The 45,485-nt window shown below is 71.0% G+C and carries 36 protein-coding genes (1 of these 36 cut by a window edge); 23 read left to right on the forward strand and 13 right to left on the reverse strand.

The window, feature by feature from the left end; translation table 11 throughout:
* Positions 1-38 carry the 5' portion of a dihydrofolate reductase family protein gene (locus ACZ5WC_RS17770; protein ID WP_468541645.1) on the reverse strand. The gene continues 535 nt to the left of window position 1, outside the view, so only the first 38 of its 573 coding nucleotides appear in the window; it begins with the start codon at positions 36-38; its stop codon lies beyond the left edge, outside the window.
* A 123-nt stretch (positions 39-161) separates the two neighbouring features.
* Here ACZ5WC_RS17770 and ACZ5WC_RS17775 point away from each other — a divergent pair, with 123 nt between their 5' ends.
* The 5 genes from ACZ5WC_RS17775 (at position 162) to ACZ5WC_RS17795 (ending at position 5,064) form a co-directional block, all read left to right on the forward strand.
* The gene (locus ACZ5WC_RS17775) at positions 162-632 is read left to right on the forward strand and encodes a hypothetical protein (RefSeq protein WP_468541646.1); all 471 of its coding nucleotides are present in this window, start codon (positions 162-164) and stop codon (positions 630-632) included.
* The gene (locus ACZ5WC_RS17780) at positions 629-1,465 is read left to right on the forward strand and encodes a class I SAM-dependent methyltransferase (protein WP_468541647.1); all 837 of its coding nucleotides are present in this window, start codon (positions 629-631) and stop codon (positions 1,463-1,465) included. Before ACZ5WC_RS17775 ends, ACZ5WC_RS17780 begins: the two co-directional genes overlap by 4 nt.
* A 267-nt stretch (positions 1,466-1,732) precedes the next feature.
* A complete protein-coding gene (locus ACZ5WC_RS17785; RefSeq protein WP_468541648.1) occupies positions 1,733-2,194 on the forward strand; it encodes a hypothetical protein in 462 nt (153 codons plus the stop codon).
* A gap of 14 nt (positions 2,195-2,208) precedes the next feature.
* A complete protein-coding gene (locus tag ACZ5WC_RS17790; RefSeq protein ID WP_468541649.1) occupies positions 2,209-4,458 on the forward strand; it encodes a DUF6571 family protein in 2,250 nt (749 codons plus the stop codon).
* Positions 4,459-4,461: 3 nt separating this feature from the next.
* Complete coding sequence (locus tag ACZ5WC_RS17795; RefSeq protein ID WP_468541650.1) at positions 4,462-5,064, forward strand: hypothetical protein; 603 nt, start codon at positions 4,462-4,464, stop codon at positions 5,062-5,064.
* 163 nt (positions 5,065-5,227) lie between these two features.
* On the opposite strand, the gene ACZ5WC_RS17800 is transcribed toward ACZ5WC_RS17795, so the two are convergent.
* Complete coding sequence (locus ACZ5WC_RS17800; protein WP_468541651.1) at positions 5,228-6,193, reverse strand: hypothetical protein; 966 nt, start codon at positions 6,191-6,193, stop codon at positions 5,228-5,230.
* 482 nt (positions 6,194-6,675) lie between these two features.
* On the opposite strand from ACZ5WC_RS17800, the gene ACZ5WC_RS17805 reads away from it, so the two are divergent.
* Complete coding sequence (locus ACZ5WC_RS17805) at positions 6,676-7,722, forward strand: DUF5954 family protein (RefSeq protein ID WP_468541652.1); 1,047 nt, start codon at positions 6,676-6,678, stop codon at positions 7,720-7,722.
* 35 nt (positions 7,723-7,757) lie between these two features.
* On the opposite strand, the gene ACZ5WC_RS17810 is transcribed toward ACZ5WC_RS17805, so the two are convergent.
* Complete coding sequence (locus ACZ5WC_RS17810) at positions 7,758-9,083, reverse strand: LCP family protein (RefSeq protein WP_468541653.1); 1,326 nt, start codon at positions 9,081-9,083, stop codon at positions 7,758-7,760.
* A 117-nt stretch (positions 9,084-9,200) separates the two neighbouring features.
* Between ACZ5WC_RS17810 and ACZ5WC_RS17815 the strand changes: the two genes are divergently transcribed.
* The gene (locus tag ACZ5WC_RS17815) at positions 9,201-9,767 is read left to right on the forward strand and encodes an acyl-CoA thioesterase (protein ID WP_311119837.1); all 567 of its coding nucleotides are present in this window, start codon (positions 9,201-9,203) and stop codon (positions 9,765-9,767) included.
* 116 nt (positions 9,768-9,883) lie between these two features.
* Here the strand turns inward: ACZ5WC_RS17815 and ACZ5WC_RS17820 are convergent, their stop codons facing one another.
* Positions 9,884-11,446: an LCP family protein gene (locus ACZ5WC_RS17820; RefSeq protein WP_468541654.1), complete on the reverse strand. Its 1,563-nt coding sequence runs from the start codon at positions 11,444-11,446 to the stop codon at positions 9,884-9,886.
* 135 nt (positions 11,447-11,581) lie between these two features.
* Here ACZ5WC_RS17820 and ACZ5WC_RS17825 point away from each other — a divergent pair, with 135 nt between their 5' ends.
* On the forward strand, positions 11,582-12,610 hold the full coding sequence (locus ACZ5WC_RS17825) for a glycosyltransferase family 2 protein (RefSeq protein WP_468541655.1): 1,029 nt from the start codon (positions 11,582-11,584) through the stop codon (positions 12,608-12,610).
* 85 nt (positions 12,611-12,695) lie between these two features.
* On the opposite strand, the gene ACZ5WC_RS17830 is transcribed toward ACZ5WC_RS17825, so the two are convergent.
* The 4 genes from ACZ5WC_RS17830 to ACZ5WC_RS17845 form a co-directional block, all read right to left on the reverse strand.
* Positions 12,696-14,405 (reverse strand): LCP family protein, encoded by a 1,710-nt coding sequence (locus ACZ5WC_RS17830; RefSeq protein ID WP_468541656.1) that lies wholly within the window; start codon positions 14,403-14,405, stop codon positions 12,696-12,698.
* A 37-nt stretch (positions 14,406-14,442) separates the two neighbouring features.
* Positions 14,443-16,218 (reverse strand): LCP family protein, encoded by a 1,776-nt coding sequence (locus ACZ5WC_RS17835; protein ID WP_468541657.1) that lies wholly within the window; start codon positions 16,216-16,218, stop codon positions 14,443-14,445.
* 224 nt (positions 16,219-16,442) lie between these two features.
* Entirely contained in the window at positions 16,443-17,879 is a 1,437-nt protein-coding gene (locus ACZ5WC_RS17840; RefSeq protein ID WP_468541658.1) for an LCP family protein, read from the reverse strand.
* Between the two features lie 208 nt (positions 17,880-18,087).
* On the reverse strand, positions 18,088-18,840 hold the full coding sequence (locus ACZ5WC_RS17845) for a TIGR03089 family protein (RefSeq protein ID WP_468541659.1): 753 nt from the start codon (positions 18,838-18,840) through the stop codon (positions 18,088-18,090).
* Between the two features lie 137 nt (positions 18,841-18,977).
* Here ACZ5WC_RS17845 and ACZ5WC_RS17850 point away from each other — a divergent pair, with 137 nt between their 5' ends.
* The 3 genes from ACZ5WC_RS17850 to ACZ5WC_RS17860 all read left to right on the forward strand — a co-directional run bounded on the left by ACZ5WC_RS17850 (position 18,978) and on the right by ACZ5WC_RS17860 (position 22,808).
* Positions 18,978-20,534 (forward strand): peptidoglycan recognition protein family protein, encoded by a 1,557-nt coding sequence (locus ACZ5WC_RS17850; RefSeq protein WP_468541660.1) that lies wholly within the window; start codon positions 18,978-18,980, stop codon positions 20,532-20,534.
* A gap of 81 nt (positions 20,535-20,615) precedes the next feature.
* Positions 20,616-21,707 carry a mannose-1-phosphate guanylyltransferase gene (gene manB, locus ACZ5WC_RS17855; RefSeq protein ID WP_468541661.1) on the forward strand — a complete coding sequence of 364 codons (1,092 nt, stop codon included), beginning with the start codon at positions 20,616-20,618 and terminating at the stop codon, positions 21,705-21,707.
* A gap of 81 nt (positions 21,708-21,788) precedes the next feature.
* Positions 21,789-22,808: a DNA-3-methyladenine glycosylase family protein gene (locus ACZ5WC_RS17860; RefSeq protein ID WP_468541662.1), complete on the forward strand. Its 1,020-nt coding sequence runs from the start codon at positions 21,789-21,791 to the stop codon at positions 22,806-22,808.
* Positions 22,809-22,996: 188 nt separating this feature from the next.
* On the opposite strand, the gene ACZ5WC_RS17865 is transcribed toward ACZ5WC_RS17860, so the two are convergent.
* Genes ACZ5WC_RS17865 through ACZ5WC_RS17875 form a run of 3 tightly spaced genes read right to left on the reverse strand, consistent with a single transcriptional unit; the run spans position 22,997 to position 25,825 of the window.
* Positions 22,997-24,358, reverse strand: coding sequence for a coenzyme F420-0:L-glutamate ligase (locus ACZ5WC_RS17865; RefSeq protein WP_468541663.1), 1,362 nt, complete (start codon positions 24,356-24,358; stop codon positions 22,997-22,999).
* Positions 24,355-25,311, reverse strand: coding sequence for a 2-phospho-L-lactate transferase (gene cofD, locus ACZ5WC_RS17870; RefSeq protein ID WP_468541664.1), 957 nt, complete (start codon positions 25,309-25,311; stop codon positions 24,355-24,357). The genes ACZ5WC_RS17865 and cofD overlap by 4 nt, the downstream gene beginning before the upstream one ends.
* Positions 25,312-25,324: 13 nt before the next feature.
* Positions 25,325-25,825, reverse strand: a complete 501-nt coding sequence (locus tag ACZ5WC_RS17875; RefSeq protein WP_468541665.1) for a cysteine dioxygenase — start codon at positions 25,823-25,825, stop codon at positions 25,325-25,327.
* Between the two features lie 678 nt (positions 25,826-26,503).
* Between ACZ5WC_RS17875 and ACZ5WC_RS17880 the strand changes: the two genes are divergently transcribed.
* The 3 genes from ACZ5WC_RS17880 to ACZ5WC_RS17890 all read left to right on the forward strand — a co-directional run bounded on the left by ACZ5WC_RS17880 (position 26,504) and on the right by ACZ5WC_RS17890 (position 32,800).
* Positions 26,504-26,767 (forward strand): WhiB family transcriptional regulator, encoded by a 264-nt coding sequence (locus ACZ5WC_RS17880; RefSeq protein ID WP_014046372.1) that lies wholly within the window; start codon positions 26,504-26,506, stop codon positions 26,765-26,767.
* A gap of 556 nt (positions 26,768-27,323) precedes the next feature.
* Complete coding sequence (locus tag ACZ5WC_RS17885; protein WP_468541666.1) at positions 27,324-31,259, forward strand: glycosyltransferase; 3,936 nt, start codon at positions 27,324-27,326, stop codon at positions 31,257-31,259.
* Positions 31,256-32,800: a DUF5719 family protein gene (locus tag ACZ5WC_RS17890; RefSeq protein ID WP_468541667.1), complete on the forward strand. Its 1,545-nt coding sequence runs from the start codon at positions 31,256-31,258 to the stop codon at positions 32,798-32,800. The genes ACZ5WC_RS17885 and ACZ5WC_RS17890 overlap by 4 nt, the downstream gene beginning before the upstream one ends.
* A gap of 185 nt (positions 32,801-32,985) precedes the next feature.
* Here ACZ5WC_RS17890 and ACZ5WC_RS17895 read toward each other — a convergent pair whose 3' ends face one another.
* Entirely contained in the window at positions 32,986-33,414 is a 429-nt protein-coding gene (locus tag ACZ5WC_RS17895; RefSeq protein ID WP_311122856.1) for a metallopeptidase family protein, read from the reverse strand.
* Positions 33,415-33,790: 376 nt separating this feature from the next.
* Here ACZ5WC_RS17895 and ACZ5WC_RS17900 point away from each other — a divergent pair, with 376 nt between their 5' ends.
* The 8 genes from ACZ5WC_RS17900 to ACZ5WC_RS17935 all read left to right on the forward strand — a co-directional run bounded on the left by ACZ5WC_RS17900 (position 33,791) and on the right by ACZ5WC_RS17935 (position 42,987).
* On the forward strand, positions 33,791-34,219 hold the full coding sequence (locus ACZ5WC_RS17900) for a DUF3499 domain-containing protein (RefSeq protein ID WP_468541668.1): 429 nt from the start codon (positions 33,791-33,793) through the stop codon (positions 34,217-34,219).
* Positions 34,220-34,359: 140 nt separating this feature from the next.
* Entirely contained in the window at positions 34,360-35,727 is a 1,368-nt protein-coding gene (locus ACZ5WC_RS17905; RefSeq protein ID WP_468541669.1) for a phosphomannomutase/phosphoglucomutase, read from the forward strand.
* A 496-nt stretch (positions 35,728-36,223) separates the two neighbouring features.
* The gene (locus ACZ5WC_RS17910) at positions 36,224-36,406 is read left to right on the forward strand and encodes a Trm112 family protein (RefSeq protein ID WP_096627071.1); all 183 of its coding nucleotides are present in this window, start codon (positions 36,224-36,226) and stop codon (positions 36,404-36,406) included.
* A gap of 273 nt (positions 36,407-36,679) precedes the next feature.
* A complete protein-coding gene (locus tag ACZ5WC_RS17915) occupies positions 36,680-37,816 on the forward strand; it encodes an SIS domain-containing protein (RefSeq protein WP_468541670.1) in 1,137 nt (378 codons plus the stop codon).
* Positions 37,817-37,927: 111 nt separating this feature from the next.
* Positions 37,928-39,148: a mannose-6-phosphate isomerase, class I gene (gene manA / locus ACZ5WC_RS17920; RefSeq protein ID WP_468541671.1), complete on the forward strand. Its 1,221-nt coding sequence runs from the start codon at positions 37,928-37,930 to the stop codon at positions 39,146-39,148.
* Positions 39,149-39,260: 112 nt separating this feature from the next.
* On the forward strand, positions 39,261-40,346 hold the full coding sequence (locus tag ACZ5WC_RS17925; RefSeq protein WP_468541672.1) for a cation diffusion facilitator family transporter: 1,086 nt from the start codon (positions 39,261-39,263) through the stop codon (positions 40,344-40,346).
* Positions 40,347-40,621: 275 nt separating this feature from the next.
* Positions 40,622-42,079: an adenosylhomocysteinase gene (gene ahcY, locus ACZ5WC_RS17930; protein WP_468541673.1), complete on the forward strand. Its 1,458-nt coding sequence runs from the start codon at positions 40,622-40,624 to the stop codon at positions 42,077-42,079.
* A 242-nt stretch (positions 42,080-42,321) separates the two neighbouring features.
* Positions 42,322-42,987, forward strand: coding sequence for a hypothetical protein (locus tag ACZ5WC_RS17935; protein WP_468541674.1), 666 nt, complete (start codon positions 42,322-42,324; stop codon positions 42,985-42,987).
* On the opposite strand, the gene ACZ5WC_RS17940 is transcribed toward ACZ5WC_RS17935, so the two are convergent.
* Positions 42,984-43,928: an RDD family protein gene (locus ACZ5WC_RS17940; RefSeq protein WP_468541675.1), complete on the reverse strand. Its 945-nt coding sequence runs from the start codon at positions 43,926-43,928 to the stop codon at positions 42,984-42,986. The two genes, ACZ5WC_RS17935 and ACZ5WC_RS17940, sit on opposite strands and share 4 nt — an antisense overlap.
* Positions 43,929-44,047: 119 nt before the next feature.
* Between ACZ5WC_RS17940 and ACZ5WC_RS17945 the strand changes: the two genes are divergently transcribed.
* A complete protein-coding gene (locus ACZ5WC_RS17945; protein ID WP_468541676.1) occupies positions 44,048-45,055 on the forward strand; it encodes a stage II sporulation protein M in 1,008 nt (335 codons plus the stop codon).
* Positions 45,056-45,485 lie beyond the last annotated feature (430 nt).

Here is a 45,485-nt window from a genome sequence, read left to right on the forward strand (position 1 = left end):
TCGAGCGAAACGAACGCGGTGCTGATCAGGGTGCGCATCGGGTCTCCTGGATGTGTCGCTGGGTTCTTACGACTCACTACTACGTTTCACTACTGCGTCTCACTATTACGGATGTACTGACCGCGCGCCGCGCAGAAACTCATCGGTTAGCCTCCCGGCACATGACTGAACTCGACAGACTGACCGTCCTCTTCACCGCCCTGGGCGCGGGCGGCGACGCCCGCGACTGGGCCGAGTCCGAGGTCGACGAGGGGCTGCCGCAGCTCGCCCGCTACCGGCTGCTGCGCACGGTGTGGCAGGACGTCGACGCCTGGGCCACGGCCGCCGGGCAGTGGGTGGCCGCCTACCGCACCGACGGCACGGCCGCCGACGCCGTCGACCGCGCCCTCGCCGCCGGGCTCACCCCCGAGGACCTCGGCGCGCTGGCCCGCGAGGTGGCCCGGGAGACCGCGTTCGGGGTGCTGTACGCCCTGGCCGACCCGGCGGACGGGTCGCTGCCCGCCGAGGTCGAGGAGCAGTTGCCCCGTTGGCGGATCGCGGAGCTGACCCCGGCCGGTGAACCGACCGGCCGCCACCTCGACGCGCTCCACGAGGACTTCGCCGAACTCGAACCGAAGGGAGTCGCCGGATGACCACACCTCCAAGGGCATCGCGCACCACCACCCCCTTCGACCGTGCCGAGCGGCGCATCTGGTCCGGCAAGGCCGAGGCGTACGCCCGCACCTACGCCCGCCTCTGCGCCCACCTGGTACCGGCTCTCCTCGACGCCGCCGAGGTAGGTCCGGGAGCCCGGGTCCTCGACGTGGGCTGCGGCAGCGGAACCGTCAGCCTGGCGGCGGCCGCACGCGGTGCCGCCGTGCACGCGGCCGACGCCGAACCCGGCATGGTGGACGCGTCCCGCCGGGCCGTGCCGGGCATCGCGGCGTGCATCGCCCGGCTCCCCGAACTCCCCTACGAGGACGACGCGTTCGACGCGGTCGTCGGCAACTTCGTCCTGAACCACGTGGGCCGCCCGCGCGAAGCGCTCGCCGAGCTGCGCCGGGTCACCCGCCCCGGCGGACGGGTCGCGGTCACCATCTGGCGGTCGCCCGGAGCGCCCGGCCAGACCCTGATCGGCCGTGCCGCGCGGGCCGCCGGTCTCACCCGCCCCGACCGGCTCCCCGCACTCGCCCCCGAGGACGACTTCCCCCGTAACCCGGAAGGCCTGGCCGCCCTGCTCGACGCGGCCGGGCTCCTCGGGGCGCGGTGCTCCGAGGCGGCCTGGGAGCACTGCTGTGACCCCGACACGTGGTGGGCGGGGGCCGAGCGGGGGATCGGCGCGATCGGGCAGGTCCTCAACAGCCGGGGGGCGGAGGGGGTGGCGGCGGCCAGGCAGGCGTTCGACGCACTGTGTGGCGAATTCCGTTCGAAGAAGGGCAGGTTGGCGCTCCCGCACGTTGCGTTGCTGGCACACGGGGGAGCGTAGGGGGCATGGGTGATTCGCCAGGAGCACGGCTTGTGCGGCGCACCGGCGTCAGACGCAGTGATCCTGCCGAGCGCTGACGAACAGGATGCCGTTCACCGGAACTCGGTCAGCAACTCCGTCAGAGTGGGGTGTTTCGCGGGGGTGACCGCCTCAACGGAGCCTTTGTGCCTGCTCGGGAAGCCAGTGACGCACTGTTGCTGGATCGTTTGATCACACGGGTATCGTGTCGCGGGGAGCAGCTCTCCAGCGGTATACGGGGTGGGGATCATGTCATTCGCGAAGGAATGGGGCGAGCTGAAGGCCGCCGCCGCCATGAGGCTGAACCAGGCCGGCGGCGCCGGGGGTTCCGGCCCGGCGAAGGGGTCGGCCGACTACGTCGTCTCGGACGACGAGCTGGGGGACATCGGCCACGCCGCCTTCAAGCTGTTCAACGGCCTCGAACCGGCCGGCAAGCATGCGAAGGCGGCGAGCGAGGCCGCCGGCAAGGGCCTCAAGGGCGACGGGTTCGACACCGGCGCGGCGTTCACGGAAGTGACCGAAACCTGGGAGAAGCAGGTGAAGACCCTCCTACAGGCATGCGCCCACATCTCCAACCACCTCGACTACACGAAGGCGTCGAAGAAGGCCGACGACGAGTGGATCGAGACACAGCTGCGCATAGTCGGGCCCGTCGCCCCCGGGGACGACGGGGCCGTCCCCGCTTCTCAGATCAGTAAGTACTTCCGGTAAGGAGAGCCGTCACCGTGCCCACCTTCGAGCAGCTCCTCACCGCCCGGCTCACCCCGCTCGCCACTGCGGTGACCCAGTGGACCGAGATGATCGGCAAGCTGAAATCCCCTCTCCAGACCGATGCCAAGGCGATGAAGTCCAAGGCGGACAAGTCCAGTTGGGCGGGCGAGAACGCCACCGTCACCAAGGAGTTCGTCACCAAGACCGCCAATGAATTCAGTGACGCGGTCACCGAAGCAGAGTCGGTACGTGACCTCCTCAAGGACGCCCACGCCCTCTTCAAGTCGGCCCAGGACGACCTCAAGTACGCGTACGAGAACCCCCCGCCGGGCATCGTCATCTACCCCAACGGCGTTCTCAGCCACCGGGTACACCCCGACCGCCGCTCCAAGGACAGCACCGAGCCCCTCGCCACCGAGGCTCAGTTCGAGGCGCTGCGCGGCAAGCTCGAAGGGATCCTGAAGCGTGCCGACGAAGCCGATGAGCTCTGCGCCTGGGGCCTGCGCGCACTGATCCGCAACCACGCAAACGATTTCGGCAGCACCGACCTCAACGGCCTCGCCGACGCCAAGAGGATGCGCGCCGAGGAGAAGCAGCAGGCGGAGAACGGCCGTGAGGCCGCCAAGCTCTACGCCCGCTGGGAGCACCTCGACGGCGACGAGCGCGAGCGGCTCCTCACGATCGCCGAGAAAGGCAAGGACTCGACGGCCTTCGCCGAGCAGCTGATGACGAACCTCAGCTACCGGAGCCGTGACCAGCAGGAGGCCGTGCTGCTGCTCGCCAGCAGCCTGGAGTCGGGCGGCCGTGACGGCCAGGTCTCCAGCACCGACGCCCGCCTCTACAAGGCGCTGTCCGGCTCCCTCGCCACCGCCACCGGACCCGACTCCTCGATCGGTTCCCCGGGCGGTGTCACCTCGGCCTGGACCGACAAGCTCATCACCACGGCCCGCGACGGCAACGGCCTGGTCCGCCAGCACCCCGGGCTCATCGTGGGCGGCGCCGCGTCCCTGAAGGACCTCACGGACCTGATGGCCGCCGACCCCGGCGACAACGCCGTGTACGACCCGAACAAGGACCCCAAGGAGAAGTCCTCGCCCTGGAGGAAGGACGAGGACGACCCGGTCTTCAGCGAGGCCTTCCTGACCGAGGTCGGCGACACCATCCGTGAGTGGGAGACGGACAACGACGACGCCTACGACGGACCCCTGAGGCACTGGCAGGGCACGCAGGAGGACCCGATGAAGGGCCTGCTGAACGCCATGAGCCGCAACGCGTCCGCCTCGACCCACTACTTCGATCCGAACACCACCGACAACCTCAAGTACTTCCTTGAGGACCGGAAGTGGCCCGGTGGTGAAGTCGAGAGCAAGATGCCGGACGAGAAGCAGTACACCTCGGCCCGCGCCCAGCTCGGCCTCGCACTTGAGGCCGCGGCCACCGGCCGCGTTCCGGGTTCGGAGCTGCACCTGGCACCGGCTCACCACAATGCCGCCGAGACCGCGATCTTCGAGCGGGTGATGGGCGAGTACACGGAGGCGCTCCGCAAGGACCAGAGCGCCATCCCCGTCACCATGCGCCTGCCGATGGCCGACATGATCGCCGACTACGGCTCCGACGTGCACCAGATCCTCGGCAAGGAGATGGACGGGCCGACCGACTTCAACCAGCTGGAGATCGACCGGGGTGACCTCACCCGGATCATCCGCGCCACAGTGGAAGACCCCAACGCCTACAAGATGATCCATGGCTCGCAGACCGTGGTCATCGGTGAGGGGCTCGAAGGCTTCCCGGCGGAGTCTTTCCGCAAGGAGGATCAGGAGCTGCGGGCCTGGGTCCAGCAGTCCGCGAATGTGCTCGGTCACCTCGATGGCGTGCGCGACGACGTCATCGCCGACCTGGGCCAGGCGGAGAAGGACGCCAACGCCTACGAGAAGATGCTCAACTACCACATCGTCGGGGGGCTGCTGACCCCCATCCCGCTCGGCGGCGACGCATTTCAGCGCTCGGTGGACTGGGGCCTGAGCGATGACCTGAACGAAGAGAACGCCAAGGTCGACGCCGAGACCCGCAAAGACAGGATTGAGCATTACGAAGGCGGCCTGGAACAGCTGAACGGCATGTTGCGTGGGGTGGCGCTGGAACGAGGGCTCTCAGAGAAGGAACTGGACGCGAGCCCCAGCGAGTTCGAGAACCATCTCCAGGCGAAGGCCAAGGAGTGGTACCTGAGTGGCCTGGCCGAGGCCAACAAGCTGACGGGGCAGTAATCGATGGACAAGAAGTGGCTGCCGTTGACTATCACGCTCGGTGTCGCCGGGGTGGCCGTGGTGACGGCGAGTGTCTGGCCCGACAGCGTGGAGAAGCCGCCGTTGCCGCAGAGCCTGTGTCATGGTGCGCTCAGCCGGGAGACGGCGGAGCTGATCGACGACGGCCAGGGTGGGGAGATCAGTACGGACGAGTGGGAGAGCAAGGGCAGGACCACTGACTACGCGGTGTTCAGAGGGTGCTGGGTGCGGCGCGCAAACCCGTACGACGACAACGACAACCCTCGCGGGGTCTACAAACTGGTCGTCGCGGATACCCGGAGCGAACCGTACAACAAGAAGGGCTCCGTCCCCCTCGGTCCCGGCTTCGCCGGCTGGGCGCTTCCCGACGAAGCCGAGGTCACGTTGCCTGCCGGCTGCCCCGTCCGTATGGGCTCGACCGCCCCGTACATCAGGGTGTGGCTCAGCGTGCCCTCGCAGGACGAGGAGAAGCTGACCAGGCTGGAGAGGAAACGGCCCGTCGACGTGGACATCGCGCTGCGCAACAACGTGACCGTGATGCGGGAAGCGGCCACCAGGCTCGTCAAGAAGTACGACTGCGCGGATTGACCGTCGCGCGGACGGCTGTATCCCTTCGGCTTCCACCTCGACATCGGGGGTCCCCGTGTGCGCGAGGACGTCGTCCTGGGGCGATGGGGCGGTGGTCACGGTGCGCGCTCCTCGATCGTGCCCGGGGATGTCGTGCCCGGGGACAAGGGGCGTGCCCTTCACGCTAGGCCGCTCCCAGCAGCTCGCTCCGGCAGCCACGGCAGTGGCCCGGTGAGGTGGCACGGAACGCGTGGTCGCAGCGGTCACAGTTCTGGAGGGGGATGACGACGGCACGGCGGACCGGGGGCAGATCCGAGGTGCCGGGCAGCGGCGGCGGCAGGAGCACGGTGAGGCGGTGCCTGATGAGCTTCGCCGGGCTTCTGGGCGGCTGCGGGAGGTCGGCCGTCAGGGCATGGCGGATCGCGTCGGGCTGCGCGTCGCGCTCCAGCCAGGCGGCCACACCGGGGGCCAGCTCCTCGATGTCCTGCTCGCAGAGCACCAGTTCTTCCGCGTGACGCCGCAGGTCGGCGAGGAGCGCGGAGGAGGCCCGGCGCAGCTCCGGGGTGAGCTCGCGGGGCTGGGGGAGCGGCCGACGCGGCGGCTTGGGTGCGGTGCGCGGCGGTACGCGTACCGGGGGGTGTGATCCTTCCGGTGCGGGGGCGGGTTCGGGCGCGGGTTCAGGCACCGCAGCCGCCCCCACGGGCAGCACAGGCGGCCCCACCGGCACGGGTGCCGGGGGTGCCACGACCGGCATCGGCACCACCGCGGCCCCGCCCCGCAGCAACGCACCCGGATGGTTGCAGAACACCGTGCGGGTGACCATCCGGCCGTTCGCCAGCCGCACGCGGGTCCGGTGCAGGTAGCCGTGGGTCTCCAGCTCGCGCAGGGCGGAGGCGATCGTCGTCTCGCCCTCGGCGAAGCGGGCCGTGAGCGCCTTGATGCCGACCTGGGACCCGGCGGGCAGCGACTGGATGTGTACGCCGATCCCGATCGCGGCGAGGGAGAGCTCGGCGTGCTGCGCGAGGTGGTTGCCGACGATCGTGAACCGGTTCGTGTGCGGGATCGCTACGTGGATCACGCCGGAGGGCGGGAGAGGCTCGTGAATCCCGGTCAGGGCATGGGCGAGGGCGATATCGTGCTGGGTATCCATCGGGAAGGTCCATCGCTTCCTTGGTGGTCAGGCCCTCGTTCGGGATTGCCGTCCCGGCGGGGGCCGTCTCATGTCTGGGGTTGTGGTCAGCGTGAGCATATGCCTGCCAACCCGTCCGAAATCCAGCCCAGTTGGTGAATCTCACCCGTGTGGGTGACCAGCCCCTCCCGCAGCTGACCACCGGGATCGGGTGGGGTGGGGTTGGGTAATTTCTCTTGGTTCTTTAAGTACTTGACGTCGCGGTCCACCGGGTCGCGGTCAGCCACGACCCGGTGGACCCTCACCGGATCGTGCCGCGCCACGACCCGGTGTGAGCAGCGATTGCCGGCTGAGGCGCACGGGCCACCCCCGTACGTACGTGAGGGCGCTCGGCCCGCCCCGGCTGGTGGGCGAGCACCCTTGCGTACGTCAACTCCCCGCCCTGTTCGCCCTTTGTGGCGGAAACCCTGACACCGGCAACCCCCCTTCGGCACACTGAGTGCATGGATGATCACCCGGGGAAGTCGCCGGACCACCTCACCATCAACGTCACCCACCGCGACGACCCGGTCTCTGAGGTCACCGAGGTGGACGCGTTCGCCTCGGTCCGCAAGTACCCGAGCATCGTGGTCCGGGGGCCGCTGTTCGGGCTCGCCGAGCAGCGGCGCGGGGACCGGCCGCGCTGGCGGCTGATGGGTGAACTCGACACCGGGTTCCCGCAGATGGCCCGGGACGACCTGAACTCGCACCTGTGGTTCAAGGCGAGGGACGAGACCGAGGACCCCGCCGTGCGGCGGTCGCTGCTGGCGGCCGTGGCCCAGCTGGAGACCAAGCCGGTCAACGAGGTGACGGCGGACGGAGTCCGCTACCGGGTCGTGCGGGCCGACGAGTTCGCCCGGATCGGCGACGACCGGCTGGAGCCGCCCCGGGCCACCGACCCGGACGACGACAGCTGGGACCTGGACGCGCCCGACACCTCCCGCACCGAGGGCTTCGTGATCGACCACGCGGCCGCCGTCGGGCTGTCCGAGGGGATCGACCGGATGGGGCTGCTGAACCTCTCCTACACCGCCGACCGCTTCCCCAAGGACGTACGGGCCGACTCCCGGCGGGCGTTGACCACCCACCCGGGGGTGGTGCTCCTCCCGGCGACGTTCCGGGTGGTGGAGCGGAAGGAGTTGTCCTGGTCGATGGTGACCGGGCAGTACTCGACCCCGCAGGGCGCCCGGCGCGCCCTGGTCCACCGCCTCACCCGGCCCGTGCCCCAGCTGCCGGATCTGCCGGACATGCCGGAGCTGCCCGAGTGGATGAAGGTGGACGAGAAGGAAGCGGCCCTCCACGAGAGGGCCGCGAAGAAGTTCACCGCACGCCGGAGGCCCAACGAACTCGTTCTGCGGGGGCGCCGGTACGAGGTCGTCCGCGTCGAGCGCATGATGCGGATCGGGCCCGACGGACCGGAGAGGCCGCGCCCGTCCGACGTGGACGACTACGGCCCCTCCCAGATCCATCCCCTCATGGACGAGCACGGGAACATCACGCACGGCTCATAGGTGAGGTGAGGTGAGGTGAGGTGAGGGCGAGGGGGTCAGTTGCCCTTGACCGTGACCTTCTCGTCGTTGTTGAGCTGCTGCACGAGCTGCTTCACCTTCGCCTTGTCCCAGACCAGGTTGCTCCCGATGCTGCCCGAGATCGGCATGTTCAGCGACGTACCGTCGCCGCCCGTGACGCCCTTCATCGCGAAGAACATGTTGCCCAGCGCCCACAGCGACATGTCCTTGTCCACGATCAGCGTGTCCAGCCCCGCGCCCATCGTCGGGTACAGCTTGAACGGGTTGAGGATCGTGGACGGCGTCGCCGTCTGGCTCGCCAGCGCCGCGAGGAACTTCTGCTGGTTCTTCGTACGGTCGAGGTCGCTGCCCGCGAACGCGTAGCGGGTCCGGACGAAGGCGAGGGACTGCTCGCCGTTCAGTGTCTGCTTGCCCGCCTGGAAGTCGGCGCCGGACTTCTTGTCCTTGAACGCCTTCGGGATGTCCAGCTCGACCCCGCCGATCGCGTCCACGATCTGCGCGAAGCCGCCGAAGCCGATCTCGACGTAGTGGTCGATGCGCAGCCCGGTGTTGAACTCCACCGTCCGCACCAGCAGTTCGGGCCCGTCCTCGGCGTAGGCCGCGTTCAGCTTCACCTGGCGGCCGGTGCCCGGGAACATCTTGCCGGACTCGGAGCCCTTGAAGGACGGGATCTCGACGTTGGAGTCGCGCGGCAGCGAGATCAGCGTCGGGCCGCTGGAGCCGTCGTGCAGGATCATCATCGAGTCGGTGCGCTTGCCCTCGGCGGAACCGGTGCGCAGCCGCTTCTTCTCCTCGGCCGACATGCCCTCACGGCTGTCGGAGCCGACGATCAGGTAGTTCGTGCCGTCGCCCGCCTCCGGCCGCTCGATCACCTTGGAGAGGTCGACTTCGCGCTTCAGCTTCGAGTCGGCCCAGAAGTACGTCGAGACGGAGACCGCGAGGAGGACGACCACCAGGGTCAGTGCGCCGAGCTTGATACGGCGGCGCCAGTCCGGGGCGGGGCGGCCCTGGACGTAACCGCCGTCACCGCCGGCACCGCGACGGCCGCCGCCCCGGCCGGAGCCGTTGCCGCCGCCGTAGACCTGGCCCGTGTTGTAGCCGCTGTCGTAACCGGCGTCGGGGCTGTCGCCGTAACCGGGGGCCGGGGCTCGGTAGCGGTCGTCGTACCCTTGGCCCTGCGGCGGGACCTGAGGCCTCTGCGGCGGCGTCTGCGGCCTGCGGGGCGGTGCCGGGCGGCGCTGGACGTGCGGCATCGACCGCGCGCTCTCGGGCTGGGGGCTGGCACTGCCCCGGCCGTAGCGCTCGCTGCCGTCACCGGTCCGTCGATCGGGCCAATCGTTCATCCGACCAGTGTGCCGTCCCTTGCCACGGCTATTACAGGGTGTAAGGGAAATCGCACCAGGGCTGTAGCGAACCTGATGCATTCTGCGGGATCGGGGCCCGCGCATAAGGTGGACTGTATGACAGATCAGGCCACCCGTTCAGATCAGGCCAGCCGCTCGGATGGCGAGATTCCGGGCAAGCCGACCGCGGCTTCCCGGACCACGCTCAGCCACATCATGACCGGCAGCGACACCAACCTCCTCGGTACGGTGCACGGAGGCGTGATCATGAAACTGGTCGACGACGCCGCGGGCGCCGTCGCCGGCCGGCACTCCGGTGGCCCCGCCGTGACCGCCTCGATGGACGAGATGGTCTTCCTGGAGCCGGTCCGCGTCGGCGACCTCGTCCACGTACGCGCCCAGGTCAACTGGACCGGCCGCTCCTCGATGGAGGTCGGCGTCCGCGTGATGGCCGAGCGCTGGAACGAGTCGACCCCCGCCCAGCAGGTCGGCAGCGCCTATCTGGTCTTCGCCGCCGTCGACGGGGACGGCAGACCGCGCTCCGTGCCGCAGGTGATCCCCGAGACCGAGCGCGACAAGCGGCGCTACCAGGAGGCGCAGATCCGGCGTACCCACCGACTCGCCCGCCGGCGCGCGATCAAGGAACTGCGCGAGAAGCGCGCGGCGGACGGTATCGACGACTGACCCCGTCCGCGACAGCCCCACGGGCTTCCGGGAACCGCGGGAACCCTTGCAGGCTCCGGAACCCCAGGAGCTCCCGAAACCCCATACAGGCTTGACCCGTACAGGCTCCCGGAAGCCTACGGGCACACCACCTCGTCCCCCGTCACCGTGGAGAACTCGCCCGCCTGCCGGGCCTCCGCCTTCACCCGCTGCACCTTCGCGAAGTCCGAGCCCACCGTCACCTTCATGGTTCCGCCCTGGCCCTTCACCGCCTTCAGCTCGCTCCCGGGCAGGGCGGCGGCCAGGGACTTCGCCGACCGGTCCCAGCGCGGGTCGTACTCCACGAGCGTCCGCTTCAGATCCCGCAGCTCCCCGTTGAGCGGGCCTCCCGTGGTGGTGAACCCGGTGGCGCGCAGCCCCTCGTCGACGGTCTGGCCGAGGCCGTCCTTCGGGGTCCCGTTGTAGACCTGGACCCGGATCTCCTTCGGTGCCACGTCGACGAGCGTGGCGGGCGGCTGCCGCGGGCCCGCCTCGGGTTTCGGTTCCGGCTTCTCCGGGGCCAGCGGCCGGTCCTCGCGCAGGGCCTGGAACAGCTTCTTCGACTTCGCCGCGTCCCACTGCACCGTCGAGCCGATGCCCTTGACGGGGAAGCTGGGGTTGCCGATGGGCACGGACGTGAACTCGGACGAGGCCGGACTGAAGTCCTTCATCGCCCGGCCGAGTGCCAGCATCTGCTCCGTACCGAACCCCTTGTCCGCCCGGACCGAGCCCAGCACCGAGGCGGAGACCTGCTGGAACTTCACCGGGTTCAGCAACACCCCGCTGCTCGTCGCCCGCTTGATCAGCGCCGCCATGAACTTCTGCTGGCGCTCCATCCGGCCCAGGTCGGCGGCCACGTCGACATGGCGCGAGCGCACGTACTGGAGGGCCTGGCCGCCGTCCAGCTCATGCGTGCCCGCGGGCAGGTTCAGCCCGGTGTACGAGTCCTTCATCGGCCGGGCCGTGCAGATCTTCACCCCGCCCACCGCGTCGACCGTCTTCATGAAGCTGGTGAAGTCGACCTCCAGATAGTGGTCGATCTTGACGCCCGTCATGTTCTCGACGGTCCGCACGGTCAGCGTCGGCCCGCCCTCCGCGTACGCGGCGTTCAGCTTCACCGGGTGGCTCTCGTGGTGCTTGCCCGTGGTGCGGTCGGTGTGGGCGGGCATCTCGGCGTAGCTGTCCCGGGGGAGGCTGACGACGCTCGCCCGCTGCTTGTCGGCCGACAGATGGACCAGCATGATCGTGTCCGTGCAGTGGCAGGGCGCGCCGCCCAGCCGGTACTTCTTCCGCTCCTCCTCGGTGATGGTGTCCCGGCCGTCGGTGCCCACCAGCAGCAGGTTCGTGCCGCGGCCGCCCTGGGGCCGGTTCTTCATGTCCTTGAACGGGTCGACCCGGCCGATCCCGGTCTCCAGGTTGCTCACCACGGCGTGACCGATCCCACCCGCGCCCAGCACCAGCACGGACAGACCGGTGGCCACCCGCATGCCCCAGCGCGGCCGTTCGTCCTGCTTGCGCGAGCGGACCGGCCGCGCACCCTGGGGAGGACGGCGCCTCGGGGGAGTGGCGCGGGGGTGCGACGGGCGCTGTGGTCGTTGCGGCGTGGGCACGGGGGGAGACACCTCCGTGGTGCAGGGGGGACCGTCCGACGGTAGGCCCATAGGATCTCCGCCCCGGCCCGCCACCGGGCGGCGCGCGCACCGGTGTCCCCCATTCGCGGTAACGTGGCGGCCGAAACAGAGCCGCCTCCTGGGGTACGAAACCCCCGGCGCCCCCGAGGACCCCCCGAGGACCACATGTCTGCCGCGCAGTACCCCGCCGTCTCCGTGATCATGCCGGTGCTCAACGAGGAACGCCATCTCAGGAACGCGGTCCGGCACATCCTGGAGCAGGAGTACGCCGGTGAGATGGAGGTCGTGATCGCGCTCGGCCCCTCCACCGACCGCACGGACGAGATCGCGGCCGAGCTGGTCGCCGAGGACCCCCGGGTCCACACGGTCCCCAACCCCACCGGCCGCACCCCCGCAGCCCTCAACGCGGCGATCAAGGCATCCCGCCACCCGATCGTCGTCCGGGTCGACGGCCACGGCATGCTCTCGCCGAACTACATCGCCACCGCCGTCCGCCTCCTGGAGGAGACCGGCGCGCAGAACGTCGGCGGCATCATGCACGCCGAGGGCGAGAACGCCTGGGAGGACGCCGTCGCCGCCGCGATGACCTCGAAGATCGGCGTCGGCAACGCGGCCTTCCACACGGGCGGCCAGGCGGGCCCGGCCGAGACGGTCTACCTCGGGGTCTTCCGCCGCGAGGCGCTGGAGCGGGCCGACGGTTACAACGTCGAGTTCATCCGCGCCCAGGACTGGGAGCTGAACTTCCGCATCCGCGAGGCGGGCGGGCTCATCTGGTTCTCGCCCGAGCTGCGCGTCCAGTACCGCCCGCGCCCCTCGGTGAAGGCGCTGGCCAAGCAGTACAAGGACTACGGCCGCTGGCGTCACGTCGTCGCCCGCTACCACTCCGGCTCGATCAACCTGCGCTACCTGGCCCCGCCGACCGCCGTCGTCGCCATCGCGGCGGGCCTGGTCCTGGGCGCGACCGTCACCCCGTGGGCGCTGGTCGTCCCCGGCGGCTACGCGGCCGCGATCCTCGCCGGGTCGGTGCCCGCGGGCAAGGGGCTGTCGCTGAAGGCCCGCGCGCAGATCCCGGTGGCGCTGGCGACGATGCACATGTGCTGGGGCTTCGGCTTCCTCACCAGCCCCCGGTCCCTGGCGAAGAAGGTCATCGCGAGCCGCCGCCCGTCGCTGGCGGGGAGCAGCGAGACGGTCTGACCGGACCGACCGGACATTCGACACGTACGTGAGGGCCCCACCGCTGAACGGTGGGGCCCTCACGTACGTACGGACTGCTATGCCGTCACCAGGTGTAGGCCGGGTTGACCTCCATGCACGCCTCTTGCTCCCCGTTGAGCGCACCCGCGGAATCCGGGGTCTTCTCCTCGCCCTTGGACACCGGGTAGACCCCCTCCTCGCGCCAGTCGGCGCCCACCGAGAGCGAGATCCCCGAGACGTCCGTGGACTTCTTCACCTGCGACAGCGGAATCCCGAGCGCCTTGGCGACCGCCTGCGCGTCGCCCTCCAGGTCCGCGCTCGGATACAGGATTCCGGTGCGCGCCGCCCCGGTCACATTGTTCGGGTCGACGGTGGTCCGCGCGAAGCCCGCCTCCTTCAGCTGGTCCGCCACATCGGTCGCCCGACCGGAGGCCGGTCCGAGCGCGTCGGTGGCGGTCCCGTTCCGTACGGCCACGGCGATCTCGCCGACCGGGGCGGACGGGTCCTTCGGCTCAGGCGCCTTCCGCTTGGAGGGCTTGCCGTCCAGCGGTACGTCCTCCCGGACCATCCGGAACAGCTGCTCCGCGTCGCCCGCCTTCGGGTACACCCGGCCCCTGTTGGCGCCGGTGCCGTACACGTTCGGCATGGTCGACATCGTGATGCGCTTCGTCGGGATCTTCTTGAACTCCTCGGCCAGGTCGTAGAGCTTCTTGACCGTGTCCAGGCCCTTGTCGACCGTCAGCGCGCTGGTGGCGGCCTCGGCGAGGTTCATCAGCTTCGCCGGGTCGGTGAGCTTGGTGCCCTTGCGCAGCTCGCGGACCATGGAATTCATGTACTGGTGCTGGGCCTTGGCCCGCCCGAGGTCGGTGTTGTCCTCGAAGCCGTAGCGGGTGCGCAGCCACTGGAGGGCCTGCTCGCCCTTGACGTACGTGGTGCCCTTCTCCAGCTTCAGCCCGGAGCCCTTGCCGTCGGAGGTCAGCGAGTGGATGTTGGCGTCGACGCAGACCGGGACGCCGCCGATCGCGTCGGCCATCGACACCACACCCGCGAAGTCGATCATCATGAAGTGATCGATCCGGATGCCGGTCAGCTCGTACCAGGTGGCCACCGTGCACCCCGGACCCCCGCGCCCCAGGCTCTGGTTGGTCTGCACGTCCCCCGTGCTGGCCGGGAAGACCTCGCCGTCCGGGGCCGTGCACTTCGGCATCTTCAGCATGGTGTCGCGCGGCATGCTGATCACGGACAGATTGCTGCGGTCGGCGGAGAGGTGGAGCAGCATCTGTACGTCGGCGAGCGGCGGAGCCCCGAAGGTCTCCTTCGCGCCGCCCAGCTTCTGGTTGGCCTCGGAGTCCCGGGCGTCGGAACCGATGAGCAGGATGTTGAGCGGGGTCTGCCCGGCCGAGTTGGCCTTGTGATCGGCCATCGGCTTGTCGCCGAGGGTCAGATCCTCTTTCTTGATGTTGCTGTTGAGGTACTCGTAGTAGAGGTAACCGGCGCCGCCGGTGCCGAGTATCAGCACGGAGAGCACGCAGGCGCTCCAGCGCAGCACCCGCCGCTTCCCGCTCTTCGGGGCACGGCGGCTGCTGCGCCCGCGGGCCCGGCCGCCGTCACTGCCGCGGCGCTTCGCCGCCCGACGGCCGCCTTCGCCGCCCGCCGGCCCGTGCCCCGGTCCGTGGCCGCCCCCCGGCCCGTCGCCGTCGTACGGCTTCTCGCCCTGGCCGGGTTGATCGGCGCGGCGGACGCGTGATCGCGTCCCCTCCCCGCGTGTACTGCTCCGTCCCACGGGACCCCCCATGCTGTTCAGATTTCCGCCGTGGCGCGGCGACTCGATGTCACTTGGCGCATACCGCCTTGTCGGCGCTTGCCTGCTCGACGCCCTCCGGAGCCTTCGCCGGCCCGGTGACGGGCTGCCCCGCGCCCTTGAAGTCCGCCCCCAGCGTGAGCACCATCGCCTCAAGGCCCTCGGCATCGGCGGTGCCCTGCTTCATGGCCGCGGCGGGCAGTCCCATCATCGCGGCGAGCGCCCGGGCCTGATCGGCCTGGTTGGGCGCGTACTCCAGCGTCGTCTTCTTGATCTTCTCCGGCGCGTTGGCCTTGTTGGCGGACTTCAGTACCCCCTGCTCGTTCTGGAGCCAGGTGACGGTCGCGCCCGCCGCACCGGGGATCTCACCGCCGTTGAGGACGTCCACGCGTACGTCGGCGGGCTCGGCCTTCGGGCCCTTGAGCAGGGCCGCCTGCTTGCCCTTGGCGGCCTTCTCCTTCTGCTTCACCTCGGTCAGAGAGGTGTCGGCGCGCAGCATCGCGAAGAGCTGCTCACCCTTGACCGGGTCCACGACCACGGTGACGGGCTTCGGCTCGGCCGGGTTGTCGATGACCGGCATCGTGAGGAAGGTGATGTTCTTCGTGTCGACCTTGCTGATCTCCTGCGCCAGCGTCATCAGCTTCTTCGCGTCGCCGATGGCCGTGTCGACGGTCAGGGCCCTGGTGGCCGCGTCGGCCAGCTTGTACAGCTTCTTCGGGTTGGTCAGGGTGTCGCTCGACTTCATCTCCCGGATCATGGAGCCGAGGAACTGCTGCTGCACCTTGATCCGGTCGAGGTCGCTCCGGTTGCCGAAGCTGTCCCGGGTGCGCAGCAGGGCCAGCGCGTTCTCGCCCTGCACCTTCGACTCGCCCTGCGGCAGCTTCAGATGCGACTTCGGGTCGTCGATCGGCTTGGCCATGCAGACCTTGACGCCGCCGACCGCGGTGGTCAGTTCCTTGACCGCGTTGAAGTCGACCATCATGAAGTGATCCGGCTTGACGCCGGTGATGTTCTCGACCGTCTTCATGGTGCAGCCGGGATCACGGCCGTTCTGGCCGAGGCTGGTGTTGAAGCGTTCCTTCGGGGTGCCGGGGATGACGGTGGAGGTGCCGTCCGGCTGCTTCGCCTCGCACTCGGGGATCTCGGTCATCAGATCGCGCGGGATGCTCATCGCCGTCGCGTTGGTGCGGTCCTCGGAGACGTGGAAAAGGATGTTGGTGTCGGCGTGGCCCACGCTGCCGCTGTCGCCGTAGCCCTCGTTGCCCTTGCCGGTGCGCTTGTCGGTACCGATGATCAGGATGTTCATCGGGCCGTCGGGGACGACGTCCTTGTTGCCGGCGTCACCCACGTCGATGGCGTCGATGTTCCCGTTGAGCTTCTCGTACAGCAGGTACGCGCCGAGCGAGGTGCCCGCCACGACGAGCGCCATGACTCCGCCCGTCCACAGCAGCGCCTTCTTCTTGCGCGACTTCTTGGTCTTCCGCTTCCGGCGGTGGCCGGACATGGGCGGCTCGGCGGCCCCGCGCCCGCCCTGGGAGCTGCGGCGGCTGCGCTGGCCGGGGACCTCGCGGCGCGGCCTGTCCGGGGCGCCCTCACGTTCCCGCGTACCGGCCCCTCGACCACCCGAGTCTGCCCGGGAGTCGCCGCGGCGACCGGTTCCTTCGGTAGCCGTGGCCGTACGCGAAGGGCTGCTCGATTCCCCAGCGGAGTGATTCAGTCGCAGTTCGTAATTGCCGGTCTGCGGGTTGAGTACCCACTGGTCGGCGGGGTCGATATCGTCCGCCCGCCCACGGCTATGCGCGTCCACGGTTGCCCAGATCCTCCGTCGGTGCCACGCGAGGCGCCCTCCCCCGGTAAGGCGCTCGTTCCTTCGCTCCAGCAGTGCACGACCTGACGGCCGGAAGCACCGGATCGCGCCACACTATCCGGCACTTTCCTGGTGGGGCGACGTGCGTGACATATTCCACGCCCCTTACAACCGGGCATTCTTCCCATTCCACGTCGATTGTCTTCGGTGTCTTGGGAATTGCTTTACTGCTCACACAGGTCGTCGGCCGCGCTTGAGCCCGAATAGGTGGGCGTCGGCGCCGGGCTCTCGGACCCGGTGCCGTCCGGATTTCCGCTCGGCTCCCGCTCCTGGCCACTCTTCTGCGCCCTCTCCTCGTCCTTGAGTTCGTCGGCCGGGACGACCGCCACGGGCCGGTCCTCGCGGAGTTGCTCGAACAGTTCACCCGCGTCCGGTTCGACGAGTTCGTCCCGGTTCGGGTTCTGGCGGTACGGCTGCCGGGGCACGGTCAGGAACTGCACCTGATCGGTCGGTACATCGCGCATGCTCCGCACCAGGTCGTACAGGTCGCGCAGCGAGGCCAGTCCGGGGTCCGTCGTCAGCGACCTGGTCGCCGCGTCCAGCACCGGGTAGAGCCGGGTCGGGTTCAGCAGCACACCGTTGCTCTGCATCTTGTTGACCAGGGCGCCGAGGAACTGCTGCTGGCGCTCTATCCGTTCGGTGTCGCTGCCGTTGCCGAGGGTCTTGCGCGCCCGTACGTAACCGAGGGCCTCCTCGCCGTTCAGCTTCTGCCGTCCGGCCGGGAGCTCCAGGCGCGCGTCCTTGTCGTCGATCGGCTCCTTGAGGCAGATCTCGACCCCGTCCACGGCGTCGACCATCTCCTTGAAGCCGTTGAAGTCGACGACCATGTGGTGATCGATACGGATGCCGGTCATCCGTTCCACGGTCCGGACGGTGCAGGCGGTACCGCCGAGCGCGAACGCCGAGTTGAACTGTCCGAACCGCTCCCGGGTCTCCTTGTCGTCCCCGGTGCGGCAGCTGGGGATCTCCACCATCAGATCGCGGGGTACGGAGACCGCGGTCGCGCTCTTCCGGTCCGCCGCGAGGTGCAGCAGGATCGTGGTGTCCGAGCGCTGGCTGCCGCTGTCGTCCCGCCCGTACTCGCGGTTGTCCCCGGCGCGGCTGTCGGACCCGATGAGCAGGATGTTCTGGGCGTCCACGACGACCTGCTCCGGCCGCTCCTCCTCGTACGCCTTGAGTTCGGCGGCGGCGCTGGTGTCGGGGGTGATGTTCCCGTCGAGCTTCCTGTACATCCACCAGCCCACGCCCGCGGCGACGAGCACGAGGAACGAGGCGGCAAGGGCGGTCCAGCGCAGCCAGTGGCTGCGGCGGGCGGCCATGACGGCGTCTTTGGGGTGGTCGGCCCAGGTCTGCGCTGCTTCGGTGCTGGTTCCGGTGCTCGTGCCGGTGTCGTCGGCGTCTTCGGGTCCGGCGTCCGGGGCGGGCGTGTCGTCTGGGGCGGGCGTGTCGTCCGGTGCGGGCGTCGAGTCCGAGGCGGCCTTCTCGTCGGTGGCCCGGTCGTCCGGCCCGGACTCCTCCTGCGACCTGCCCGGTGGCGTGGCCCCGGCCGGGCGGTCCGGGTCGGCCGGGGGGTCAGCGCTGTCGGTCACGTCTGCGTCCATCCTTCACGTTCGGCGGCGCGATGGGCCGCCGGTCGCAGGAGTAGACGGCTGAACCTCACGCTTGGTTGTGTGCTGCCAGGAGAGTGGTCTGTACCGCCGATCATCTACCCGCCCCGGCGATCGGTACCGGGGACTCGGCCCGCTGTGGGCCGGACGAGTGCACCTCAGAGCGCTTGTCATACTGCTCTGTTGGTGGCGCCCGCACGCCTCACTCCGCGGTGCCGGTGACCCGCTCGCTCTCGATCCGCTTGGCGAGCCCGTCCGCGTCCAGCTGCCCGAGGTGGCGGCACAGGACCACGGACCCGCCGGCCGCCAGGGGGGCGAAGAGCCCGGCGCTCAGCCCGTCCCAGGTGTCGTACGTACGCCCGGTCAGCAGCCGTGATCCCGGTACGAGCCCGAGGGTGCCGGCGTCCTCGCGGGCCCGGGCGACGAGCTGCGCACCCGTCAGCTCGGCCCCGCCCACGGCCAGCGCGGGCGCGTCGGCGTCCACCGGGGCGAAGGGCGCGAAGCGGTCTCCCTGGCTCGGCACCTCCACCGCGTAGTCCGAGAACCCCTCGGGCGGCTGCGGGAACCGGCCCCCCAGCGGGCGCAGGGCGAGCGCGACCCGCTCACCCCGGCAGGCCCGCGCCCGCTCCAGGGTGTCGGGGCCGGTCACGACGAGGTCGGCGGCGGCCGGGTCGCCCTGGACGTCGGCGACGACCCCGACCGAGGAGCAGGCGAGCAGCCAGACGGCGGACTGCCAGTGCGCGGGAAGCAGGAGGGCGAGCCGGTCGCTGGGCTCCGCGGCCAGGTCGCCCTGGAGCAGATTGGCGGTCTTGGCCACCCAATTGGCGAAGGTGGCCACCGACAGTTCGACGCGTTCTCCGGTGGCGTCGTCGTAGAAGGTGACCAGGGGGCGGGCGGGGTCCGCGGCGAGAGCGGATCGCAGCAGGTCGGCGGGGGTGCGGTCGCTGGAGTTCATCCGCGCAAGCGTACGCGGGGACGCCGTGCGGGGCGGGCTGAACGGGTGTCACGTACACCGGTTCGGCAGACGGGGCGTCACTTATGGGCCGATGTCCGGGTGGCCGGATTAAGGGGTGTATGCCCAGGATCATGCGTATGCGTGCACTATTCGTGACCTCAGTCGGCGTCACCTGCGCGGCGGCCCTCACCCTGCCGCTCGCCGTCCCCGCCGCTTCCGCCCCTGCCCGTCCCCCCTCCGTGTCCCACGGGACCCCGGGGGCGGGCCCGCCGTCGGTACGACTCGACGTCGCGCCCGAGGGAGAGCCCCGCCCCGACACCGCCACGGGCCCAACCGCCACGAGCCCGCGCGGCACGGACCTCGGCACCGGGGAGACCCGCGCGGCCACGGCGTCCGCGGCCGAGCCCGCCGGTTCGACGCAGTCCCTGCCCCTGGAACCCCTCTCCGCACCGTCGAACCGGGTCGCGGGCGCGGTGGGCCAGGGCCTGGCCCAACGCGACGCCCGCCCGTTCTCCCTGGTGGGCGTGGTCTGGGACGACGCCGGGACCGAGCTGCACGGCACGGTCCAGGTCCGTACCCGGGCGACCGGGACGACGGACTGGTCGGACTGGCAGAACATCGAGACGCACAACGCCGAGCACGCCGCCGACCTCGGCAGCACCGAGCAGGAGTCCGGCACCGTGCGCGGGGCGACGGCCCCGCTCTGGGTCGGCGACTCGGACGGCGTCGAGGTCCGCGTACGCCCGGAGGCCCCCGATCCGCAGAACCGGACCATCGCCGCGCCGCTCCCCGAGGGGCTGCGCCTCGAACTCGTCGACCCCGGCGAGGACCCGGAGCCGGAACCCGCCCGGGGCGCCCCCGTCAACCGGGCCGCGACCCCGGCGAAGCTCCCCGCCACGACCCCGGCGAGGCTCGCCGACACCCCGCCGCCCACCACGGTGGTGGCCGTGCCGGCGCTCACCGCCGAATCCGCCGCCACCTCGGCCGTCAACGCGGAACTCGCCCCGCTCGGCGCGACCTTCATCCCCGCGCTGACCAAGGCGGAGACGGAGGAGGAGGCGGCGGTCGTCGCGGCCGGGGCGAAGCCGTACATCGGACCCCGTCCGGGAATCATCACCCGTAGGGGCTGGGGCGCGGACGAGAGGCTCCGCGAGCGGAACTTCGTGTACACCAGGTCCGTCAAGGCGGCCTTCGTGCACCACAGCGCGACCGGGAACAACTACACCTGCAAGCAGGCCCCCGCAGTGCTCCGCAGCATCTACCGCTACCACACCCAGAGCAGCGGCTGGCGCGACATCGGCTACAACTTCGCCGTCGACAAGTGCGGAAACGTCTACGAGGGCCGGGCGGGCGGCGTCGCGAGGGCGGTGCTCGGCGCCCACACCCTGGGCTTCAACACCAACACCATGGGCGTCGCGGTGCTCGGCACCTACACCTCCACCAACCCGCCCGCCGCCGCGGTGACCGCCGTCTCCAAGCTAACCGCCTGGAAGCTCGGACTGTTCGGGGCCAACCCCAAGGGCAAGGTCACCCTCGTCTCCGCGGGAAGCAACAAGTACCCGAAGGGCAGGAAGGTCAAAATGAACGTCATCTCGGGCCATCGGGACGGTTTCGCAACCGAATGCCCCGGAGCGCGTCTCTACAAGAAGCTCGGCACGGCCCGGACCACCTCCGCCAAACTGCAGGGCCGCTGACCGGGGCATCTCCGACCGGTCTGCTTAGACTGGCCAGCCACCAACCGGGCCAGGCCCCAGCAGGAAAGCAGAGACGGTGCTGTGACAGAGGCAAAAGAAGCGATTCTCCTGGTCGGTGGCAAAGGCACCCGACTGCGCCCGCTCACGGTGCACACCCCGAAGCCGATGGTCCCGGCGGCGGGCGTCCCCTTCCTGACCCACCAGCTGGCGCGGGCCAGGGCGGCCGGGGTGGAGCACATCGTGCTCGCCACGTCCTACCTGGCCGAGGTCTTCGAGCCGTACTTCGGCGACGGCTCCTCGCTCGGTCTGCACATCGAGTACGTCACCGAGCAGGAGCCGCTCGGCACCGGCGGAGCCATCCGCAACGTCGCGCCGAAGCTGTCCTCGGGGCCGGACGAACCGGTCCTGGTCTTCAACGGCGACATCCTGACCGGGCTCGACATCCGGGCCCTGGTCGCCACGCACAACGACTCCGGGGCGGACGTCTCGCTCCACCTGACCCGGGTCGAGGACCCGCGCGCCTTCGGCCTCGTGCCCACCGACGCGGCGGGCCGGGTCACGGCGTTCCTGGAGAAGCCGCAGACGCCGGAGGAGATCGTCACCGACCAGATCAACGCCGGTGCGTACATCTTCCGGCGCTCGGTCATCGACACCATCCCCGAGGGCCGCCCGGTCTCGGTGGAGCGCGAGACCTTCCCCGGACTCCTCGCCTCCGGGGCCCACCTCCAGGGCATGGTCGACTCCACGTACTGGCTGGACCTGGGCACCCCGCAGGCCTTCGTACGCGGCTCCGCCGACCTGGTCCTCGGCCGCGCCCCGTCCCCGGCGGTCCCGGGCCGCTGCGGCGACCGCCTCGTCCTGGAGACGGCCACGGTGGCCACCGACGCCAAGCTCACGGGCGGCACGGTGGTCGGCGCCGACGCGGTGATCGGGGCGGGCGCGAGAATAGACGGCTCGACCGTGCTGGAGGGAGCGACCGTCGAGGCGGGCGCGAGGATCACGGACTCACTGATCGGGGCGGGCGCGAGGATCGGCAGCCGTACGGTGCTGACGGGCGCGGTGATCGGTGACGGGGCGCAGGTGGGCGCGGACAACGAGCTGCGCGACGGGGTCAGGATCTGGTGCGGCGCGGCCCTCCCGGACGCGTCGATCCGCTTTTCGTCGGACCAGTAGGCTCCGCTCGTCCTGGGACCGGTGGGCTACGCCCCGTACCCTCGAAGGGTTCCTTCTCCCGCACCCCTGACGAGGCCCCCCGTGGCAGGACGATTCGCCCCACGCACCGCGCGCCCGGCGCTGCTGTCCCAGGCAGCCCCGGTACGGCGGCCGGGGCCGACCCGGGAGGGGACAGGACGGGAGGGGACGCAGGAGCGGACCCGGGAGTGGACTCCGCCCGGCCCTCTGGACCTGCGCCTGGTCCTGGGCCCTCTGCGCCGGGGCCCGGCCGACCCCACGTTCCGGATGACCGGGGACGGCGCGTTCTGGCGGGCGACCCGGACGCCCGAGGGCCCCGGAACCCTGCGGGTGGCGGCGCGCGGCGGCCGGATCGGGGCGGCGGCCTGGGGCCCGGGCGCGGAGTGGCTGCTGGCAGGGCTGCCCGCGCTCCTGGGCGCGGAGGACGACCCGGACGCCTTCACCCCGCACCACCGACTGCTCGCCGCGGCCCGGCACCGGCGGCCCGGGCTGCGGCTGCTGCGCACGGGCCTGGTGATGGAGTCGCTGATTCCCTCGATCCTGGAGCAGAAGGTCACCACGGACGAGGCGTACCGGGCCTGGCGCCTCCTGGTCCGCCGCTACGGCGCCCCGGCCCCCGGCCCCACGGCAGACCTGGGCCTCCATGTCATGCCGGGCGCGCGCGCCTGGGCGATGATCCCGTCCTGGGAGTGGCACAAAGCAGGGGTCGACACCAAGCGCTCCTCGACGATCCTGCGGGCCGTACGGGTCGCCCCCAGGCTGGAGGAGGCATCGGCGATGCCGCTTCCCGAGGCCAAGGCCCGTCTGGAACTGATCCCGGGAATCGGCCCCTGGACCTCCGCCGAAACCCTCCAGCGCTCCAACGGAGCCCCGGACGCGGTCACGGTGGGCGACTACCACCTCCCGGGCATCGTGGGCCACGCCCTGGCGGACAACCGTCACGCGGACGACGAGGAGATGCTGACCCTGCTGAGCCCGTACGAGGGCCAGCGCCACAGGGCAACACGCCTGATCCTGCTGGCGGGCCGCCTGCCGGAGCGCCGGGGCCCGAGGATGACCCCGGGAAACATCGCGGCGCTGTAGCCGACCCCAGCCCCGCGGCCCACCCCAGCCTCCTACGCCAGCCCCTCCGGCGATTGAGGAGCGGGGTCCGGGGCAGAGCCCCGGTTGCGGGAAGGGGCGGGTAGGGGAAAAGAGCCCCGCGCAGCGGCACCCCCCCGCACCTGCCAAGGCCTCGCCCCGCCTCGCCCCGCCTCGCCCCGGCACACACCTCACCGCACAGCGATAAACGCCTCCGCATCCCGAACCCCTCGCTCCCGAGGCACCTCCGCGGCATGCCCCACCGCCACTGCCCCCAACGGATCCCACGACGTCGGCAGCGAGAGCACCTCCCGCACCACCGACCGGCAGAACATCGTCGAGGACACCCACGCGGACCCGAGCCGCTCACCCGCCAGTGCCACGAGGAAGTTCTGCACACCCGCCCCCGCCGCGACCACGAACATCTCGCGCTCCGCCGTGTCCCGCCGCTCGTCCCCGTACGTGTGGGAGCCGTCCATCACCAGGCACGGCACCGCCAGATACGGCGCGTTGCGCAGCACATCACCGCGCCGCACCCGCTTGGCGATCGACTCCTCGCTCTTCCCGTCCCGCCGCAGATCCGCGATCCAGGCGTCCCGCATCGCATCGAGCAGCCGGGTCCGCGACTCGGCGGACTCCAGCAGTACGAACCGCCACGGCGTCGTGTGATGCGGCGCAGGAGCGGTCACCGCCGCGGCCACCGCTCTCCGCACCGCCCCCGGATCCACCGGCTCGTCGCTGAACTCGCGCACCGTACGCCGCAGGGTCACCGCTTCCCGAACCGCCTCGGACGTCCCGAGCCGGAACATGTCGTCGGCCGCACCGCGGACGAGCGCACGGGCGCCGGGGCCGTCGTCCCCGGGGGCCACCACGTGCGGCAACCCCCGCACCACGGCGACCGGCAACCCCGCCGCCTTGCCCTTCACGAGATCCCCGGCTGCGGCCAGCTCGTCCGCCGTGGCCACGACCGTGGCGCTGAGCGGATTGCCGTACGTGTCCGTCCCCCCGCGCAGGTCGTCCAGCACCCGCACCCCCGCGGCCCCGATCGCGACATCGGTGAGCCCGTTGCGCCAGGGCCGCCCGAAGGTGTCCGTGATGACGACGCCGACCTCGACGCCCAGCGTGTCCCGCAGCCCGTCCCGGATGGCCCGGGCGGAGGCATCGGGGTCCTCGGGCAGCAGCAGAACGGTCCCGGCCGGAGTGTTGGAGGCGTCGACACCGGCGGCGGCCATGACCAGACCCTGCCGGTTCTCCACGATCCGCAGTGTCCCGCGCCGCGCCACGACCCGGACGGTCTCGGCGTCGATGGCGGCCTCGCGGTCCGCGGCCTGGACGATCCGCCCCTCGGCCTTGGAGACGATCTTCGAGGTGACGAGGAGGACGTCACCGTCGACGAGCCCCGGCTCGGTCCCGGCGATCAGCTTGGCGAGATCGTCCCCGGCCCGGACCTCGGGCAGCCCGTCCGACGCCCAGACCCGAAATGAGGGCGCACCGCCGCCGACAGCACTGCCATCGACGGCACCGCCGCCGACAGCGCCAGGAGCAACGCTCACGCCCGTACCTCCTCGGCCAGCGTCAACGCCTGACGGGCCATCTCAGCCGTCGCGTCCACGTCCGTCATCATCAGCGGCACCGCCCGGCAGCGGACACCGGCCGCCTCGACTTCCTCCACCGCACCGGCGTCCACCGTGTCGACGAGCCACCCGTCCAGCAGCCCGGAGCCGTAGTGCTGGGCCACCGCCGCGGCCGTCGACTCGACGCCCACCGCGGCGAGCACCTTGTCCGCCATACCGCGCACGGGGGCGTCCCCGACGATGGGGGAGAGGCCGACGACCGGCACCCCGGCCTCGGCGATGGCCTCGCGGATGCCCGGCACCGCGAGGATCGTGCCGATGGACACCACCGGGTTGGACGGCGGAAAGACGATGACGTCGGCGGAGCCGATGGCCTCCAGCACCCCCGGCGCGGGCTTGGCCTGCTCCGCCCCCACGGGCACGATGGCCTGCGCCGGCACCGAGGCGCGAAGCTTCACCCAGTACTCCTGGAAGTGGACGGCCCTGCTCTCGCCGTCCGTCTCGACGGCGACATGCGTCTCGATCCGGTCGTCGGACATCGGCAGCAGTCGCACGCCCGGCTGCCAACGGGCGCAGAGCGCCTCGGTGACCGCGCTGAGGGGATAGCCCGCGCCGAGCATCTGCGTACGGACGATGTGGGTCGCGAAGTCACGGTCACCGAGCCCGAACCACTCGGGGCCCACTCCGTACGCCGCGAGCTCCTCCTTGACCCGGAAGGTCTCGTCGGCCCGTCCCCAGCCCTGCTCCTCGTTGATGCCACCGCCGAGGGTGTACATCACGGTGTCGAGGTCGGGGCAGACCTTCAGCCCGAACAGATGGATGTCATCACCCGTGTTGCCGATCACCGTGATGTCCGCGTCGGGCGCGGCTTGCTTGAGGCCGCGCAGAAAGCGGGCACCGCCGATACCACCGGCCAGAACAACAATGCGCATGCACAGCAGTTTGTCAGGCGGGTACGACATCCACGCCCGTCGGGGCGGATTGCGACGCGTGCATCGGCATCTCGGTCAGGCCCGGGTAGTAGACGTGCAGACTCACGGCCGGTTCGAGCGAGTCGTTGACCACTTCGTGGACGTAACCCGGGGCGAAGGCGCGCTGCGCACCCGCACCGAGCGTCCGGGTGCCCCGCTCGGTGTGCTCGGTCAACTGCCCTTCCAGAACCGTCAGTACGCCGGCGGAGCGGCCGTGGTCGTGGCGCCCGCTGCCCTGTCCGGGCACCCAGCTCAGCAGCCACACCTCATAGCCCGGGCCGGTGCGCAGACGGTGGTACCAGCGGGAGGCGGAGTCGTACTGGACGAGTCCGGCCCACTGTGCGCGGTCGGCCGCGACGGAGCGCGCGAGGCCGACGAACTCGGAGAGGGTGGAGGGGTGCTCGCGGGCGGGCTGGAGGAGGTGCTGGACCTCAAGAAGGTCGCCGGCGATCTGAAGGTCGCTGTCACTGTTCATGGCTGCGGTGGTTCCTCGACATGGGGGGTGCGCGTGCGGGGAGTCACGATGAGCTGAGTAAAGAGGGGCCGAGCGGCCGGAGGAGCCGATCGGGAAACCGGAGAAGGCTGAATCAGAGCTGGAGCGCTACGGCATCAACAGCTGTGACAGCTGGAACAGCAACAGCGGGCCTGGACAGCGCTGCGGAACCCACGGACGTGGGTCGTGCGCATGGCTGTGGTCGCTGGCATGGGGTCAAGGAGAACGGCTCTCCCTGCCCGCTGTCAACCCAATGCCCGATTTGGGCGCATTGTTTCACCCCTTCCGGTCGACGGTTCCGGAGAAAGGTTTATGCACTCGCGGGCGGGGAGATGTGGCGCACCATCCGGGCCTCCAAGCGCGGCTGACGCTCCGTGACCTGAATGTGATCCTGGTCGCTTCAGTGATCGAATCGCAACACGGAGGGACTTCCGTTCGTCTTGATCAAGAGGGGGCGCGAGGGTGTGGGGCCGGTGGCATATGTCAGTTTTTTGGCGATTTGAACACTTTCTGTATACGCTTGGTTCCGCAGAGTGAATCCCTGGGCCAATAGCAGATCCTCGCTTGACTGCCCCAGAGCTACACACTTGTAATTTCACTCGTGTCGTTCAGCCGCAAAAGGCTGCATCACGGGACGCAAGAGACAGACGAGGGGCGCACATGACCGAGCTGTTCCAGCAACTGCTGGTCGAGGACGCGGACGAGGAACTCGGCTGGCAGGAGCGCGCACTGTGCGCCCAGACCGATCCCGAGTCCTTCTTTCCCGAAAAGGGCGGTTCCACCCGCGAGGCCAAGAAGGTCTGCCTCGCCTGCGAGGTGCGCTCGGAGTGCCTGGAGTACGCCCTCGCCAACGACGAGCGCTTCGGTATCTGGGGCGGACTCTCCGAGCGGGAGCGGCGGCGCCTCAAGAAGGCCGCGATCTAGGACGGACGACGGTTCCAGGACGGACGAGGTTTCTGGGACGAGACAATGGCCCCGGGACGGACGGCGGTTCTGGGACGGACGATGGTTCTGGGACGGACGATGGTTCTGGGCCATACGACGGTTCATGGAACCGACGCCGCTGCGGGGCTGCATCCAGGGCGAGCGCCCCACTCACTCCCGTACTTCACACCCTCTGGGCTTACGCGCCGCCGTACGCCGGACCTCCGATGCAGCCCCTCCCGTCGGCCACCGGCTCTCCGTAGCCCCCGGACTCCAGACCCCAGCCACCCCCCCCGAACGGCAACCGCGACGGCCCGGCGCCCGACCCTCCCGGAGGGCCCGGGCGCCGGGCCGTCCGCATGCCCACCGCAAGTCCACTGCCCGTCCGCCGCCCGTCCGCGCCCGGCCCTTCACCCGCTCGGGGACCCCGCCACGTATCCGTACCGTTAGTGTGGGGCCCCGTCCGAGACGCACCAACGCCCCGCCGGGGCGCGCGTGTACACCGATGCAGCCCCGGGGACATGCCCCCGGACCCGGCCGGAGGGCCCGTACCTCGATGTCCGTGCACAGCCACTCGGCGGCGCCGAACGCGGCCGCCGCCGCCCCAGAGTTCCCCCGGCACGTCGTCACCGCCGTGCTCGTCTCCCACGACGGCGCGCGCTGGCTGCCCGACGTGCTGGCCGGGCTGCTCGGGCAGGAACGCCCCGTACAGAACATCGTCGCCGCCGACACCGGCAGCGCCGACGACTCCGCCCGGCTGGTCACCGAGGCGCTCGGCGACGACCGCGTACTGCACCTCGCACGCCGTACGGGCTTCGGCACCGCCGTCGACGAGGCGGCCCGCACGGCCGGGGTCCTGACCCCGGACGACCTCCCCTACCTCAAGCGCCCCAGCGGCTGGGACCCGGTCAGCCGGACCTGGGTCGACGAGAACTACGACCTGCCCGAGCTGCCGCACGGCGAACCGGTCCAGTGGCTCTGGCTGCTCCACGACGACTGCGCACCCGAGCCGGACGCGCTCGCCGAGATGCTGCGCGTCGTGGACACCGACCGGCACGCCACGATCGTCGGGCCCAAGCTGCGCGGCTGGTACGACCGCAAGCAGCTCCTCGAAGTCGGCGTCTCCATCGCCAACAGCGGCCGCCGCTGGACGGGCCTGGACCGCCGTGAGCAGGACCAGGGCCAGCACGACCAGGTCCGTACCGTCCTGTCCGTCTCCTCCGCGGGCATGCTCATCCGCCGCGACGTCTACGAGGAGCTCGGCGGCTTCGACCGCAGGCTCCCGCTGATGCGCGACGACGTCGACCTGTGCTGGCGGGCCCACCTCGCCGGGCACCGGGTCCTCGTCGCCCCGGACGCCGTCCTGCGACACGCCGAGGCCTCCGCCCGCGAGCGCCGCCCCATCGACTGCGCCGGCCGCTCGGTCGCCAGCCCGCACCGCGTCGACAAGGCGGGCGCCGTCTACACGATGCTCGTCAACGCGCGCGGCAAGGCCCTGCCCTGGGTGCTGCTCCGGCTCGTCGTCGGCACCCTGCTCCGTACCGTCGCCTACCTCGTCGGCAAGGTGCCGGGCCAGGCCCTCGACGAGGTCACCGGCCTGCTGGGAACCCTGCTGCGCCCCGGCCGCATCCTCGCCGCCCGCCGCAACCGCGGAAAGGGCGTCGTCGACGCGGCCGAACTGCGTGCCCTGTTCCCGCCGCCCGGCGCCACCGTCCGGGCCACCGTCGACCAGGTCGCGGGCAACTTCGGCGGCCGCACGGAAGCCGACTCGGGCGGTTCGCGGCACGGGGCCGTCGAGTCCGGTCCCGGCGGCGACGACGCCGACTTCCTCGAAGTCGACCAGTTCGCCCGGCTCAAGCGCATCGGCCGCAAACCCGGGCCGATCCTCTTCGCTGTGCTGCTCGTCGTCTCGCTCATCGCCTGCCGCAACCTGCTCAGCGGCGGCGCGCTGGCCGGTGGCGCGCTGCTGCCCGCCCCCGCCGACGTCGGCGGGCTCTGGGGACAGTACGCGGACGCCTGGCACACCGTCGGGACCGGCGGCACCCAGACCGCCCCGCCCTACCTCGCGCTGCTCGCCGCCCTGTCGGCCCTCTTCCTCGGCTCCACCGGCCTCGCCGTGAGCGTGCTGCTGGTCTGTTCGATCCCGCTGGCCGGGCTCACCGCGTACTTCGCCTCCCGGCCGCTGCTGCCCTCGCGGCTGCTGCGGGCCTGGGCGAGCGTCGCGTACGCCTTCCTGCCCGCCGCGACCGGCGCCCTGGCCACCGGCCGCATCGGCACCGCCGTCCTCCTCGTCCTGCTTCCGCTGATCGCCCGCGCGGGCGTCGCCGCCCACGGGCTGCGTGCGGACAGCGCGGCGGGGGAGCGCGGCAGCTGGCGCGCCACCTGGGCGTACACGCTGCTCCTCACCTTCACGATGGCGTTCACGCCGATCGTCTGGCCGCTCGCCGTGGTCCTCGGCCTCGGTGTGCTGGTGCTGCGGCGCGGCGACATCATGGCGTACGGACTCCGCTTCGTCGCCGCAGTCGGCACCCCGGTGCTGGTCCTCGCCCCCTGGTCGCTCACCCTCCTGACGAACCCGTCCGCCCTCCTCACGGAGGCGGGCATGGACCTCGGTACGGGGTCGGCCTCGGGCCTCGACCTGCTCGGCATCAGCCCCGGCGGCCCGGGTGCGGCGGGCGGCGTCCTGCTCCTCGGCGTCGTGCTGGCGGCCCTCGCCGCGCTGCTGCGCGGGGAGCGGCAGCTCGCCGTCCGGACCGCCTGGGCGGTCGCGCTCGTCGGCCTGCTCTTCGCGGCCCTCACCAACGGAACGACCTGGGCCGGGCCCGCGACCCTCGTCTACGGCACCGCCCTGATCGCCGCTGCCCTGGTGGGCGCGGACGGGGCCCGCATCCGGGTCGCCGAGCAGAGCTTCGGCTGGCGCCAGCCCGTCGCCGTGCTGATCGCCCTGGCCGCCGGGCTGGCCCCGGTCCTGGCCGCGTTCGGCTGGATGATCGGCGGTGCGGACGGCCCGCTGGAGCGGCGCGACCCCGTCCAGGTGCCCGCGTTCGTGGCCGAGGAGAGCGGCACCCGCGACCAGCCGCGCACCCTCGTCCTCGGCGGCACCTCGCCCGGCTCCGTCGCGTACAGCCTGGTCCGCGGCTCGGGCGCCCGGCTCGGCGACGGCGAACTGACCGAGGCGGGCGGTGCCAACAGCCACCTCGACAAGGTCGTCGCCAACCTCGTCGCGGGCTCCGGCGCCGACCAGGGCGGCCAGCTCAGCGGCTTCGCGATCCGCTACGTCCTCGTACGGGACGGGGCACCGCGCCAGATGAGCCGGGTCCTCGACGTGACCCCCGGCCTCAGCCGCCTCAGCCAGCTCGACGGCAGCGCCCTGTGGCGGGTGGACCGCCAGGTCGCCCGCGTCATGATCGCCCCGGCGTCCGGCGAGGGCGAGCACCTCCCCGTCGGCTCCGGGCCCGTCGAGGCCCACTCCGAGATCCCGTCCGGCGAAGCGGGCCGCGTCCTGCGGATCGCCGACACCGCCGACCCGGGCTGGCAGGCCACCCTGGACGGCAAGCCCCTGACCCGCAAGACCGTCGACGGCTGGGCCCAGGGATTCGAACTCCCCGCCGACGGCGGCCGCCTGGACCTCACCTACGACGCCCCGATCACGCACACCGCCTGGATCTGGGCGCAGGCCGCGCTCGCCGTCGTCCTCGTGGTCATGGCCCTGCCGGGCCGCCGCCGGGAGATCGACGACGACCTGCCCGACGAGGCGCTGGCCGTCGCCGCCGAGCCGGTCGACGGCGAGGGCCGCCGCGCCCGCAGGTTGCGAGCCGCGGCCCAGGCCGAGGCGGCGGCCGCGGCGGAGGAGTCCCGGGCGTTCGGGGAGCCCGGAGGACCCGGGGAGCCCGGAGGGGCCGGAGGGCCCGGGGAGCCCGGGGAGAACTACCGGGCGGACGGCACGATGGACGCGGTGGCGCAAGGAGACCCGGGGGAGTACATCCCCGCGCAGCAGACCGCCGACCCGTACGCCGCGAGCCCCACCGCGCACGCTCCGGCGCACGACCCGCAGGAGGCCACCAGCGGTTACGCGGAAGTTCCGCACCAGCAGTACGGGGAATGGGACGGCCGGCAGCCGCAGGGCGCCGACTACTACGCGGCGTACCAACAGGACCCGTACGCCCAGCACCAGCACCAGCAGTACCAACAGCCGGACGCGGGCTACCGGAGCGGCTACGGCGACCGGAGCGGCTACGGCGGCGCCCAGGACCCGTACGCACAGCAGTACAACGACCAGGGCAGCGGCGGCGGCAGCGCCAGCGGCGGCGGCACCGGCAGCGCTGCGTACGACGAGTACGGCCAGTACATCGGCCAGCAGTACCCGCCACAGCCGCACCACCCGTACCAGCACCCCACCGAGAACGGCGAACAGGCCGAACAGCCCGGCCCCCCGGCCCCGGGGCAGGCCCCGTGGCCGTCCGGTAACGCATCGCGAGGCGAGTCCGAGTGAAGTCCACCCACCTGTCCCTGATCGCCGGTGCCGTCGCCCTGGCCGCCATCACCGGATTCGCCACGGTCACCGCGCCCGACGGCCCGGCGGCCCCGGAGGCGAAGGCCGCCGCGCTGCTCCCGGTCGAGCGCTCCAGCCTGGTCTGCCCGGCGCCGAGCAGCTCCGAGCTCGCGGAGACGCAGTACACCGCGTTCACCCCGGCGGGCGAGGGCGGCGACGCCGAGGCCACCGCCGAACTGAAGGCGGCCCTGCCGGTCGTCGACGAGACCGACGAGATCGAGACCGACCCGGAGAAGGCCAAGAAGGCCGAGGAAGCGGCGGAGAAGGCAAGGAAGAAGGCCGAGAAGCCGGTCCTCGCTGTGAAGGAGCCCGGAAAGCCGGTCGTCGTCGAGGCGGACGGCTCCGACGCCCCGGCCCTCGTCGGCACGGCCACCGGTCGGCTCGCCCCCGGCTGGACCGCCCAGCAGACCACCCAGGTCAGCGCGGGCGGGGCGCGTGGCCTGCTCGGGGTCACCTGCACCGCCCCCGGCACGGACTTCTGGTTCCCGGGCGCGAGCACCGCGAAGTCCCGCCAGGACTATGTGCACCTCACCAACCCCGACGATGGCGCCGCCGTGGCGGACATCGAGCTCTACGGCCCGAAGGGCGCGCTCAAGTCCGACGTGGGTGACGGCGTCACCGTGCCCGCCCGCTCCAGCGTCGCGCTCCTGCTGTCCACCCTCACCGACGAGGCGGTCGACGAGCTGACCGCGCACGTCACCACCCGCTCCGGACGGGTCGGCGCGGTCGTCCTGAGCGCCGACGACACCTCCGGCAGCGACTGGATCACCGCGTCCGACGACCCGTCGGGCACGCTCGTGATGCCGGGGATTCCGGCCGACGCCACCTCCGTACAGCTGGTGGCGTTCGCACCCGGCGAGGACGACGCGGACGTGAAGGTCCAGCTCATGGGGAAGAACGCGACGTTCTCCCCGGCCGGGAACGCCACCCTCCACATCAAGTCCGGCATGACCGCGACCGCCGACCTCAAGGACGTCACCCGCGACGAACCGGGCTCCCTGCGCCTCACCCCCGTGGAGAAGAACCGGGCGACGCCGATCGTGGCCGCGCTACGAGTGGTCCGCGGCAGCGGCGACGGGCAGGAGGTCGCCTACATCCCGGCCACCGGACCGGTCGGCGCCCGTTCGAGCGTCGCGGACAACCGGGCCAAGGGCTCGACGCTGTCCCTGACCGCCCCGGGCGCCACGGCGAAGGTGAAGGTCACCGCGTCGGCGGGCAGCGGCGGCGGCGAACCGTCCGTCGAGACGTACACGGTCAAGAGCGGCACGACCCTCGCCGTCACCCCGAAGGCCCCCGAAGGGCTCAAGGGCACGTACGCGCTGACGGTCGAGACGACCTCGGGCGGCCCGGTCCACGCGTCGCGCTCCCTGGCACTCACGAAGGGCGGCGTCCAGATGTTCACGGTGCAGACGCTCCCCGACGACGGAGGGACGGTCGCGGTCCCGTCGGCCAGGCAGGACTTGTCGGTCCTGGACGACTGAACCGAGCAGACGGCGGGACGGGGCCAGGGGCAGAGACAGAGGCTGCGGGCCCTGCCGTGGTGGCGGGGCCGGGTGGGACGGGTCAGGCTCTCGTCCGTACGGGGGCGGGTGATACAGGCGCTGCCCTCGTCGTACGGGGGCGGGCGATACAAGCGCTGCCCTCGTCGTACGGGGGCGGGGTGGGGCTAGTCCTGCCCGTACCTGGGGTCGACCGACTCGGGCGCGAGCCCCAGCAGCTCGGCGACCTGCTCGACGACGACCTCATGCACGAGCAGGGCGCGCTCCTCGCGGCTCTTGGTGCGGATCTCGACGGGCCGCCGGTAGACGACGATCTGCGCGGGCCGCTCCTTGCCCGCAGGAACGGCACTGCCGAGCGGAACGGTCTCCTCCGGCGTACCCGGCACTTCGAGGACAACGAAGTCGACCTCAGCCAGCTGGGGCCAGCGCCGTTCGAGCCGCTCCACGGAGTCCTGGACCAGATCGCGGAACGTCTCCCCCCGGCTGGCCGACAACGGCACCTGCGGCGGTGCGACCGGCCCGCGCATACCGCGGCCGTGCCGGTCACGGCGTCGGGGCCGGGGCTCGAACGGGTGGGGAGGTACGGGACTGTCCATCACCGACGCAGCGTAACGCTCCGGGGAGTGTCTCGATCACGGAGACATCGCGCATAGGGGAGTCATCTTCGGGCCTGGCTGTCGGCCTGGCTGCGGACACGCTTTCCCGGCCCCTTGTCCGGGAGCGCTCCGGTCCGTCTCCCGGTCCGTCTCCCGGTCCGTCTCCGGATGTCCACAGTTGAACATTCCGGCCAAGGTTGAGCCCTTTTCAGGCCCGTAATCCAATCCTTGACGACTCGCCCGACGCGGGGATCGGCCCCTGTCCGCGACCGGCCGGGCGGCCCTACGATTGCCGTGTTCGCGCAGCGGCGCAGGTCAGGGTAGCCGCTCGGAGTGCGACTGTGCCTCAGGTCACAGAGCGACACGGTGGGGTGACGTGAGGGAGAGTCGTCGCAGCCCGCTCAAGAGTGCGGTACCGTCCAACATCGTGAGCCCTGTACGTCGCTGTTCGCGCACTGCGTGCGGCCGCCCTGCCGTCGCGACACTGACGTACGTCTATGCCGACTCGACTGCGGTCCTCGGCCCGCTCGCCACCTACGCCGAGCCCCACTGCTATGACCTCTGTGCCGAACACAGTGAGCGGCTGACCGCGCCACGGGGCTGGGAAGTGGTGCGGCTCTCCGACGGCTCCGCACCGGCGCACCCCAGCGGCGACGACCTCGAAGCACTGGCCAACGCGGTCCGGGAAGCGGCGCGTCCGCACGACCGCGGGCCGGACGGCGGGGGCCGGGGCCCTCGCTCCGCGAACCCGGTGGAGGTGGCCCGCCGAGGCCACCTGAGGGTGCTGCGCTCACCTGATTCCTGAGGCTGATTCCTGAGGCTGACGGGGGTCATGACGGGGGTCGTTCCCCGAGGCCGACCGGGGCTGCCCTTGAGGCCGGGACTTGAGACACCACCCGGCCGGGTAGTTTGGGCGGTCCGTAAAGACCCCCAGGAGGACCGGCCGTGGTTGCTGATCTGTCGCAGCTCGTGAAGGCGTACGACGTGCGCGGAGTGGTGCCCGACCAGTGGGACGAATCACTGGCCGAACTCTTCGGGGCCGCGTTCGTCCAGGTCACGGACGCCAAGGCGATCGTGATCGGCCACGACATGCGCCCGACCTCACCCACTCTCGCGGGGGCGTTCGCGCGGGGTGCGGCGGCCCGGGGCGCGGACGTCACGCTCATCGGACTCTGCTCGACGGACCAGCTGTATTACGCCTCGGGCGCGCTGGACCTGCCCGGGGCGATGTTCACGGCTTCGCACAACCCGGCGCAGTACAACGGCATCAAGATGTGCCGGGCCGGTGCCGCACCGGTCGGCCAGGACACAGGCCTGGCCGAGATCCGCACTCTGGTCGAACAGTGGTCGGAAGGCGCGCCGCAGCCCGCCCCCTCCACCGCCCCGGGCACGATCACGGAACGCGACACGCTCACCGACTACGCGGCGCACCTCCTCGGCCTGGTCGATCTGACGGCGATCCGCCCCCTGAAGGTCGTGGTGGACGCGGGCAACGGCATGGGCGGCCACACAGTCCCCACGGTCCTCAAGGGCCTCCCGCTCGACGTCGTACCCATGTACTTCGAGCTGGACGGCACTTTCCCGAACCACGAGGCCAACCCCCTCGACCCGAAGAACATCGTCGACCTCCAGGCCCGTGTCCTCGCGGAGGGGGCCGACCTCGGCCTCGCCTTCGACGGCGACGCGGACCGCTGCTTCGTGGTCGACGAGCGGGGCGAGGGCGTCTCGCCGTCCGCGATCACGGCGCTGGTAGCCGCCCGCGAACTGGCCCGCAACGGCGGCGAGGGCATCGTCATCCACAACCTGATCACCTCCTCGTCCGTCCCCGAGGTGGTCCGCGAGAACGGCGGCACCCCGGTCCGCACCCGGGTCGGCCACTCCTTCATCAAGACGGAGATGGCCGAGCACGGCGCCATCTTCGGCGGCGAGCACTCGGCGCACTACTACTTCCGCGACTTCTGGAACGCCGATACGGGCATGCTCGCCGCCCTCCACGTCCTCGCCGCGCTGGGCGGCCAGCGGAAGCCGCTCTCGGAGCTGGTCGCCGAGTACGACCGGTACGCGGGCTCCGGCGAGATCAACTCGACCGTCGCCGACCAGGCCGCCAGCCTCACCGAGGTCAAGAAGACCTACGGCACTCGCGACGACATCACCTTCGACGACCTGGACGGCCTCACGGTCACGACGCCCGACTGGTGGTTCAACCTCCGAGCCTCGAACACGGAGCCCCTGCTGCGCCTGAACGTCGAGGCGAGGGACGAGAAGACGATGGCGGCGGTACGCGACGAGGTCCTGAGCCTGATCAGGCGCTAGAGCCTGTCTGATCAGTTCCCGTCTCCCGCGCGACGCCATGCACGCACTCTTGCCGCACTGGCCCCCGACCCGAGTACGTCCAGTACGAGGGCCTGGGGCCGACCCGCCGAAAGCACGCACCTGACGCCGCGCGGCCGCCTTCCCCAGCTACTCCGCCCACCCCAGCTTTCCCCCTCCCGGCTCCTCAGCCCTCTCCCTGGCCCACCTCAGCCCCTCCACCCCCCCCGGCCCCCGGCCCACCCCAGCCTCTCCGGCGATTGAGTAGCGGGGGCCGGGGCAGAGCCCCGGTTACGGGAAGGGGCGGGCAGGGGAAAGGCGCGCCGCGGGTGCCCCCACCCGAGGCCCCGTTCCGTCGGCCCCCGCCCACCGGGCCCCCACCCCGCCCCATCCCCCGTTTCCTCCCCCCGGCCAGGCCGCGCCCCCGCCACCCCAGCGGTAGGCTGACGACGCCTGATCCACGTGGATCGGGACTCGCATGTTCGAAGGGACTCACCCCATGCCGCTCGAAGCCGGCCTCCTGGAGATCCTGGCCTGCCCGGCCTGCCACGCCCCGCTCGACGACCGTTCGTCGGCCGACAGCCCCGAGCTGGTCTGCACCGGTGCGGACTGCGGCCTGGCCTACCCGGTCCGGGACGGCATCCCGGTGCTGCTCGTGGACGAGGCCCGCCGCCCCGCCTGACCGCGAGCGAAGCGGGTACGGGGCACCGACGACGTACGAACGTACGAGAGCCGGCCCGACCGTACGCGGGGCAGGGCACGCCCAAGGCGGACCGTTCGCTACGACCGCCCCCGGCGACCAGGTGACCGGCACGCCGCAGGCACCGCCACCACGCACCGCCACGAGGCAGAACCACAGCACCACAGCACGGCCACAGGCGCACCCCCTGCCCCCGCGGCACCCCGCCCCGCACCCGCATCCCGCACCCCACCCGGTGATCGGAGGCCCACCGCCATGCTCGACGAGTCCCTGCTCGACGCCCCGGAAGCCCTCGCCCGAGCCGACCGCCGCGACCTGCTTCGCGGCGCGGCCGAGGCAGGCGCCCGCGTACGTACTGCCGCCCGCCATGCCGCCGAGGCGGGCATCGGCGGCCTGGCCCCGGAAGGCCGGCCCCGAGCCGTCCTCGTCGCGGGCCCCGGAACCGCCGCATCCGGTGTCGCCGACCTGATCGGCGCGCTGGCGGGCGCGGCCGCCCCCGTGACCCGGATCCACCCCACCGGAGTCGCCCCCGCCCCCGGCGCCCTGCGCTGGACCCTGCCCGGCTGGGCCGGCTCCGTGGACCTCCTCCTCATCGCGACCGCCGACGGCTCCGAACCGGGGCTCGCCCTCCTGGCCGAGCAGGCGTACCGCCGCGGCTGCACGGTCGTCGCCGTCGCTCCCACCCGCTCGCCGCTGCGCGAGTCGGTCGACGGAGGGCACGGCCTGGTGGTGCCGATGGCGGCCGCGCCGCACGGGGAGTACGACGCGGAGACCTCGGCCGCGGGCCCCGGCACCCTGTGGGCGCTGCTCACCCCTCTCCTGGTTCTCCTGGACCGGGTCGGCCTGGTGACCGCTCCCCCCGAGGAGCTGCAGAAGGTGGCGGACCGCCTCGACCGCACCGCGGAACGCTGCGGCCCGGCCATCGCCACGTACAGCAACCCGGCCAAGACGCTCGCCGCCGAGCTCGCCGACAGCCTGCCCCTGCTGTGGACGGAGGGCGACGCGGCAGGCCCGGTCGGCCGTCGCTTCGCCGCCGTACTCGCCGAGCTGGCGGGCCGCCCCGCCCTCGCCGCGGAACTCCCCGAGGCCCTGCCCTCGCACGGCACCCTGCTGGCCGGGGACTTCGCGGCGGGTGCCGATCCCGACGACTTCTTCCGCGACCGCGTCGAGGAGGGGGAGACGCTGAGAGCCCGAGTGGTTCTCCTCCGGGACCGCCCCACGGGCGGCCTCAGCGCCTACCCGGCCGCCCGGGAACTGGCGCTCGGCCACGACACCCCCGTCAGCGAACTGGAACCGGACGAGGGCAGCGACCTGGAGGCCCTCGCCGAGCTGCTCGCGATCACCGACTTCGCGGCGGTCTACCTGTCGCTGGCCTCGTCCCCCCAGCCCTGAAGCCCCCCCGAACACCAACACACCCCCCGAACCACCAACGCACGCCCCCCCCGAACCACCAACACACGCCCATCCCCGTGTCTCCATATCTCCACCTCCGAGGACGACTTCATGGACCGGCTGTCCAACACCGTGCGCCCCTACGCCTGGGGGTCCACCACGGCCATCCCCGCCCTGCTGGGCATCGAGCCCACCGGCGAACCGCAGGCCGAGCTGTGGATGGGAGCTCACCCAGGGGCACCCTCGCGGGTCAGCAGGGCCGGTCGGGCGAGCAGGTCCGGTCAGACCGGCATGGCCAGCCGCACCAACGCGCCCGATGACACGGAGCTCGCGCTCACCGAGGTCATCGCAGCCGACCCGGAGGGCGAACTCGGCGCCACCACGGTCGCCCGGTTCGGCCCCCGCCTGCCCTTCCTCCTGAAGCTCCTCGCCGCCGGCGCCCCCCTGTCCCTCCAGGTTCACCCGAACCTGGACCAGGCCCGCGAGGGTTACGCCGACGAGGAGGCCCGGGGCATCCCGATCGACGCACCGCACCGCACGTACAAGGACGCCAACCACAAGCCCGAACTGATCTGCGCCCTCACCCCCTTCGACGGACTGTGCGGCTTTCGCAGGCCCGCCGAGGCTGCGGACGCCATGGAGGCGCTGGGAGTCGACTCCCTCAAGCCGTACGTGGATCTCCTCCGCGCCCACCCCGAAGAGGCCGCCCTCCGCGAGGTGCTCACGGCGATCCTCGGCGCGGACCCGGCGGAGATGGCCGAGACCGTCGAGCAGGCGGCAGCCGCCGCCGAACGCCTCGGCGGCGCCCACGCCCCGTACGCCCGCATCGCCCACCACTTCCCCGGGGACCCCGGCGTCCTGGCGGCCATGCTGCTGAACTACGTACAACTCCAGCCCGGCGAAGCCCTGTTCCTCGGCGCAGGGGTCCCCCACGCCTACCTCGACGGCCTCGGCGTCGAAATCATGGCCAACTCGGACAATGTGCTGCGCTGCGGCCTGACTCCCAAGCACATCGACGTCCCCGAACTCCTGCGCATCGTCCGTTTCGAGGCCACCGAACCCGGCGTACTGCGCCCCGAGGCGGCCCCGTCGGGCGAGGAGTTGTACGAGACCCCCGTCGACGAATTCGCCCTGTCCCGCTACACCCTCGCGTCCGGGGCGGCCCCCGCCGTACTGACCGCCCCCACCCCGCAGATCCTGCTCTGCACCGCAGGAACCGTCCGGGTCGGTGAGCTGTCGCTGAGCCCGGGGGAGTCGGTCTTCGTACCGGCCGGTGAACCAGTCGAAGCGGCCGGAGAAGGCACGCTCTTCCGAGCCACAGTGGCCGCCTGACCCAGGGTCCGACACCCGCGGTCCGGTCCAACCAGGGCTCGTCGGCTGCAACAATGTGCCGCCTCACCGCGACGGCGGATGCCGCGCACCGATGAAGGGACGGCACTCACCTATGAGCGCGTCAGGCGGAACCAAGGCGATCGTGGCGGCACTTGTCGCCAACCTCTCGATCGCCGTCGCCAAATTCGTAGCGTTTCTCTTCAGTGGCTCCTCGTCGATGCTCGCGGAGAGCGTCCACTCGCTCGCCGACTCGGGCAACCAGGGACTCCTGCTGCTCGGCGGCAAGAAGGCGAAGCGCGAGGCGACGCCGCAGCACCCCTTCGGCTACGGGCGCGAGCGCTACATCTACGCATTCCTCGTCTCCATCGTCCTCTTCTCGGTGGGCGGCATGTTCGCGGTGTACGAGGGCTACGAGAAGATCAAGCACCCGCACGCGATCGAGGCCTGGTACTGGCCGGTCGGAGTTCTGGTCTTCGCGATCATCGCCGAGACCTTCTCCTTCCGTATGGCGATCAAGGAGTCCAACGAGACGCGCGGCGATCGCTCCTGGACCGAGTTCGTCCGCCACGCCAAGGCCCCGGAGCTCCCGGTCGTCCTCCTGGAGGACCTCGGCGCCCTCGTCGGTCTGTTCCTGGCGCTCGGCGGCGTCAGTCTCGCTCTGGCCACCGGCAACGGGGTCTGGGACGGCATCGGCACCCTGTGCATCGGCATCCTCCTGATCGTCATCGCGATCGTCCTCGCCGCCGAGACGAAGTCCCTCCTGCTCGGCGAGTCCGCGGGAATCGAGGACGTCGAGAAGATCAAGGCGGCCGTGGTCGACGGGGACACCGTCACCGGGATCATCCACATGCGCACCCTCCACCTGGGCCCCGAGGAACTGCTGGTCGCCGCCAAGATCGCGGTCCAGCACGATGACACGGCGACCGAGGTCGCCAACGCGATCAACGCCGCCGAGAACCGCGTCCGCCACGCCGTCCCCATCGCCCGCGTCATCTATCTGGAGCCGGACATCTTCGACGGGGAGGCAGCCGCAAAGGGAGCCAACCTGGCCAAGCCCCCCGCCACACCCTCCGCCCCCAATACCTCCACCGACACACCCCCTGCCCCGGGCACCGAAACAGCCACCGCCCCGCGCACCGACAGGACCTCTGGCACGACCTCTGGCACCGACCACCCCCCGAAGGATTCCGGCCACTGACCCACCACACACCAGCCCCGATCGTCCGGTGACCCCTCCCACACGCCCCTCTGCCCGTACGGGCTGGGGCTCACTGGGCCGTTCGGTGTAGATTCGGATACGGAAAACAGACGTCGCTGCTGATGGCGGTCGACCGGCTGGCGGGAGCGAGCCGGGCGAGGGACAGAGGGCCTCCGACGGACTGCACTGCGAACGCCCGGGCATTCGTGTGCCCCGCCACCGCAGAGTCAGCCCAGACAAGCCCACCCTCGACCCATCACGAGGAGCAGCCCGTTATGACGACGGCAACCAACAGCCAGGACTTCAAGGTCGCCGATCTCTCCCTCGCCGCATTCGGGCGCAAGGAGATCACTCTCGCCGAGCACGAGATGCCCGGCCTGATGTCGATTCGCAAGGAGTACGCCGCGGCTCAGCCGCTGGCGGGTGCGCGGATCACCGGTTCGCTGCACATGACGGTGCAGACGGCCGTGCTGATCGAGACGCTGGTCGCGCTCGGCGCGGAGGTCCGCTGGGCCTCCTGCAACATCTTCTCCACCCAGGACCACGCCGCCGCGGCCATCGCCGTCGGCCCGAACGGCACTCCGGAAGCCCCCGCGGGCGTCCCGGTCTTCGCGTGGAAGGGCGAGACGCTGGAGGAGTACTGGTGGTGCACGGAGCAGGCGCTGACCTGGCCGAACACCCCCACCGGCGGTCCGAACATGATCCTCGACGACGGCGGTGACGCGACCCTCCTCGTCCACAAGGGTGTCGAGTTCGAGAAGGCGGGCGCCGCCCCGGACCCGTCGACCGCGGACAGTGAGGAGTACGCCCACATCCTCACCCTGCTGAACCGCACCCTTGGCGAGTCCCCGCAGAAGTGGACCCAGCTGGCCTCCGAGATCCGCGGTGTCACGGAGGAGACCACGACGGGTGTGCACCGCCTCTACGAGATGCATCGTGACGGGACCCTCCTGTTCCCCGCGATCAATGTGAATGACGCGGTGACGAAGTCGAAGTTCGACAACAAGTACGGCTGCCGTCACTCGCTGATCGACGGGATCAACCGGGCCACGGATGTTCTGATCGGTGGCAAGACGGCCGTCGTGTTCGGTTACGGCGATGTGGGCAAGGGCTGTGCGGAGTCGCTGCGCGGTCAGGGCGCTCGGGTGATCGTCACGGAGGTCGACCCGATCTGTGCGTTGCAGGCGGCGATGGACGGCTATCAGGTGACCACGCTCGACGAGGTCGTCGAGACGGCGGACATCTTCGTCACCACGACGGGCAACAAGGACATCATCATGGCCAAGGACATGGCCCGGATGAAGCATCAGGCGATCGTCGGGAACATCGGTCACTTCGACAACGAGATCGACATGGCAGGTCTCGCGAAGATCGACGGGATCGTGAAGGACGAGGTCAAGCCGCAGGTCCACACCTGGACGTTCCCCGACGGCAAGGTCCTCATCGTCCTCTCCGAGGGCCGCCTGCTGAACCTGGGCAACGCCACCGGCCACCCCTCCTTCGTCATGTCGAACTCCTTCGCGGACCAGACGCTGGCGCAGATCGAGCTGTACACGAAGCCCGAGGAGTACCCGACCGACGTGTACGTGCTGCCCAAGCACCTGGACGAGAAGGTCGCCCGTCTCCACCTCGACGCACTCGGCGTCAAGCTGACCACGCTGCGGCCGGAACAGGCGGCGTACATCGGCGTCGAGGTCGAGGGCCCGTACAAGCCCGACCACTACCGCTACTGACGCGCTACTGACCGGCGGTCCGCCCCTCGGTGTGCGGAAGGATCGACCTCCCGCACACCGAGGGACATCACAGCCCTCGGCAGCAGTCCAGCGGAATCAGCAGAACTAGCAGGTCAAGCAGGTCCAGCAGCGTCCGAGAACAGGCCCCCGCACCCCCGTGTCGGGGGCCTGCTCCCGTTACCGCCACCTACCGCCCCACCGCCCTACCGCTCCCGAACCGTCCGAGGAACCCGAAGGACCCCATGCCCCGCGGCAGGTATTCGCTCCACGACCTTCACGATCACACCCCCCTCGGTGAAGAACACTTCCACTGCGCCCCCGGCCCCTCCGGCTGGCGCTACGTCTCCCAGACCACGTCCCTCTCGGGCGACCATCTCGGCTCCGTCGACCTGGCCCTGGACGAGCTGGGCCGCCCCATCCGTCTCGAACTGCATGCCGCGAGCTGGCAGGTCCGAGGAGCCGCCCTGGAAGGCGTCACCTGGGTCCGGGCCGACCCGACCGGCGCTCACGCCACCGAAGGCAATGTCCGGGCCCACGCCTTCGCCGGCGCATCCCCCGCATTCCTCATCGCCATGACCCGTCTCCTGCGCCTCACCCCCGCTTCCCCCACGACCCGCGTCCGCGTGGTCACCTTCACGGACCCGGTCCTCGCGCCCCGGACCGTCGATCAGTCCTGGGCTCTGGTGAACAGTGAAGCGCACGCCACTGACAACGGCCCCCTGACCGTGGACGAATACCAGGTCAGCGCCCTGGACACCGGGGAACAGCACGCGGTTCACATCGCCGGCGACGTGGTCCTCGCCGCCCCCGGCATCGAGCTCGAACACCTGGAGACACCCCCGTCGCCCCGCCCGTCCGGCCCCCCGCCCCGGACCGCCCCGGACGCCTCGTACCCGTACACCCTCTAGCCGGGCGGAGCGAACCCCGCAGAGCCGGGCGGAGCGAACCCCGCAGAAGGCGAGCCCCCGCCCTCGGCGGCTCCCGCAGCCCCCGCAGCATCCAAGCGCCCCCCAGGCACGGGAGCTCCGGCACTTCCAGTCGGCAGAGTCGGTCCACCACCCCCAGCAGGCACGAACAGACCGGGCCCTTCCACCCGCCCCGGACCGAACACGCGCCGCGCATCCCGTGCCTGACGCTCGTGGACCACCGCAGCCAGGAAGGCGGCCGCCGGAACGCCCTGCGGCGCCGTCGTTCCCGTCCGCGACACCAGCTCACCGGCCAGCCGCTCCGCGATGGAACGGCCCACGCCGGGGTCCAGCTGCTGCATCCGCGTCAAGTACTGCCGTATGGCAAGCCACAGTTCGTCCGGCACGGCGGACAGGTCCAGCTGCGAGAACCGGCCGACCAGCCACGGCGGGGGAGGCGGCACGGCCATGGACCGCCCCGACGCCGCGACCCGCTCCCGGACGACCAGGGTCCCGGCGAACACATCACCGAGCCGACGCCCTCGCGCCGACACCAGGGAGGCGATGGAGGCCACGGCACCGAACGTCATGAGGATCTCGGCGAGCCCCATGGCCCCGCGCACCAGAGCGTGCCGAAACCGGATGGGTCCGCCGTCGTCCCGCACCACGCGCAGCCCGCAGGCCAGCTTCCCGAGCGAGCGGCCGTTGCTCAGCGTCTCGACGGCGACCGGCCCACCGATCAGAACCAGCAGGAACGACGCGACCCCGACCGCTGCGACGGCCGCCTCGTCCAAGGAGGCGGAGGCGATCCCCAAAACAATGGAAATCAGAATGAAAACGGTGAAAGTCACTGACAGATCGATCGCCGCAGCCAGGGCCCGACTCGGCAACTTCGCCGGCCTCAGCCCCAGAACGACCGCGTCCCCGGTCACCAGCTCACTCATCGGGCCCCACCCTTCGCCGACCTTCTCTGCCCCAGCCGGGCCCAGTCTGCCAAGCTGACCGGCAGCGCGCCGCAGTAGTACGGACCCGTACGCACCCTTGCCAGGAGCAACAGCCGCCCATGGACCTCGACGTCTTCGTCACCGCCCACCGCACGGAGTGGGACCGCCTCGAACACCTCCTGCGCCGAGGGCGCCGCCTCACCGGCGCGGAAGCGGACGAGCTGGTCGTCCTCTACCAGCGCACGGCGACCCATCTCTCGCTGGTCAAGTCGAGCACCCCCGACCCCGTCCTCACCACCCGCCTCACCCAGCTCGTGGCTCGTGCCCGGTCGACGGTGACCGGCAGCCGCAAGGCGTCCTGGCGCGACGCGACCCGTTTCCTCACAGCAGGGTTTCCCGCGGCGGTCTACCGCTCGCGGCACTGGTGGGTTCCCACCGCGATCCTGTCCACTGCACTGGCAGCGCTCATGGGCTGGTGGATAGGCACACACCCCGAGGTCCAGGCCGCGATAGCCGCTCCGGAGGAGCTCCGGGCGATGACCCGGCCGGGCGGGGAGTACGAGGCCTACTACTCCAGTCACCCGGCGGCATCATTCGCCGCCCAGGTATGGACGAACAACGCGCAGGCCGCGGCGCTGTGCCTGGTCCTGGGCGCGTTCCTCTGCATACCGGTGCTCTGGATCCTCTTCCTCAACATGCTGAACCTGGCCGTCGGCATCGGCCTGATGTCCTCCGCGGGCCGCCTGGACGTGTTCCTCGGCCTGGTTCTGCCCCACGGTCTGCTCGAACTCACCGCCGTGTTCGTCGCCGCCGGTACGGGGCTCCGCCTCGGCTGGACGGTGATCGACCCCGGCCCCCTGTCACGGCGGTCCGCCCTGGCCCAGCAGGGCCGCGCCGCGTTGGGCATGGCGATCGGCCTGGCTCTGGTCCTGTTCGTATCAGGACTCATCGAAGGCTTCGTGACCCCCTCCGGCCTTCCGACCTGGGCAAGGATCACGATCGGCATCGCTGCTGAGCTGGCATTTCTCGCGTACGTCTACATTCTGGGCGGCCGCGCTGCACGAGCCGGCGACACGGGCGACCTGGCGGCCGTCGAACGGAGCGCCGAGCTTCCCTCCGCAGCCTGACGGCCGATGTGCGATCGCCCCTGCCGAGCTGCTACTGTCCTCCTCGCCCACAAAAACCGTTGACACGGCGGATGTGGGGAGGTAGATTTTAACGGTTGCCTCGGACTAGACAGGTTCGAGCGAACGGCGTAGGATCTACTTCGCTCGTGTAGGGAATGTTGCTCATTCCGCCGAGCCGCACCGATTCTCTTTATCTCAAGCCTTCCGGTCGTTCACTTCGCACCGAAAACTTCTGATAAAGTCGAATCAGCCGAAAGGCAAGACCATTCCACAGGTCGCCGGAAATCGAATTCGGACCGGAAACGGAACGAAAGAGAGTCTGGTAAAGTTGGAACCGCCGGAAAGGGAAAACGCGAAAGCGAAGAACCTCGAAAGCACCCCGCTTCGACCGGGAATCGGACACGAAAGAGTCTGATAGAGTCGGAAACGC

This window comes from Streptomyces sp. NPDC033165 (assembly GCF_055577965.1).

Bases quoted from the DNA above. Each gene is read 5' to 3' on its own strand.
- ACZ5WC_RS17775 (WP_468541646.1), top strand. From the start codon at position 162: ATGACTGAACTCGACAGACTGACCGTCCTCTTCACCGCCCTGGGCGCG.
- ACZ5WC_RS17780 (WP_468541647.1), top strand. From the start codon at position 629: ATGACCACACCTCCAAGGGCATCGCGCACCACCACCCCCTTCGACCGT.
- ACZ5WC_RS17785 (WP_468541648.1), top strand. From the start codon at position 1,733: ATGTCATTCGCGAAGGAATGGGGCGAGCTGAAGGCCGCCGCCGCCATG.
- ACZ5WC_RS17795 (WP_468541650.1), top strand. From the start codon at position 4,462: ATGGACAAGAAGTGGCTGCCGTTGACTATCACGCTCGGTGTCGCCGGG.
- ACZ5WC_RS17800 (WP_468541651.1), bottom strand. From the start codon at position 6,193: ATGGATACCCAGCACGATATCGCCCTCGCCCATGCCCTGACCGGGATT.
- ACZ5WC_RS17805 (WP_468541652.1), top strand. From the start codon at position 6,676: ATGGATGATCACCCGGGGAAGTCGCCGGACCACCTCACCATCAACGTC.
- ACZ5WC_RS17810 (WP_468541653.1), bottom strand. From the start codon at position 9,083: ATGAACGATTGGCCCGATCGACGGACCGGTGACGGCAGCGAGCGCTAC.
- ACZ5WC_RS17815 (WP_311119837.1), top strand. From the start codon at position 9,201: ATGACAGATCAGGCCACCCGTTCAGATCAGGCCAGCCGCTCGGATGGC.
- ACZ5WC_RS17820 (WP_468541654.1), bottom strand. From the start codon at position 11,446: ATGGGCCTACCGTCGGACGGTCCCCCCTGCACCACGGAGGTGTCTCCC.
- ACZ5WC_RS17825 (WP_468541655.1), top strand. From the start codon at position 11,582: ATGTCTGCCGCGCAGTACCCCGCCGTCTCCGTGATCATGCCGGTGCTC.
- ACZ5WC_RS17830 (WP_468541656.1), bottom strand. From the start codon at position 14,405: ATGGGGGGTCCCGTGGGACGGAGCAGTACACGCGGGGAGGGGACGCGA.
- ACZ5WC_RS17840 (WP_468541658.1), bottom strand. From the start codon at position 17,879: ATGGACGCAGACGTGACCGACAGCGCTGACCCCCCGGCCGACCCGGAC.
- ACZ5WC_RS17845 (WP_468541659.1), bottom strand. From the start codon at position 18,840: ATGAACTCCAGCGACCGCACCCCCGCCGACCTGCTGCGATCCGCTCTC.
- ACZ5WC_RS17850 (WP_468541660.1), top strand. From the start codon at position 18,978: ATGCGTGCACTATTCGTGACCTCAGTCGGCGTCACCTGCGCGGCGGCC.
- cofD (WP_468541664.1), bottom strand. From the start codon at position 25,311: ATGCGCATTGTTGTTCTGGCCGGTGGTATCGGCGGTGCCCGCTTTCTG.
- ACZ5WC_RS17875 (WP_468541665.1), bottom strand. From the start codon at position 25,825: ATGAACAGTGACAGCGACCTTCAGATCGCCGGCGACCTTCTTGAGGTC.
- ACZ5WC_RS17880 (WP_014046372.1), top strand. From the start codon at position 26,504: ATGACCGAGCTGTTCCAGCAACTGCTGGTCGAGGACGCGGACGAGGAA.
- ACZ5WC_RS17885 (WP_468541666.1), top strand. From the start codon at position 27,324: ATGTCCGTGCACAGCCACTCGGCGGCGCCGAACGCGGCCGCCGCCGCC.
- ACZ5WC_RS17895 (WP_311122856.1), bottom strand. From the start codon at position 33,414: ATGGACAGTCCCGTACCTCCCCACCCGTTCGAGCCCCGGCCCCGACGC.
- ACZ5WC_RS17910 (WP_096627071.1), top strand. From the start codon at position 36,224: ATGCCGCTCGAAGCCGGCCTCCTGGAGATCCTGGCCTGCCCGGCCTGC.
- ACZ5WC_RS17915 (WP_468541670.1), top strand. From the start codon at position 36,680: ATGCTCGACGAGTCCCTGCTCGACGCCCCGGAAGCCCTCGCCCGAGCC.
- manA (WP_468541671.1), top strand. From the start codon at position 37,928: ATGGACCGGCTGTCCAACACCGTGCGCCCCTACGCCTGGGGGTCCACC.
- ACZ5WC_RS17925 (WP_468541672.1), top strand. From the start codon at position 39,261: ATGAGCGCGTCAGGCGGAACCAAGGCGATCGTGGCGGCACTTGTCGCC.
- ahcY (WP_468541673.1), top strand. From the start codon at position 40,622: ATGACGACGGCAACCAACAGCCAGGACTTCAAGGTCGCCGATCTCTCC.
- ACZ5WC_RS17935 (WP_468541674.1), top strand. From the start codon at position 42,322: ATGCCCCGCGGCAGGTATTCGCTCCACGACCTTCACGATCACACCCCC.
- ACZ5WC_RS17940 (WP_468541675.1), bottom strand. From the start codon at position 43,928: ATGAGTGAGCTGGTGACCGGGGACGCGGTCGTTCTGGGGCTGAGGCCG.
- ACZ5WC_RS17945 (WP_468541676.1), top strand. From the start codon at position 44,048: ATGGACCTCGACGTCTTCGTCACCGCCCACCGCACGGAGTGGGACCGC.